58 protein-coding genes and 2 pseudogenes (1 of these 60 only partly in view) are annotated in these 56,196 nt (G+C 65.1%); 36 read left to right on the top strand and 24 right to left on the bottom strand.

Features of this window, described 5'->3' with window-relative positions:
• A protein-coding gene (locus DAT37_RS10790) for a cytochrome P450 (protein WP_109524624.1) crosses the window boundary here: on the top strand, positions 1-877 show its 3' portion. 401 nt of this gene lie to the left of the window's left edge; 877 of the gene's 1,278 nt are visible here — the last part of the coding sequence; its start codon lies beyond the left edge, outside the window; its stop codon occupies positions 875-877.
• 157 nt (positions 878-1,034) lie between these two features.
• Positions 1,035-1,223: a ferredoxin gene (locus tag DAT37_RS10785; RefSeq protein WP_109524623.1), complete on the top strand. Its 189-nt coding sequence runs from the start codon at positions 1,035-1,037 to the stop codon at positions 1,221-1,223.
• A 300-nt stretch (positions 1,224-1,523) separates the two neighbouring features.
• On the opposite strand, the gene DAT37_RS46230 is transcribed toward DAT37_RS10785, so the two are convergent.
• Both DAT37_RS46230 and DAT37_RS46225 read right to left on the bottom strand, forming a co-directional pair.
• Entirely contained in the window at positions 1,524-1,904 is a 381-nt protein-coding gene (locus DAT37_RS46230) for a hypothetical protein (protein ID WP_332873279.1), read from the bottom strand.
• An 8-nt stretch (positions 1,905-1,912) separates the two neighbouring features.
• The gene (locus tag DAT37_RS46225) at positions 1,913-2,062 is read right to left on the bottom strand and encodes a hypothetical protein (protein ID WP_332873278.1); all 150 of its coding nucleotides are present in this window, start codon (positions 2,060-2,062) and stop codon (positions 1,913-1,915) included.
• Between DAT37_RS46225 and DAT37_RS46220 the strand changes: the two genes are divergently transcribed.
• The 3 genes from DAT37_RS46220 (at position 2,056) to DAT37_RS10770 (ending at position 4,683) form a co-directional block, all read left to right on the top strand.
• On the top strand, positions 2,056-2,742 hold the full coding sequence (locus DAT37_RS46220) for an ABC transporter substrate-binding protein (protein ID WP_332873277.1): 687 nt from the start codon (positions 2,056-2,058) through the stop codon (positions 2,740-2,742). The genes DAT37_RS46225 and DAT37_RS46220 overlap by 7 nt on opposite strands.
• Before the next feature lie 96 nt (positions 2,743-2,838).
• Positions 2,839-3,657, top strand: coding sequence for a mycofactocin-coupled SDR family oxidoreductase (locus DAT37_RS10775; protein WP_109524622.1), 819 nt, complete (start codon positions 2,839-2,841; stop codon positions 3,655-3,657).
• Between the two features lie 93 nt (positions 3,658-3,750).
• Positions 3,751-4,683: a sugar phosphate isomerase/epimerase family protein gene (locus tag DAT37_RS10770; protein ID WP_109524621.1), complete on the top strand. Its 933-nt coding sequence runs from the start codon at positions 3,751-3,753 to the stop codon at positions 4,681-4,683.
• 79 nt (positions 4,684-4,762) lie between these two features.
• On the opposite strand, the gene DAT37_RS10765 is transcribed toward DAT37_RS10770, so the two are convergent.
• The gene (locus tag DAT37_RS10765; RefSeq protein WP_109524620.1) at positions 4,763-5,392 is read right to left on the bottom strand and encodes a TetR/AcrR family transcriptional regulator; all 630 of its coding nucleotides are present in this window, start codon (positions 5,390-5,392) and stop codon (positions 4,763-4,765) included.
• Positions 5,393-5,571: 179 nt separating this feature from the next.
• On the opposite strand from DAT37_RS10765, the gene DAT37_RS10760 reads away from it, so the two are divergent.
• From DAT37_RS10760 to DAT37_RS44000, 3 genes are all read left to right on the top strand, one after another.
• Entirely contained in the window at positions 5,572-6,384 is an 813-nt protein-coding gene (locus DAT37_RS10760; protein WP_109524619.1) for an SDR family NAD(P)-dependent oxidoreductase, read from the top strand.
• Positions 6,385-6,438: 54 nt separating this feature from the next.
• Entirely contained in the window at positions 6,439-6,615 is a 177-nt protein-coding gene (locus tag DAT37_RS44005; RefSeq protein ID WP_157978400.1) for a hypothetical protein, read from the top strand.
• Between the two features lie 77 nt (positions 6,616-6,692).
• The gene (locus DAT37_RS44000; protein ID WP_157978399.1) at positions 6,693-6,878 is read left to right on the top strand and encodes a hypothetical protein; all 186 of its coding nucleotides are present in this window, start codon (positions 6,693-6,695) and stop codon (positions 6,876-6,878) included.
• Positions 6,879-7,062: 184 nt separating this feature from the next.
• Here DAT37_RS44000 and DAT37_RS10755 read toward each other — a convergent pair whose 3' ends face one another.
• Positions 7,063-8,031, bottom strand: coding sequence for a GlxA family transcriptional regulator (locus DAT37_RS10755; protein WP_109524618.1), 969 nt, complete (start codon positions 8,029-8,031; stop codon positions 7,063-7,065).
• 129 nt (positions 8,032-8,160) lie between these two features.
• Between DAT37_RS10755 and DAT37_RS10750 the strand changes: the two genes are divergently transcribed.
• Complete coding sequence (locus tag DAT37_RS10750; protein ID WP_109524617.1) at positions 8,161-8,862, top strand: NAD(P)-dependent oxidoreductase; 702 nt, start codon at positions 8,161-8,163, stop codon at positions 8,860-8,862.
• Positions 8,863-9,229: 367 nt separating this feature from the next.
• Here the strand turns inward: DAT37_RS10750 and DAT37_RS10745 are convergent, their stop codons facing one another.
• Positions 9,230-9,643, bottom strand: coding sequence for a GlcG/HbpS family heme-binding protein (locus DAT37_RS10745; RefSeq protein ID WP_109524616.1), 414 nt, complete (start codon positions 9,641-9,643; stop codon positions 9,230-9,232).
• An 82-nt stretch (positions 9,644-9,725) separates the two neighbouring features.
• Positions 9,726-10,865, bottom strand: a complete 1,140-nt coding sequence (locus tag DAT37_RS10740; RefSeq protein ID WP_109524615.1) for a glutathione-independent formaldehyde dehydrogenase — start codon at positions 10,863-10,865, stop codon at positions 9,726-9,728.
• A 363-nt stretch (positions 10,866-11,228) separates the two neighbouring features.
• On the opposite strand from DAT37_RS10740, the gene DAT37_RS10735 reads away from it, so the two are divergent.
• Positions 11,229-11,525, top strand: a complete 297-nt coding sequence (locus tag DAT37_RS10735; protein WP_109524614.1) for a putative quinol monooxygenase — start codon at positions 11,229-11,231, stop codon at positions 11,523-11,525.
• Positions 11,526-11,596: 71 nt separating this feature from the next.
• Here the strand turns inward: DAT37_RS10735 and DAT37_RS43995 are convergent, their stop codons facing one another.
• The 12 genes from DAT37_RS43995 to DAT37_RS10680 all read right to left on the bottom strand — a co-directional run bounded on the left by DAT37_RS43995 (position 11,597) and on the right by DAT37_RS10680 (position 24,179).
• Positions 11,597-11,767: a hypothetical protein gene (locus tag DAT37_RS43995; RefSeq protein ID WP_157978398.1), complete on the bottom strand. Its 171-nt coding sequence runs from the start codon at positions 11,765-11,767 to the stop codon at positions 11,597-11,599.
• Positions 11,768-11,882: 115 nt separating this feature from the next.
• A complete protein-coding gene (locus DAT37_RS10730; protein ID WP_109524613.1) occupies positions 11,883-13,556 on the bottom strand; it encodes a PucR family transcriptional regulator in 1,674 nt (557 codons plus the stop codon).
• A 210-nt stretch (positions 13,557-13,766) separates the two neighbouring features.
• Positions 13,767-14,207, bottom strand: coding sequence for a DUF1931 family protein (locus DAT37_RS10725; protein ID WP_198654183.1), 441 nt, complete (start codon positions 14,205-14,207; stop codon positions 13,767-13,769).
• A gap of 14 nt (positions 14,208-14,221) precedes the next feature.
• Positions 14,222-15,871 carry an FAD-dependent oxidoreductase gene (locus DAT37_RS10720; protein WP_109524611.1) on the bottom strand — a complete coding sequence of 550 codons (1,650 nt, stop codon included), beginning with the start codon at positions 15,869-15,871 and terminating at the stop codon, positions 14,222-14,224.
• The gene (locus DAT37_RS10715; RefSeq protein WP_109524610.1) at positions 15,871-16,137 is read right to left on the bottom strand and encodes a UBP-type zinc finger domain-containing protein; all 267 of its coding nucleotides are present in this window, start codon (positions 16,135-16,137) and stop codon (positions 15,871-15,873) included. Before DAT37_RS10715 ends, DAT37_RS10720 begins: the two co-directional genes overlap by 1 nt.
• The gene (locus tag DAT37_RS10710) at positions 16,134-16,583 is read right to left on the bottom strand and encodes a thioredoxin family protein (protein ID WP_109524609.1); all 450 of its coding nucleotides are present in this window, start codon (positions 16,581-16,583) and stop codon (positions 16,134-16,136) included. The genes DAT37_RS10715 and DAT37_RS10710 overlap by 4 nt, the downstream gene beginning before the upstream one ends.
• Before the next feature lie 14 nt (positions 16,584-16,597).
• Complete coding sequence (gene clpB / locus DAT37_RS10705; RefSeq protein WP_109524608.1) at positions 16,598-19,228, bottom strand: ATP-dependent chaperone ClpB; 2,631 nt, start codon at positions 19,226-19,228, stop codon at positions 16,598-16,600.
• A complete protein-coding gene (locus tag DAT37_RS10700; RefSeq protein WP_109524607.1) occupies positions 19,210-19,530 on the bottom strand; it encodes a chaperone modulator CbpM in 321 nt (106 codons plus the stop codon). Before DAT37_RS10700 ends, clpB begins: the two co-directional genes overlap by 19 nt.
• Positions 19,527-20,447 carry a DnaJ C-terminal domain-containing protein gene (locus DAT37_RS10695; RefSeq protein ID WP_109524606.1) on the bottom strand — a complete coding sequence of 307 codons (921 nt, stop codon included), beginning with the start codon at positions 20,445-20,447 and terminating at the stop codon, positions 19,527-19,529. Before DAT37_RS10695 ends, DAT37_RS10700 begins: the two co-directional genes overlap by 4 nt.
• A 6-nt stretch (positions 20,448-20,453) precedes the next feature.
• Positions 20,454-20,948, bottom strand: a complete 495-nt coding sequence (locus tag DAT37_RS10690; RefSeq protein ID WP_109524605.1) for a nucleotide exchange factor GrpE — start codon at positions 20,946-20,948, stop codon at positions 20,454-20,456.
• 11 nt (positions 20,949-20,959) lie between these two features.
• Complete coding sequence (gene dnaK / locus DAT37_RS10685) at positions 20,960-22,852, bottom strand: molecular chaperone DnaK (RefSeq protein ID WP_109524604.1); 1,893 nt, start codon at positions 22,850-22,852, stop codon at positions 20,960-20,962.
• 241 nt (positions 22,853-23,093) lie between these two features.
• Complete coding sequence (locus tag DAT37_RS10680; protein WP_109524603.1) at positions 23,094-24,179, bottom strand: hypothetical protein; 1,086 nt, start codon at positions 24,177-24,179, stop codon at positions 23,094-23,096.
• Positions 24,180-24,718: 539 nt separating this feature from the next.
• On the opposite strand from DAT37_RS10680, the pseudogene DAT37_RS46020 reads away from it, so the two are divergent.
• Positions 24,719-24,955: pseudogene (locus DAT37_RS46020) on the top strand (ANTAR domain-containing protein); the annotation flags it as partial.
• Positions 24,956-25,414: 459 nt separating this feature from the next.
• Here the strand turns inward: DAT37_RS46020 and DAT37_RS10670 are convergent.
• On the bottom strand, positions 25,415-25,669 hold the full coding sequence (locus tag DAT37_RS10670) for an IPT/TIG domain-containing protein (protein WP_198654182.1): 255 nt from the start codon (positions 25,667-25,669) through the stop codon (positions 25,415-25,417).
• Positions 25,670-26,078: 409 nt separating this feature from the next.
• Between DAT37_RS10670 and DAT37_RS10665 the strand changes: the two genes are divergently transcribed.
• The 9 genes and pseudogenes from DAT37_RS10665 to DAT37_RS10630 all read left to right on the top strand — a co-directional run bounded on the left by DAT37_RS10665 (position 26,079) and on the right by DAT37_RS10630 (position 31,873).
• Positions 26,079-26,468, top strand: coding sequence for a hypothetical protein (locus tag DAT37_RS10665; RefSeq protein WP_232839666.1), 390 nt, complete (start codon positions 26,079-26,081; stop codon positions 26,466-26,468).
• A 466-nt stretch (positions 26,469-26,934) separates the two neighbouring features.
• Positions 26,935-27,510 carry a hypothetical protein gene (locus tag DAT37_RS10660; RefSeq protein ID WP_109524599.1) on the top strand — a complete coding sequence of 192 codons (576 nt, stop codon included), beginning with the start codon at positions 26,935-26,937 and terminating at the stop codon, positions 27,508-27,510.
• 537 nt (positions 27,511-28,047) lie between these two features.
• Positions 28,048-28,749: a phosphate signaling complex PhoU family protein gene (locus tag DAT37_RS45355; RefSeq protein WP_232839665.1), complete on the top strand. Its 702-nt coding sequence runs from the start codon at positions 28,048-28,050 to the stop codon at positions 28,747-28,749.
• Positions 28,638-29,042, top strand: coding sequence for an ANTAR domain-containing protein (locus tag DAT37_RS46015; RefSeq protein ID WP_269814745.1), 405 nt, complete (start codon positions 28,638-28,640; stop codon positions 29,040-29,042). Before DAT37_RS45355 ends, DAT37_RS46015 begins: the two co-directional genes overlap by 112 nt.
• Positions 29,043-29,782: 740 nt before the next feature.
• Positions 29,783-30,127 carry a hypothetical protein gene (locus DAT37_RS10645; RefSeq protein ID WP_157978396.1) on the top strand — a complete coding sequence of 115 codons (345 nt, stop codon included), beginning with the start codon at positions 29,783-29,785 and terminating at the stop codon, positions 30,125-30,127.
• A gap of 82 nt (positions 30,128-30,209) precedes the next feature.
• Complete coding sequence (locus DAT37_RS10640) at positions 30,210-30,653, top strand: response regulator (protein WP_109524595.1); 444 nt, start codon at positions 30,210-30,212, stop codon at positions 30,651-30,653.
• A complete protein-coding gene (locus DAT37_RS10635; protein ID WP_232839663.1) occupies positions 30,610-31,200 on the top strand; it encodes a MerR family DNA-binding protein in 591 nt (196 codons plus the stop codon). The genes DAT37_RS10640 and DAT37_RS10635 overlap by 44 nt, the downstream gene beginning before the upstream one ends.
• A complete protein-coding gene (locus DAT37_RS43990) occupies positions 31,190-31,504 on the top strand; it encodes a hypothetical protein (RefSeq protein WP_157978395.1) in 315 nt (104 codons plus the stop codon). The genes DAT37_RS10635 and DAT37_RS43990 overlap by 11 nt, the downstream gene beginning before the upstream one ends.
• Before the next feature lie 10 nt (positions 31,505-31,514).
• Positions 31,515-31,873, top strand: a pseudogene (locus DAT37_RS10630) (YnfA family protein).
• Here the strand turns inward: DAT37_RS10630 and DAT37_RS10625 are convergent.
• Entirely contained in the window at positions 31,797-32,531 is a 735-nt protein-coding gene (locus DAT37_RS10625) for an NAD(P)-dependent oxidoreductase (RefSeq protein WP_232839662.1), read from the bottom strand. The pseudogene DAT37_RS10630 and the gene DAT37_RS10625 overlap by 77 nt on opposite strands.
• 110 nt (positions 32,532-32,641) lie before the next feature.
• Between DAT37_RS10625 and DAT37_RS10620 the strand changes: the two genes are divergently transcribed.
• From DAT37_RS10620 to DAT37_RS10610, 3 genes are all read left to right on the top strand, one after another.
• Positions 32,642-33,334: a TetR/AcrR family transcriptional regulator gene (locus DAT37_RS10620; RefSeq protein WP_109524594.1), complete on the top strand. Its 693-nt coding sequence runs from the start codon at positions 32,642-32,644 to the stop codon at positions 33,332-33,334.
• 163 nt (positions 33,335-33,497) lie between these two features.
• A complete protein-coding gene (locus DAT37_RS10615) occupies positions 33,498-33,788 on the top strand; it encodes a hypothetical protein (RefSeq protein ID WP_157978394.1) in 291 nt (96 codons plus the stop codon).
• A complete protein-coding gene (locus DAT37_RS10610) occupies positions 33,785-35,059 on the top strand; it encodes an MFS transporter (RefSeq protein WP_232839661.1) in 1,275 nt (424 codons plus the stop codon). The genes DAT37_RS10615 and DAT37_RS10610 overlap by 4 nt, the downstream gene beginning before the upstream one ends.
• A gap of 377 nt (positions 35,060-35,436) precedes the next feature.
• On the opposite strand, the gene DAT37_RS10605 is transcribed toward DAT37_RS10610, so the two are convergent.
• The gene (locus DAT37_RS10605; RefSeq protein WP_157978393.1) at positions 35,437-35,679 is read right to left on the bottom strand and encodes a hypothetical protein; all 243 of its coding nucleotides are present in this window, start codon (positions 35,677-35,679) and stop codon (positions 35,437-35,439) included.
• A gap of 149 nt (positions 35,680-35,828) precedes the next feature.
• Here DAT37_RS10605 and DAT37_RS10600 point away from each other — a divergent pair, with 149 nt between their 5' ends.
• The 4 genes from DAT37_RS10600 (at position 35,829) to DAT37_RS10585 (ending at position 40,539) form a co-directional block, all read left to right on the top strand.
• Positions 35,829-36,044 carry a hypothetical protein gene (locus tag DAT37_RS10600; protein WP_109524591.1) on the top strand — a complete coding sequence of 72 codons (216 nt, stop codon included), beginning with the start codon at positions 35,829-35,831 and terminating at the stop codon, positions 36,042-36,044.
• A 1,095-nt stretch (positions 36,045-37,139) separates the two neighbouring features.
• Positions 37,140-37,604, top strand: coding sequence for a hypothetical protein (locus DAT37_RS10595; RefSeq protein ID WP_109524590.1), 465 nt, complete (start codon positions 37,140-37,142; stop codon positions 37,602-37,604).
• A 129-nt stretch (positions 37,605-37,733) separates the two neighbouring features.
• Positions 37,734-38,645 carry a thermonuclease family protein gene (locus DAT37_RS10590; RefSeq protein ID WP_109524589.1) on the top strand — a complete coding sequence of 304 codons (912 nt, stop codon included), beginning with the start codon at positions 37,734-37,736 and terminating at the stop codon, positions 38,643-38,645.
• A 601-nt stretch (positions 38,646-39,246) separates the two neighbouring features.
• Positions 39,247-40,539, top strand: coding sequence for a GAF domain-containing protein (locus DAT37_RS10585; protein ID WP_109524588.1), 1,293 nt, complete (start codon positions 39,247-39,249; stop codon positions 40,537-40,539).
• Positions 40,540-42,170: 1,631 nt separating this feature from the next.
• Here the strand turns inward: DAT37_RS10585 and DAT37_RS10580 are convergent.
• Positions 42,171-43,244: a magnesium and cobalt transport protein CorA gene (locus tag DAT37_RS10580; RefSeq protein ID WP_109524587.1), complete on the bottom strand. Its 1,074-nt coding sequence runs from the start codon at positions 43,242-43,244 to the stop codon at positions 42,171-42,173.
• A gap of 546 nt (positions 43,245-43,790) precedes the next feature.
• Here DAT37_RS10580 and DAT37_RS10575 point away from each other — a divergent pair.
• The 9 genes from DAT37_RS10575 to DAT37_RS10535 all read left to right on the top strand — a co-directional run bounded on the left by DAT37_RS10575 (position 43,791) and on the right by DAT37_RS10535 (position 54,151).
• On the top strand, positions 43,791-44,666 hold the full coding sequence (locus DAT37_RS10575; protein ID WP_109524586.1) for an alpha/beta fold hydrolase: 876 nt from the start codon (positions 43,791-43,793) through the stop codon (positions 44,664-44,666).
• The gene (locus tag DAT37_RS10570; RefSeq protein ID WP_109524585.1) at positions 44,663-45,688 is read left to right on the top strand and encodes a VOC family protein; all 1,026 of its coding nucleotides are present in this window, start codon (positions 44,663-44,665) and stop codon (positions 45,686-45,688) included. The genes DAT37_RS10575 and DAT37_RS10570 overlap by 4 nt, the downstream gene beginning before the upstream one ends.
• Positions 45,685-47,460: a bifunctional 3-(3-hydroxy-phenyl)propionate/3-hydroxycinnamic acid hydroxylase MhpA gene (gene mhpA, locus DAT37_RS10565; RefSeq protein WP_109524584.1), complete on the top strand. Its 1,776-nt coding sequence runs from the start codon at positions 45,685-45,687 to the stop codon at positions 47,458-47,460. The genes DAT37_RS10570 and mhpA overlap by 4 nt, the downstream gene beginning before the upstream one ends.
• 75 nt (positions 47,461-47,535) lie before the next feature.
• A complete protein-coding gene (locus DAT37_RS10560) occupies positions 47,536-48,342 on the top strand; it encodes a 2-keto-4-pentenoate hydratase (RefSeq protein ID WP_109524583.1) in 807 nt (268 codons plus the stop codon).
• On the top strand, positions 48,339-49,280 hold the full coding sequence (locus tag DAT37_RS10555) for an acetaldehyde dehydrogenase (acetylating) (protein WP_109524582.1): 942 nt from the start codon (positions 48,339-48,341) through the stop codon (positions 49,278-49,280). Before DAT37_RS10560 ends, DAT37_RS10555 begins: the two co-directional genes overlap by 4 nt.
• Positions 49,277-50,287, top strand: coding sequence for a 4-hydroxy-2-oxovalerate aldolase (gene dmpG, locus DAT37_RS10550; RefSeq protein WP_109524581.1), 1,011 nt, complete (start codon positions 49,277-49,279; stop codon positions 50,285-50,287). Before DAT37_RS10555 ends, dmpG begins: the two co-directional genes overlap by 4 nt.
• A gap of 71 nt (positions 50,288-50,358) precedes the next feature.
• Complete coding sequence (locus DAT37_RS10545) at positions 50,359-51,591, top strand: amidohydrolase family protein (RefSeq protein ID WP_232839660.1); 1,233 nt, start codon at positions 50,359-50,361, stop codon at positions 51,589-51,591.
• 131 nt (positions 51,592-51,722) lie between these two features.
• Positions 51,723-53,066, top strand: coding sequence for a PucR family transcriptional regulator (locus tag DAT37_RS10540; protein WP_232839659.1), 1,344 nt, complete (start codon positions 51,723-51,725; stop codon positions 53,064-53,066).
• 347 nt (positions 53,067-53,413) lie between these two features.
• Positions 53,414-54,151, top strand: coding sequence for a TetR/AcrR family transcriptional regulator (locus DAT37_RS10535; protein ID WP_232839658.1), 738 nt, complete (start codon positions 53,414-53,416; stop codon positions 54,149-54,151).
• Between the two features lie 118 nt (positions 54,152-54,269).
• Here DAT37_RS10535 and DAT37_RS10530 read toward each other — a convergent pair whose 3' ends face one another.
• Positions 54,270-54,449, bottom strand: a complete 180-nt coding sequence (locus DAT37_RS10530; RefSeq protein WP_157978392.1) for a hypothetical protein — start codon at positions 54,447-54,449, stop codon at positions 54,270-54,272.
• A gap of 380 nt (positions 54,450-54,829) precedes the next feature.
• Positions 54,830-55,867, bottom strand: a complete 1,038-nt coding sequence (locus DAT37_RS10525; RefSeq protein WP_109524576.1) for an amidohydrolase family protein — start codon at positions 55,865-55,867, stop codon at positions 54,830-54,832.
• Between the last annotated feature and the right edge of the window lie 329 nt (positions 55,868-56,196).

Here is a 56,196-nt window from a genome sequence, read left to right as displayed (position 1 = left end):
TCGCCAGTTCGACGAGATCGTCGAACTGGGCCGGTGCGAGTTCCTCGAGGACTACGGCAAACCCTTCGCCACTCTGGTCATCGCCGACCTGCTCGGTGTGCCCGAATCCGATCGCCACGAGTTCCGCACGCGCCTGGCAGGTCACAAGGATCCCGGCACCAGGGTGGGCGCGCTGGATCACGAGCCGGTGGCCTCCAATCCGTTGCAGTGGCTCGAAGACACCTTCAGCGAGTACATCACCGACCGCCGCAACTCCCCGCGCGAGGATATCCTCGGCGTGCTCGCGGCCACGAACTATCCCGACGGCTCGGTGCCCGAGGTCATCGATATCGTGCGACCGGCGACCTTCCTGTTCGCCGCGGGGCAGGAGACAGTCACCAAACTGCTCAGCTCCGCCGTGCGTGTACTCGCCGAACAGCCGGAACTGCAGCAGCGGGTGCGCGAGGACCGCAGCCTGGTCGGTGCGTTCATCGAGGAATCACTGCGTTTCGAAAGCCCGACCAAGGTCGACTTCCGACTGGCGCGCAAGACCGCCGTGCTGGGCGGGGTCGAGATCAAGGCAGGCACTGTGCTGATGCTGTGCATCGGCGCCGCCAATCGCGACCCGCGCAAATTCGAGAATCCCGACGAGTTCCAGCTCGACCGTCGCAACTCGCGCGAGCACATCGCCTTCGGCCGTGGCATCCACACCTGCGCGGGCGCGCCGCTGGCCCGCACCGAAGGCCAGGTCACCCTCAATCGGTTGCTTGACCGTCTGACCGATATCTCGATCGACGACAGCGCCCACGGTGCCCCCGGCCACCGCAACTACAGCTACGAGCCGACCTTCCTGTTGCGCGGCCTGCGCGACCTGAACATCACCTACACGCAGGCGTAATGAACCGGGTCGCACCATGTCGCGATAGTGCGACCCGCGCACGCTGTGATAGCGAAGGGACAACTTCGATGTCGAACGACAATCAGACGCTGAGCTCCTCTCCGCGATATCGCTCGGCGGTAGCGGCGACCGCACACGCGATGATCGGTGGTCACCGATGAAGGTCTGGGTCGACTCCGACCGTTGCCGCGGACACGGTGTGTGCGTGGCACTGTGCCCCGAGGTCTTCGAACTCAACGACGACGGCTACGCCGAGGCGCGAAACCCCGAGGTGCCCAACGAATACGGCGACGCGGTCATCGACGCGGTCGATGCCTGTCCCGAACACGCGATCGTGACGGAATAGCCGCTCCCCGCAGCGGTCACCCACCGAAGGCCGCCTTGCGGCCTTCCGAGATCTATCGAGAACACGAATGCGGCCTCCGCAGGTGTAGCTAATGACGACACGGTCGCCGGCTGGTCATCGGGGTCCAGTTGAGGAGAAAACTTGAAATCGCAACGAATAGTCATCGCGCTGGTGGCGATGGCACTGCTGGCCGCCGGATGTGGGCGCAGCGGAACCGGTGAGGAAGAAGGCACCGCGCCCACCGCACAGGCCACGGCCTCCGGAAACTTCGGTGACCTGTCCGGAGTCTGCAAGGGCGGATCACCCAGCGGAACTCCGGCCCAGGGCGTGACGGCCACCGAGATCAAAGTCGGTGTCTTCAGCGACGTCGGCTTCACCAAGCAGCCCGAATTCGTCGACGCGGCAAAGGCATTTACTTCGTGGTGCAACGCGGCGGGCGGCATCAACGGTAGAAAACTGGTGTACGAGGTCCGTGACACCAATCTGCTCGAGGTCCGTCCTCGGATGCTCGACGCCTGCCGAGAGGATTTCGCCCTCGTCGGTGGCGGCGCCGCGCTCGACGGACTCGGTGTCAAAGACCGTCTCTCGTGCCTGCTGCCCGAGTTCCCCGCCCAGGTCTCGCAGTCGCAGAATTTGCAGTCGGACTTGCAGGTCAGCGCACTGACCAGTACCTACGCGCACTATGAGCCCTACTTCGGATTCCGGAAATGGCTGCTGAACGAGGCGTATCCGGAATCGGCGGGCGCGATCGGCATCATCAACGGTGACTCACCGGTGACCAAGGTGCTCGGCGACAAAGCCGTGGAGGCGATCAAGGCCGCCGGAGGCGGCGGTGACATACAGCGAGCTCTACCCCGCCTCGGGTGTGTCGGACTGGACCCCGTACGCGCAGGCCATCAAGAACAAGAACGTCAAGGGTCTGGTGTTCTACGGCGACTTCCGACAGCTGGGCAAGCTCGAGGATGTCTTGTCGGGCATGAACTACAAGCTCGATTGGATCGACCCGACCAACAACGCCTACAACCCCCAGTTCCTCCAGGCTGCGGCGCAGTCGGTGGGCGTGCAGAACAACGTCGTCGACCTGACCGGTGCGGTCCCGATCGAAGCATCGGTGTCCTCACCCGCGATGAAGCAGTTGCACGACCTCGTCGAGAAGTACGCACCCGGCGCCGAATTGGCGTTGGGTTCGGTACGAGCGTTGTCCTCCTGGCTGCTGTTCGCCAAGGCCGCCGGAAGTTGTGGTGACCAGCTCACTCGCCGATGCGTACTCGACGCGGCGGCCAAGCAGACGGCCTGGACCGGCGGCGGTTTGCACACCGCTCGCGATCTGTCGAACAAGGACGCGGCACCGGACTGCTTCAACGTCATGCAGGCGACCACAGCGGGATGGAAACAGGCCGATTTCAAACCAGACCGCGGTCTGTTCCGCTGCGACGTGACCCCCTACCGCTACACCGCGGAATACGGCACGGCTACCACCCTCGCCGATGTCGGCAAGAGCCTCAACGACGTCAAATAGCAACGAACACTTCGAGATCGTCCGCCCGACCGCGACGCGCCCCGAGAGGCGGGCCACATCGGGTCGCGACGACTTCGAAATTGAAGGAGAAAGAACATGGGAAAGCTCGACGGCAAGGTCGCTTTCATCACCGGAGCCTCGCGCGGCCAAGGGCGCAGCCACGCGATCCGGCTCGCAGAGGAAGGCGCCGATATCATCGCCGTCGACATCTGCGCTCAGCTGGAAACAGTGCAGTACCCGATGGGCACCCAGGACGAACTCGACGAGACCGTCGCGCAAGTCGAGAAGCTGGGTCGGCGCATCGTCGCCAGGCAGGCCGACGTCCGTGACGTCTCCCAACTACGCGAGGCGTTCGAAGCAGGCACCGCCGAGCTGGGCCCCGTCGATATCGTGCTGGCCAACGCAGGCATCGGCGCGGGCGGTGCGGTAGCACCGGACGAGCAGGAATGGGAAGAAGTCATCGGCGTCAACCTGACCGGCGTCTGGAACACCGGCCGCGTGGCCATCCCGTCCATGGTCGAGCGCGGACAAGGCGGATCGATCGTGCTCACCAGCTCCACCGGCGGCTTGATCGGCGTCGGTATCCCGACGGCGGGATTCCTGGGCTACACCGCCGCCAAACACGGCGTCGTCGGGCTGATGCGGTCGTGGGCCAACTACCTCGCGCCGCACAGCATCCGGGTGAACAGCGTCGCTCCGACCGCGGTCCGCACACCCATGGCCCGGGACGGGAACCTGGAGGGCATCATGGAGCGCAACCCGGCCCTGGCACAGGCGCTGTCCAACGCCATGCCCGTCGACCTGGTCGAACCGCTCGATGTCTCCAACGCCATCGCCTGGCTGGTCTCCGACGATGCCCGCTACATCACCGGCTCGGTCGTCCCCGTCGACGCGGGCCAACTGAACAAGCGATAACCACACGTCTCGACGAGGAGTGCGCGGGTACCGGTTGTCATCCGGACCGGCGCACGTCCTGGGCGCACCCTCGGCACTGTTCAAGGAATTCCCATGTGTATCCACCATTCCGACATCGGCTCCCGACACCGACTCGACCGCCGAGGATTTCTACGGACCAGTGCCGCGGCAGGCGTCCTCGGTGCGCTCGCACTGGCCGGGTCGGCTCCCGCGCATGCCGAACAGTCGTATCCGCTGCCCGTCGAATCTGTCAGCATCCAGCTCTACACGCTGCGTGAACTTCTGGACCAGGATTTCGACGGCGTCCTCGCGCGACTCGCCGAAATCGGCTATCGCACCGTCGAGCATCCTGGTCTACTACACGGGAAGACCCCCCGAGAGTTCCGCACCGCCCTCGACACACACGGACTTCACGCGACCTCCGGTCACCACCAGATCTTCCCGTACGACGAGGCGAAGTGGCGCCAGGCGATCGCGGACGCGGTCACACTCGGCCAGCGATACATGGTCGAAAGTATCCCGCTGTTCGCCATACCGAGCTATTTCGCGCAGGCCAACCTGACGACCGCCGAGCTGTGGCACGACTACGCGCGACAGGTGAACCGGGCCGCCGCGCTCGCCGCGGACGCCGGACTCGAAGTCGGCGTCCACAATCACGCCACCGAATTCAGGCCGCTGCCCGACGATCCCGGCCGGACCGGTTTCGATATCCTGCTAGCCGAAACCGACCCGGCGACAGTCCATTTCGAACTCGATGTGTACGGGCCGCTGACCGTCGGCGTCGACCCGGTCTCGGTCATCGCCCGCGCTCCGGCGCGATTCCGCCAGCTCCATATCAAGGATATGGCCGCCGACGGGAGTATCACCGACCCTGGCACCGGCATCATCGACTTCACTCGCATCCTTCGGGAGGCACACGATCTCGGCGTCGATATTCGCGAGTACATCATCGAGCAGGACAACGCCGGGCGCGGCGCGCTCCTCACCGCGCAGCGCGGCTACGACCTGCTGTCGAAACGCTCCTGAGCTGGTGTGCGCGGCAACCGCCGGTCACACCTCGATGACCCTTGCAAGTCGGTTGATCGGGATCAGGAAGCGGATCAGCTCATGTCTCGACGTCGTCTTCAGTGGGTGTGATGACCAGAGTCATGAACACCTCCAAGAGTCGGAGGGTCTCACGCGACGGGTCCAGCAACGATTGAATTCGCAGCCCGTCGATGAGCGCCAGGACCAACGTCACCTTTTCGTCCGCCGACAGGTAGGCGCTGTCGCGTGAGGTGGGTAGGGGACTACCGCTGAAACGGGTCCGCATGCGTTCGCGTCGAGTGACGAAGAATTCGTGTGCGGGATGTGAGCTGTCGGTCGCTGCGATAGCCAACGCCATCCAATTTCGCTGGTAGTCGGGACTGCCGAACTCGTCGCGGAGCACCTCGCTCAGAATGCTCTCCCTGCGCGCTCCGGCCTGGATGATCCGATCGGCCAGTGCTTCCTCGTCGGCCTCTCGTTGCGCGAGGGCCGCCAACAGCAATTCGTCCTTGCCCGAGAAGTGACGAAGTATGCCCGCATGGGTCACCTCGGCCCGTGCGGCGATGTCCCGCAGCGATGCTTTCGCGTAGCCGTGCTGGGCGAAACTCTCCAGCGCGGCCCGGATGATCTGCGCCTGCCGGGCCGGTGTGCCCGCGTTCTGGCCGCGTTGACGCCGGGCGGGCTCTCGGGCCTGTGGGTGAGAGGTCACGAAAGTCCTTTGCTCGGAGGTCTCGCGCCGCGAGACGGGGACGGTCGATGGAACAGCCCAAGTCTAGACTTGTTAAATGTAACCACTATGGTTACATTTAAGTGTGGGTGATTCGTGATCACTGCGCTGGCGTGCTGACAACAACCGCACCGGCGTTCGACCAGATCAGAAGGAGATTCATGCCGATCCGCGATGTTTCGAGCAAACCGCTCACCGACCTCATTTCCCTACATGGGCGGCGCGCAGTCGTCACCGGCGGTGGGCGCGGGCTTGGCAAAGCGATCGCGACCCGCTTGGCCGAATCCGGCGCAGACCTGTTGATCGGCGATATCGATCAAGATCTGGCTGTCACCGCTGCCGCGGAACTCGCCGAACGTCACGGCGTGAACGCCGTCGGCGTCGCGCTGGATGTCACCGACGGCGCGTCTGTCGCTTCGGTGGCCGATCGCGCGGTCGCCGACCTGGGCGGCCTCGATATCTGGATCAACAACGCCGGTATCTTCCCCGCCGTATCCGTACTGGAGATGAGCGAGGAGACCTGGGATCAGGTGTTCAGCGTGAACGCCCGCGGCGTATTCCTCGGCGCGCGTGAGGCAGCCCGGCGAATCGTCGCCGCTGGCACCGGCGGCGTCATTATCAACATCATCTCCACCGCCGGGTTCCGCGGTAGCGCACCGGGTCTGGCCGCCTACGTCGGATCGAAACACGCCGCTCGCGGCCTCACTCGAGAACTGGCCCTCGAACTCGCTCCGCTGGGCATCCGCGTGCTTGGAGTCGCGCCGAGCTATGTACCGACAGAAGGCAATACGTTCGCTTCGGCGGCCGCAGTCGATGGGCCTGATCCGTCGTCGGCCCAACTTATGTTCACCAGCCCGATCGGTCGCCTCGGCGTCCCTGATGACATCGCTCGCGTCGTCCTGTTCTGCGCCTCGGATCTGTCGGCGTTCATGACTGGCAGCACCTTGCTCGCCGACGGCGGCAGTACGGCCTGATTTCGGATGTAGGGCAACCTGCCCGCGCAGGTCAACGCCCATCAGGATCGGGTGGTGCGGTTCATCGAAGCTCGGGCGGAAAACCGCGCGGAGGACGGGCGAGCGTCGCTGATGGAAGCGGTCTCTCACGAGGTCGATGACTGGTTCGTCGATTCGCTGATGCATCTGCTGACGTCGACCGCATGGACACTGCGCGCCCAGCAGTCGACCACCGGCCGACACAGCAGGTGACATCATTGTCCGCTGGGTTCTTTCTCGAAGTGGCAGAGGTGGGTAGGTAGCCTGCTCTCACCGGTGGCAGAGCCACGATGACATTGCTGAGCTCACGAGATATCGACAATGGCAGTTCACCGGAGGGGAACGTTGTCGTGCTCGGAGGCATGGACGATCGCCTCGAACAAGCCCTCGAAACATTGGGCTCCTCGCGCGGCAATACCGAGGGCGACCAGGCGATATACAGGCGTCAGCAGGGCCACAATCTCGGCGTCGGCTGACGCCTGCGCCTCCCCTCGTCGGCCCGGTCGCCTTCAGGCCAGGCCGACGTCCCCGTCTCTGCCCCCGATCGGGACCACGGTTTCTGACTCGACTCGCAGCGATAAGTGGCAGTGATTTCGCCCCGCCCGCGCGGGCCGGGACAGGGACAGCGCACTCGATCGACCCGGCGACGTGATCGCTCGCTCAGCGCACCTCGGGCAATTGTCCGGTTCGGTTCTGGGTGAACGCTGCCCGGTATGCGCTGGGTGTCAGCCCAGTTCGCCGCGAAATGTGTTGGCGTAGTGAGTCTGTGGTAGCCAGGCCACTGAGGCGGGCGACTCGGTCCATCGGCAGGTCGGTGGTCTCGAGCAGTTCGCGTGCCCGGATGACGCGTTGATGCAGTAGCCATTGCAGCGGACTGTGCCCGGTCTCGGCGTGGAACCGGCGAGTCAGCGTCCGGACGCTGGTCCGGGCATGGTCTGCGAGGGAGGTGCGGGTGAGTGGTTCGTGCAGTCGGGCGAGTGCCCAGGCGCGGGTCGCCGCCAGCGAGGTCCCGGTCTCCGGTGGTAGCGGCGCCTCGATGAACTGCGCCTGGCCGCCGGGCCGCACGGGTGCGGCCACCATCAGCCGGGCCACCGCATTGGCGACCGCGGCGCCGTAGTCGCTGCGCACCAGATGCAGGCACAGATCGATACCGGCGGACAGTCCGGCGGAGGTCAGCACATTGCCGTCCTCGACGAACAGCACCCCGGGCCGCAACTCGACTGCGGGGAACCGGCGCGCGAACTCCTCGGACCGTGCCCAGTAGGTGGTCGCACGACGTCCGTCGAGCAGCCCGGCGGCGGCGAGCACGAACGCACCGGTACAGATCGACGCGATCCGGGTGCCCGCGCCCGCGCGCCGAGTCAGCACCTCGAGTACCCGCGCGTCGATGTCATCGCGGGCACCGGTGCCGGTGACGATGATCGTGTCGGCATCCTCGGCGGCCGCCAGTCCCTGTATGACGCGGACCTCCAGCCCTCCGTTCACGGTCACCGGTCCGGGACGTGGCGTACATATGCGCACGTCGTAGCCGTGGTGGTCGTCGATCACCGTTGCGCCGAGCACCAACTCCGGAATCGACAGATCGAAGGTCGTGGCCGGTGGAACGGCGATGACGGTCACTCGATGCATGGCCTGAACCTCCGGATATCTGGCATTCGGGCCACTATCCTACGGACCCGCCGAGGCACAAGGTGGACAGACGGGTCGACGCCCATGGCGCCCGGCCCGAAATCCGACCACTTACCAGCGAGGACAACCATGTTCATCGGCATCATCGGGGCCACCGGCAATATCGGGCGCACGGTCGTCACCGAGGCACTCTCGCGCGGCCACCAGGTCACGGCATTCACCCGCGACCTCACCCGCGCCACCACCACCCATCCCCGCCTCACCTGGGCCGAACTCGACGTCTTCGACTCCGCGGCCGTCGCGGCGCAACTGCCCGGGCTGGACGTGCTCGTGTCCGGCTATCAACCCGGCAGTGCGGCAAGAGATTTCGCGGACACCGTCGCCAAGTCGATCGCGGACCCCGGCACTCACGTCACCGTCGCACATTCGCTGCTGCAAGCCCTGCACACCCACCCGCGTACTCGGCTGATCGTGATCGGAGGCGCCGGAAGCCTGGAATTCGAACCGGGACGAGTCCTGGCCGACCACGACGACCGACTGCACCCGCTACTCGAAAGCATCGGCCTGCCCAAGGAATACGCGGCCGCGGTACGCGGCGCCCGCGACGGGCTCGATGTACTGCGCACCTCCGACCGGCTCTGGACCTACCTCAGCCCCGCCGAACAGATCGGACCCGGCCAACGCACCGGCCGCTACCGTCTGGGCACCGACCAGCCCGTGGTCGACGCCGACGGCCGCAGCCGGATCTCCTACGACGACGCCGCCGTCGCACTCCTCGACGAAATCGAAATCCCGCGTTTCATCCAACGCCGCTTCACCATCGGCTACTGAACCAGCAGCGAAAAGACGCCGAGCCGACATACCGGAGACCGGTGACGTGCCTGGACTGGCCTCGATTCACTCTTCCGGCACCAGGTTTCGAGATTGCCAGAACGAGGCGACATCTCGATGTCAGTTGCCGGTGATCGATTCGACTGCGTCGGACGATCATGTGCCCGACCATCCGAAACCGCCACCACTGGACAACTCACCCGCGTGAGATGTCTACGTCCGGTTGGCAGGTGGTGGGTTCGTCTATACCGCGTTCGCAGAACTCGCGGCACTGCGCTACTTCGCGCTCAACGGCACCGACCACCGCAGCCACGACGACAAGACGCCGCGATCGATACCTACATCCGATGTCGACATGGTTCACTGGTCACATCGCCGCCGCGGCCGCCTCGGCGACGGTCTTGTCCTGGTCTCCGGTGCCACCGCTGACGCCGACCGCACCGACAACCTGGCCGCTGCGCCGCAGCGGCACACCACCGGCGAAGATCATGATGCGCCCACCGTTGGAGGCGTGTATGCCGTAGAACTGCCCGCCCGGACCCGCGTCGGCCGCGAGGTTCTCGGTCGAGATGTCCAGCGCCCGCGCGGTGAACGCCTTGTTGATCGAGATGTCGATGCTGGCGATCCAGGCGCCGTCCATCCGCACGTGGGCCACGAGGTTGCCGCCGGCATCGACCACTGCAATGTTCGACGGCGACTCGATCTCGTCGGCTTTGGCCTGTCCGGCGGCGATCACCCGCTGCGCATCGTCGAGGGACACCGAGGTCTGGTTCACTGTCATGACCCGCTTCCTTGGGGTGTCGCGATCCGCTTGCCCTGCAGTGTCGTTGCCATAGTTGTGCTCCTCTCGGGTCCAGGACGCCTCACGGATGCATGACGACCTTGGTCCAACCGTCGTCCCGGGCATCGAAATGCTGATACCCGGACTCGGCCTCGGCCAGCGGGAGCTCGTGCGAGACGATCCAGGACGGTGTGGCCCGGCCCTCGTGGATCAGGTCGCGCAGTTGCCGGTTGTAGTGCTTGACGTTGGCCTGTCCGGTACCGACCTTCTGCCCCTTGAACCAGAACTTGCCCATGTCGAAGGCGATCTTGCCGTGGCGTTCGAGTTCGTCGGGGCCGTTCAGGTCTTGGGGCAGGAAGATTCCGACCACGCCGATGTGGCCGGTGAAGCGCACCGAGTCGACGAGCCGGTTCATCGTCATCGCCGCGTCTTCATGACCTTGCGGGTCGTGTGCCTGGTACCCGACACACTCGCAACCCTTGTCGGCGCCGTGCCCGTTGGTCTGATCGAGGACCTGCTCGACCGGGTCGGCGGTGGAGTCATCGATGGGTATGGCCCCGATCTGCTCGGCGAGCCGCAGCCGGTCGGGGTGACGGTCGACGATCATCACCTTGCTCGCACCCTGGATCATCGCCGAGTACGCCGCCATCAGACCGACCGGCCCGGCCCCGTAGATAACCATCGAATCGCCGGGCTGCATGTCGGCCAGGCGGGTGCAGTGCCATCCGGTGGGAAAGATGTCGGAGAGCATCACGTAGTCGGTTTCCTTGTCCTGCGCATCCTCGGGCAACCGCAGACAGTTGAAGTCGCCGAACGGCACCCGCAGATACTCCGCCTGTCCGCCCCAGAACGGTCCCATCCCGGCGAAACCGAATGCGGCGCCGGCCATCTTCGGATCCGGGTGCACTGTCAGGCAGAACGCGGTCAGACCTTCCTCGCAGTTTCGGCAGAAACCGCAGCCGATGTTGAACGGCAGGCACACCCGATCCCCGGCCGAGACCTTGACCACCGCATTGCCCACTTCTGCGACGATCCCCAGATTTTCGTGACCGAGGACCATCCCGGGCTCCAGATCGGTGCGGCCCTCGTACATGTGCAGATCCGATCCGCAAATGTTGGTGCTGGTGATCTTTACCAGCACGTCGGTCGGGTGCTCGATCCTCGCATCGGGCACATCCTTCACATGGACCTCACGTGGCCCGTCGTACACAAGCGCTTTCATCTCGAGACTCCCTCACATGCGGCGTTTCCGGTTGATGCCCGGCCCGGTAGCCACGGGCGGCTACATGCGAGCGACCGGCCGAATGAATCGTGCTCCTGGGGGCAGACGACACAACAGCACACGGAACCGACAACTACACCAAAATGTTGGCACACCACCATGTTTCGTATCACGGCCGATGCGCAGTAGGTGCATTCCTTCCAGGCGTCGCATTCCCTCCGCCATGAAGTCTCCTCTCATAGCTCCACGATCGCTAGGGGTTGAGATTGGTTTGTTGATTCCGAGGGCTCAGTCGTCTCCTTCCCTTCATAGGTCAATGGTGTGATGCTGAACATGTCCACCACCTCGAACAGGAGATCCGACATGGCCACCAAGGCGCTGCTGGTCCGACTCGAAGCCAAACCCGGCAAAGAAGACGCGGTCGAGGAATTCCTCCGATCGGCGTTACCACTCGTCGAGCAGGAGCCCGGTACGAAGCCCTGGTTCGCGGTACGGTTCGGCCCCTCGACGTTCGGCATCATCGACGCTTTCCCAGATCAGGCCGCTCGTGAAACACATCTCGATGGGCCGGTCGGCAAGGCCCTCGGCGAACGCGCCGACGAGCTCTTCGCTACCCCGCCCGAAATCAGCGAGCTCGACGTGCTCGCCAATAAGCTCTGAAAAATCGGCGATCTCGTTGACTCGCAACACTTCTATTAGCTTGCACAGAGGATTCCGAAACCTGCATCAGCTCAGCGATCGACCCGGCCGGTTGATGCTGCGCCGACGACCGCCACCACTACCGCCCGCCGCATCCGGACCGGCGCCTTGCTGCACCGGGCGATCTGCGCCAGCTTGCGGCCTTTCTGCGAGATTACCGCTCTGACAAATACATCCGGTTTTCGAGCCACCGGCACCAGCACCGTCAGGCAGCATCACCGGTCATTGATCAACCCGCCCACCCGGGCAGTTTCCACATCGAACCTTCCTGGACACGACACTGGTCGTCACCCCGGGTATGGGCCCGGGGTCGCTTCGTCACGGCTGCGGGACGACGGAGAGGAATTGCCAGGCGCGCGTCGCCGCTTGCAGATTGAAGCGGATATTCATGTCTCGTAGGTCGAAGCCGGTGAGTTCGCGGATGCGGCCGAGTCGATAGCGCAGGGTGCTGCGATGAATGTGTAGTACGGCGGCGGATTCGTCGTAGTTGCCGCCACATTCGAGATACTGGGCCAGGGTGTACACGAGGTCGGAGTGTCGGTTGTGGTCGTAATCCATTAAGGCACCGAGCCATTCGTGCACGAAATTCTCGACCTGGCCCTCGGCATGTGCCGCGTCGACCAGGCGGTAGAAGCCGAGTTCGTCGAATGCCGTCGCGCCGTCCGGGGTTCGCGACCGCCGTCGGAGGTGGACGGCTCGGCGCGCATCGGCGAAGGATCGAGCGAATTCGCTGGGTTGCTCACATCGGCCGCTGATGCCGACGGCTACCGGCATGGCGTCGACATCTTCGCGGAGCGTGTGATGGAACCGCACCGGATCCGGTCGGCGGTCGGTGATCATCACGATCATGCCGCCGTGGCGGCCCTGGATGGCTTGCAGACTCAAAGCCGACGCGACGCGGCTCACGGCCTCGCCGATCGCGTCGGCGCGACCCGCGCTGTGAACCAAGACGACGTAGTGTGGTCCGCGCAGATCGTGTCCCAAGGCTTCTGCGCGGGCGTAGGCGCTGTCGTTGTCGGTGCCGGAGGCGAGATCATCGACGAGATCGCGGCGTAGCCGCAGCTCGATCTCTGCGAGATTGCGTTGGTGTGCGAGTTCGAGGGCGAGCATGGTGCTGCCATACACCAGCGCGAACAGCTGAGCCTCGGCGACTCGATCGTCCGTGTCGATCAGTGCGAGCGTGCCGAGAACCTCGGCGCGTGGCTTCACCAGCATGATCACCCGACCGCGCACCCGCAGCGGCGCATTGTGGGTCGCGAGCCGGCGCAGGAGTCGATCACGCTGCTCCGGCGTCGCTTTGGGATAGGGATCCGGTCGGCCCGGTCCGGACCAGGCTCGCAGATTACCGAAGGGGTCCTCGACCGCGACGGGCAGATCGGTCAGCTGCGCGACCGCGTCGGCGATACCCTGTTCGCCCTGTCCGTAGGCGGCGGCTCCCGAGAGCACTTCGAGCACTCGTGTCTGCCGTTCGAGGCGCGACACCGTGGCGACCAAGTGCTCGTTGATCTCGGTGAGTTCGGTCGCGTGGGTAGAGCTGCGTTCGTGGGTATTCGCATTCGCCAGCGCCGCACCGGTGACCTGAGCCAGCACTTCCAACAGGGTTATCTCATCCGGCCGCGGCGCGCGGTCGGAGCCGACGATGAGCGAACCGACCGCTCCGGACAGGCTCCCCAGGGCGAACGCCCAGCCCCATTTCTCGTCGGCCAGTTTCACGCTGCCCTCGCCGTCCTGGGCGCTGACCTGCTCGTCCAAGCCAGGCTGCGCGGGTCGGGCCCGCGGGTACTGCTGGTATTCGCCATCCACCCGGCGATAGCTCGCCAGCATGCGACACGAGCCGAGAGACGGGACTGCCGCACCTGCCGTACGAAGTATCTCCACTACTTCGTGCTCGCTCGACAGCGTCACCGAAAGCGCGCACAGCCCGCGCAGTGATGTCAGTTGGGCATGTGCCAACCCACCGACAATGAGATAACTAGACAATTGCTGATTCATGAGGAGTCTGGCCCGTCCGCGGTCGGACCCGACGTTGCGGCGGCCCCTGCCACGCCCACCCTTGAAACCTCGGCCGATCAACCGTAGCGCGCACCGATCCACTTCGAATGAAAAATCCAGGTAGGTATTGATTCTGCGGGCGTTGGTTATTGAGATTACACCCGTCCACCGGGCGCTGGCGGCTCCGGACGAATATGCACTATTACTGCGTCAAAGTATCAGATGAAATATCTCGAATACCTTTGACCATTCGGCGGTTCCCGGATGTTCTGCCCTGGGGGCGATCGCTGCGAAAGTCTGCGCGAGCGCCACGCTCAGGCCACCGGCGATCAGCGGCAGCCGGTGCTCGGTCTCCTGCGCGATCGCCAGGTCCAGCGGCGGACGTGCGGTGAGTTGATCGAGCAGTGGTTGCAGCTCGATCTTCTCATCCAGCTTCTCGAACAGGTGGATGCTGTGCTGCAGCCCCGCGGTGATCGGCAGATCCCACGGTTCGATCACGTCACGCCCGTTCGCCTTCGCCGATGCCTTGGCAACGACGAACAGGTTATAGATCTTGTCGTCGATGAACTCGGTGTATCGCTCGAGATCATTGCGGTGCACGTGCAGCCCGGCTGCGGTGCGGAAGAAATGTTGAAATTTGACAACGCCCATTACCGGCATTTCGGTCAGCTCCGTTCGAGGTATTCGTGAATGTGGCGTACCGCCATCGCGCCTTCACCGACGGCGGACGCGACTCGTTTGACCGAGCCGCTACGGACATCGCCCACCGCGAAGACGCCGGGTTTGCTTGTTTCCAGCGGTAGCGGACGGCGCCCGGAATCGCGCTGATCCTCGGCCGGGTATACCGCGTCCGACCCGGTGCGGACGAACCCGTGCGAATCGAGTGCCACGGAGTCCGCCAACCACGTGGTGCACGGCCTCGCTCCGATGAAAACGAACAGGGCGCGCACCGCGAGCGTCTCCCGCTGCGCGGTGTGATTGTTCTCGACCACGATTGCGTCGAGCTCGTCGCCCCCTGCTACTTCGCGTACCTCGGTGTTGTGGTGCACCGTCACGCGCGGGTGCTGCTCGATCCGTTCGACCAGATACCGGGACATGCTCTTGCCGAGATCGCCACCTCGGATGAGTAGGTGCACGTGCTCGACGCGGCCGGCGAGAAACACCGTTGCCTGCCCGGCGGAATTGCCGCCGCCGACGATCGCCACCGGACCTGTGCCACACATCGACGCCTCCTGATGGGTCGCGGCGTAGTACACGCCGGTGCCTTCGAAGCGCTCGAGCCCGGTCACGGCGAGTCTGCGATAGCGAGCGCCGGTGGCCAGGACAACGGTGCGGCCGAGTAACGCGCCACCGCTGGCCAACCGCAACAGGTGGTGTCCATCCTCGGCTGCCAAGCCGACGACTTCCGCGGACACCAGCAACCGAGCACCGAACTTCCCGGCCTGGATGACCGCCCGCTCGGCCAGCTCGGTGCCGGAGATACCGGCGGGAAAACCCAGGTAGTTCTCGATGCACGAGGAGGTGCCTGCCTGCCCACCTGCCGCGATCGCCTCCAGCACCGAGGTGGCGAGCCCGTCCGAAGCGCCGTACACCGAGGCGGCCAGACCGGCCGGGCCTGAACCCACCACGATGAGATCGCAGACTTCGCGCAGTGTGTCCGGTACCAGGAGGCCCACGAGGCGCCCCAACTCGGCATTGGTCGGATTGCGCAGCACGCGCCGGCCACGCCAGATGACGACCGGAGTGTCCTCGACGGCGACACCGAGGTCACGCAGGGTTCGTTCGGCCCGGCTGTCACGCTCGAGGTCGATCCAGTCGTGCGGCAGTCGGTTCCGAACGGCGAACTCGCGAAGCCGCCGGGTGTCGGGTGAGTAGCAGGAACCGATGATTCGGAACCCGGAGACCATATCGAGCAGCAGGCAGCGGCGGATCAGATACGCGCGCAGAATGAGGTCGCTGAGCATCGGATCGTGTTCGACCAGTGCGCGTATCCGCCGGACCGGGACGACCAGCACCTCGCCGTCCTCGATCATCTGCGCGGTGTAGAACGCGACCTGCCCTTCCAGCAGGCCCAGCTCGCCGAGGAATCGGCCGGGCCCATGGATACGCAGCACCCGCTGTTCTCCCGCATCGTCGTCGACGATGGCGACGGCGCCGGACACGATCACGAAGAACTCATCGCTGGGCGCGCCCGCGCGAACCAGTGTCTCACCGGCGCGCACCGCTCGCCGTGTGCCGCCGACGGCGAGCGTCGCCACCTGCGCGTCCGACAATCGCGGAAACGCTCCGACATCGTCGGGGGTTTCGACGTTCATCAGACGAAGTTCTGGTGGACGTAGCACCAGCGCCAATTCTCGCCGGGTTCCATCGATGCGACGATGGGGTGGCCGGCCCCGGCGGCGTGCGCTCGCGCGTGCCGCATCGGGGACGAGTCGCAGCAGCCGACATGCCCGCAGGTCAGGCACAGCCGCAGGTGCAGCCACGGAGTGCCGAGCCGAAGACACTCTTCGCAGCCCTGCGGGGTCCGCGGTGTCACCGGCCGGATCGCCGCGAGGTGGGGATCGGCATCGATCGAAGTCATGCGCTCACGTCCTTTTCCGCTCGATCGGACAGGTTCTGGTCCAGCCATCTCCGCAACTCCGGCACCGGAGCGGCGCCGGCCTGCCGGGCCAGCACCTCGCCGTGGTCGAGGACGAGCAAGGTCGGCACCGCTCGCACGACGAACCGCTCGGCGGTGCGTGGTGCGGCATCGACGTCGACCTTGACCAGTTTCAGTCGGCCGGCGCGTTCGGTCGCGAGTTGTTCGAGCGCTGGGCTGACCAGCAGACAGGGCCTGCACCAGGTCGCCCAGAGGTCGACTAGGACCGGCACCGAGGATTCGGTCACCTCGGCGAAGTCGTCGTCGCCTGCCGCCACGATCCATGGCAGCGGTTGGTGGCAGTTGCCGCATCGCGGCGTGCCCGCCGCCGCGGCCGGAACTCGGTTGTATTTCCCGCAGTGAGGGCATTCGATCTTCGCGGTTTCCATGGTCGTACCTCGTTTCATGCCGCGACCGCGGGCTCGGTGTACGCGACGGTGAGATCGTCACCGGTCACGGTGACAGTGACGGTGCCGCCCTGACCGATATCGCCGCGCACGAGCGCCCGGCCGATCTTCGTCTCGACTTCGTGTGCGATGTAGCGGCGCAACGGCCGCGCACCGTAGACCGGATCGAATCCGTGTCGGGCGATGAGCCTGCGTGCCTCCGCGGTGATGTCGAGCCCGATCTGCCGTTCGGCCAGGCGGTGCCGGAGTTCTTCGAGTTGCAGCAGGACGATGTGCTCGATCTGGGGCAGCGTGAGCGGGGTGAACAGCACGATGTCGTCGACGCGGTTGAGGAACTCGGGGCGGAAGTGTCCCCGCAGCTCGGCGAGCACCCGATCCCGTGCGTCGGGTTTGATCTCGCCGTCGGCGGTGACACCGTCGAGGAGATGGTGGGAGCCGATATTCGAGGTCATGATGACCACGGTGTTACGGAAATCCACTTGTCTGCCTTGTGAATCGGTGATCCGGCCGTCATCGAGCACCTGCAGTAGCGTATTGAACACGTCGGCGTGCGCTTTCTCGATTTCGTCGAACAACACCACCGAATACGGCTTGCGGCGCACCGCCTCGGTAAGCTGCCCACCCTCGTCATAACCGACGTAGCCGGGTGGCGCGCCGATCAACCGGCTCACCGTGTGCCGCTCCTGGTACTCGCTCATGTCCAAGCGCACCATATTGTCTTCGCTGTCGAAAAGCGTTGCGGCCAAAGTCTTCGCGAGTTCGGTCTTGCCGACGCCGGTGGGTCCGAGGAAGATGAAAGACCCGATCGGCCTGCGTGGATCGCGGATTCCCGAGCGGGCCCGGATCACCGCGTCCGCGACGAGTTGGACCGCCTCTTCCTGCCCGATCACTCGCTCGTGCAGGATTTCATCGAGCCGTAGCAGCTTCTCCCGCTCGCCTTCCTGTAGCCGCGCTACCGGGATCCCGGTCCAGGCGGCGACGATCTCAGCGATCTCGTCCTCGGTGACAACCTCGCGTAGCAGCGGTTGCTGCCCCTGCTTGGTGCGCAATTGTTCCTCTGCCGCTCGCAGATTGCGTTCCAGCTCGGTGATCTCGCCATAACGCAACTCGGCGGCGCGGTTGAGGTCGTAATTGCGTTCGGCCTCTTCGGCTTCGAGGCGCAGCTGCTCGAGTTTTCCACGCAATTCCTGCACCCGCCGGATCGCCTGCCGTTCGGCCTCCCACTGGGCGTGGCGTGAATCGGCCTCGGCCCGCAGATCGGCAAGTTCCTTGCGGAGCTCCTCGAGACGAGTGATGCTCGCCGCGTCGGTCTCCTTGGACAGTGCCGCCTCTTCGATCTCCAGCCTTGTCACCTTCCTGGTGAGTTCATCGAGTTCGGCCGGCATCGAGTCGATTTCGGTGCGCAGGCGAGCACATGCCTCATCGACGAGGTCGATGGCTTTGTCCGGTAGGAAGCGGTCGGTGATGTAGCGATGCGACAGGGCCACCGCGGCGACCAGCGCGCCGTCCTGGATCTTCACGCCGTGGAAGACCTCGAGGCGCTCGCGCAGGCCGCGCAGGATCGACACCGCGTCCTCCATGTTGGGCTCGTCCACCAGCACAGTCTGAAATCGGCGTTCCAGTGCCGCGTCGGCTTCGATGTGCTTGCGGTACTCATCCAGGGTGGTGGCGCCGATCATGTGCAGCTCACCGCGGGCTAGCATGGGCTTGAGCATGTTGCCCGCGTCGAGGGAACCGTCACCGCCGACCGATCCCGCGCCGACCACGGTATGCAGCTCGTCGACGAAGAGCAGGATGCGGCCCTCGGCGGCCTTCACCTCCGACAACACCGCTTGCAGCCGCTCCTCGAACTCGCCGCGGTACTTCGCCCCCGCCACGAGCGACCCCATATCGAGGGAGAAGATCGTCTTCTCGCGCAGGCCTTCTGGCACATCGCCGCGGACGATGCGCTGAGCCAGGCCCTCCACGATCGCGGTCTTGCCGACGCCGGGATCACCGATCAATACTGGATTGTTCTTGGTCTTCCTGCTCAAAATCTGTGTCACCCTGCGGATCTCGGCGTCTCGACCGATGACCGGGTCCAGCTTGCCCGCGCGGGCCTCGGCCACGAGGTCGCGGCCGTACTTCTCCAGTGCCTCGTAGGCGCCCTCCGGGGTCGCCGAGGTCACCCGCTGATTGCCGCGCACCGTGGTGAGCGCCTGCAGGAACGACTCCCTGGTGATGCCCTGCCCCGCGAGGATCCGTCCCGCGGCAGTGCCCGATCCCTCTTCTGCCAGCGCCATGATCAGATGCTCCACCGACACATAGGAGTCCTTGAGCCGCTTGGCTTCACGCTCGGCCGATTCGAGCAGCGCGGCCAATCGCCGGGTGACCATCACCTGACCGGGTGCGGCGCCGGGACCGCTCACCTTGGGGCGGCGCGACAGCTCGCGATTCAGCTCGGCCCGCAACGCGTCGAGATCCGCGCCCGCGTGGTCGAGCAGCCGGGGCACCAGCCCGTCCTGCTGGTCGATCAAGGCGAGCAGCAGATGCTCCCCGTCGACCTCGCTGTGTCCCGATCGCGTGGCCGCGTTCTGCGCTTCGCTCAACGCTTCCCGGGACTTTTCGGTCAACGTGCTGGTGTCCATCGTGGCGTCCTCCTTCGGGGATCGGCTTCGAGTTCTTCGATTCGGTCCAGCAGATCGAGCACCAATCCGATGGCCGCGTAGTTCAATCCGAGCCCGGACCGCAAGCGCTGGATTCGGGCGACAACAGCCACCGCGGACGGTTCGAAGCGCAGTTCTCCGGTGACATCGCGAACGCCGTCGAGCAGCCCGAGCGCGACCAATCTGCGCACCATGTTCGGATGCAGACCGCAGCGCCGGGAGAACTCGTCGAGCCGCAGCCCCGCTCGCCGCACGATCACGTATCCGGGTGTGGGCGCACTCATCGCTCTCTCCTCGGATCGAAGGCCGACGCGGCAGCCAACTGCTCGAACAGCTCACGTTCCCGCGCCGTCGGTTTCACCGGCACCATGACCTTGACCTCGGCATACAGATCGCCGTCGGCGCCGCGGGGATTGGGCATGCCCGCACCACGCAATCGCAGCTTGCGCCCGGTCGAGGATCCCGGTGTCACTTTGACTTTCGCCTCACCACTCGGGGTCGGGACCGCGACAGTGGCCCCGAGCACCGCCTCCCACGGGGACACGGGCAGATCGAGGTAGATGTCGCGGCCGACCAACCGGAAGCGCGGATGCGGTTCGATACGCACGACCAGGTAGAGATCTCCGGCAGGCGCGTCGCCACTGCCCCTGCCGCCCTGACCGGACAACCGGATCCGCTGCCCGTCGATGACCCCGGCCGGGATGTCGACGTCGTAGCTGCGCTCGCCGAGCCGTAGCTTGCGTTTGCCGCCGCGGTAGGCCTCCTCGACGGTCAGCTCCAGGACAGCCTCCTGATCGGCGCCGGGAATCGGTCCGTATCCGCCCCCGCGACCACCGAAGATATCGCCGAATATGTCACCGAAGTCGACGTCACCGTTGAAACCGCGACCGACGTGCACACGGGCCCCGCGCCCGAAGCCACCCCCGACTCCACCGAAACCACCGCCGCTCGCCCCGACCCGTTCGTCGTAGTCCTGCGGCACCCGCCGGAAGTCCGCCCCGAAGCGGTCGTAGCGACCTTTCGTCTCCGGGTCGGAGAGGACCTCGTAGGCCTCGCTGACCTCTTTGAACCGATCTTCCGCCGCCGGATCGGCATTCACATCCGGGTGATATCGCCGCGCCAGCTTGCGATACGCCTGCTGGATCTGGTCCTTGTCGGCATCGCGGGAAACCCCTAGGACCTCGTAGTAGTCACGCGCCACCGACGCTCACCCCTCGGCTCTGGTAACGATCACGGCCGCCGGACGTAGCTGGTCTCCGTTCTCGCCGTAGCCGGGGCGCAGCACCTCGACCACGGTCCCCGGCGGGAGATCGGGCCGGTCGACCACACCGGTCACCTCGTGCATTTGCGGGGAGAACGGGACTCCCACCTTCGAATGTCTCGGGTAGCCGAGCTGTTCGAGCACCTGCACCGCCTGGTCCCGGATCGCGCGCACTCCCGCGACGAATGGGTCGGTCTCGCTGTTCGTGTGCGCCAGAGCCAGTTCCAAGTTGTCCAGCATCGGTAGCCAGGCTCTGGCCACCTTCGCTCGTTCGGCCATGCGCTCTCGATCGAGATCTCTGGCGTAGCGTTTGCGTAGATTGTCCAGATCGGCCGCGGTGCGCCGCCAACGGTCTTCCCACTGGGCGAGCCGGACATCGGGTTCCTCGACCGCGTCCGGGTCGGGGGTGTCGGGGATCGACTGGTCTGCGGAGGTTTCCATCGGGAGCCTCCTCAGCTCCGGTCGAACTCGGCGTCGATCACGTCGTCGTCACCGGGCGAGCCGGTCGCTGCACCCGCGCCCGCGTAGCTGGACGGTCCCTCGCCGCCGCCGGATTGCGTGGGCTGCAACCCGTACAGCAATTGCTGCAGTTCCGAGGTCAGCGACTGCACCCGGTCCAGCGGCGCTTCTTCTTTGACGGCCTGTCTGGCGTCGGCGATCAGCATCTCGGCACGTGCCCGCTCATGCGGCGGCGCGCTGTCCCCCAGCTCGCCCAGCCGCCGTTCCACCTGGTACGCGGCCGAATCCAACGCGTTGCGGGCGTCAACGGCTTTGCGTAGTTGCTCGTCTTCGCGGCGGTGTCGCTCGGCCTCGGCGAGCATCCGATCGACCTCGCTCTGGTCGAGATTGGACTGCTCGCTGATCGTGATGCTCTGCTCTTTGCCGGTGTCCTTGTCGCGAGCGGTGACATTGAGGATGCCGTTGGCGTCGATGTCGAAGGTGACCTCGACCTGCGCTTGGCCGCGTGGCGCCGGCCGGATGTCCTCGAGCCGGAACCGGCCGAGCACCCGGTTGTCGGCGGCACGCTCGCGTTCGCCTTGGAGCACAACCACATCGACCGCGGGCTGGTTGTCCTCCGCGGTGGAGAACACCTCGCTGCGCCGGGCCGGGATGGTGGTGTTGCGTTCGATGATCTTCGTCATCACCCCGCCCTGGGTCTCCACGCCCAGCGACAGCGGCGTGACATCCAGCAGCAGCACGTCGGAGACCTCGCCCTTGAGCACGCCCGCCTGAACCGCCGCACCGAGCGCGACCACCTCGTCCGGGTTCACGCTCATGTTCGGGTCCTTGCCGCCGGTCAACCGGCGTACCAACGCCTGCACCGCCGGGATACGGGTGGAACCACCGACCAGGATCACCTCGTCGATGTCATTGGCGGTCACCTTGGCATCGGTCATGGCCTGCTCGACGGGGCCGAGGCAGCGCTGCACCAGATCCGCCGTCAAGTCCTCGAACTTCGAGCGCATGAGCGTGGTGGTGAGATGCTTGGGTCCGTTCGCGTCGGCGGTGACGAAGGGCAGATTCACCTGTGTCTGTGACACCGAGGACAATTCGACCTTGGCCTTTTCCGCTGCCTCGAAAAGTCGTTGCAGCGCTTGCGGATCGGCACGCAGGTCGATGTGCTCGTCATGCTGGAATTCGTCGGCGAGATGGTCGACGATGCGCCGGTCGAAGTCGTCACCGCCCAAATGCGAATCACCCGCGGTGGAGCGGACCTCCACGACGCCGTCACCGACATCGAGCAGGCTCACATCGAAAGTACCGCCACCGAGGTCGAACACAAGCACCGTTTCGTGGGTCTGCTTGTCCAGTCCGTACGCCAAAGCGGCGGCCGTCGGCTCGTTGATGATGCGCAGGACGTCGAGTCCCGCGATCCGGCCCGCGTCCTTGGTGGCGTTGCGCTGCGCGTCGTTGAAGTAGGCGGGCACGGTGACCACCGCTTCTTTGACCCGCTCCCCCAGATACTTGCTCGCGTCATCGACCAGCTTGCGCAACACCAGCGCGCTGATCTCCTCGGGTGCGTACATCTTGCCCCGCACATCGAATCGGGCAACACCGCCCTCGCCCTCGACGACGTCGAAGCTCACCGCCTTGGCTTCCGCGGAAATTTCATCGAAGTGACGCCCGATGAATCGCTTCGCCGAATAGATCGTGCCCTTCGGATTCAGGATCGCCTGCCTGCGCGCGAGCTGACCGACAAGTCGCTCACCGCTCTCGGTGAAGGCGACCACCGATGGCGTGGTGCGTGCGCCCTCGGCATTGGCGATCACCACCGGCTCCCCACCCTGCCAGCTCGCGATGACAGAGTTCGTAGTTCCCAGATCGATTCCTACAGCAGTGGCCATATCAATTCCTTCGGATCGGCGCGACCGCCCCGGCCGCCGGATACTCGACACCGCCAATCCTGCCGACCGCCGCACAGCCACAACACGGCCCGACAAGGCGAAAAGACGCTCGCCTATTGGTCCTGCCAGGACAAGACGGTCCGCTACCGATCACGAAGACAATCGCCGAAGGCATCTGCGAACCGCCGAGAACGGATTCGGCGATCAACGACGGGCACGCGCGCCGCACCCGCCCTCCCCATCACGCATGGTCAGAGCCATTCCGTTGTTCGTCGATGCGCTGGCGCTGGCGGGCCCCGTAGGCCGCCTCCTTGACCGCTGTGTCGTCCTCGAGACCGGACCCGAGGGCTCCACCGATGGTCGCGATAGACGCCAGCAACCAAGCAAGGGTGAGGTAATCGGAGAAGTTCACCCCGTGCCCCAGGACGGGGGACAGCAGTTCCGGAGAAAGAGTCAGCCACGCGGTGAACAGCAGCAGGCAGAACAGGGCCACATGCAGGACGCCGACGCCGAGGACCAGAGTGATCACGGTCGCCAGGTTGTACAGCACCGATCGATCGCGTGCGGCTGCCGACCGGGGCCGCTCCCAGAGTTCGTGGTCGAGGATCAGCCACAGAACCATCGCGACGAGAGACAGGACCGTCGCAGCGCTCATACGCCATGGGCCCATCGTGTCGGCGAACATCCAGATCGTGTCGGTGGCCAGTGCGATCGCTCCGGTGGCGAAAGCACCGACGAGTACCTTCGACAGTCCGGTGACCAGTCGCCACGGCCGGTTGGCCCGTACCATCCCCGACAACAGGCGCAATCGCCGCAGTCCCGGCGGTGTGAAGTACCGGACACCGCTCGCGATCTGCACAGACGGAAACCGTCGCGCCGCCCGGGCAGGCGTGAGTTCCGGGTCACCGAGCATGTGAATGATCGCGAGTTCGGTGACAGTGCGGACGCGTCGTTCGATCGCGATGCCGCCCACCCCGGGCACGGAGATAAGCGCGAATCGGTGGTCGGCACTGACATCGGCCACCACCGGCAGCGTGTCCTCACGGCGCGGCAGATCTGTGAGGTACACAACCAGGTCCTCGGATTCCGCGGACGGATCGACCGTCTCGATCACCTCGGCGAAATCAGCTCCCTCGGCGAGAAGATAGGGCTCGAGGCGCACGCACATCGACCACTGGCGCTCAGGCCCGCCACGGCTTCGCAGCCGTTCCGGCAGGCGCTCCGCGAGGCTTTCCGCCACCGCAGCAGGCTTGCCCGGATCCGCGATCAACAACACCGAGACCCGCTCACCAGCCGCATCGGCCCTCCAGCGCCCGTTCGCGTCCACCGCCCTCGAATACCCTCGCGAGCCGGGCACAAACTCCAAGCAGCAAGAGCGAACGACGCAAGCAACTGCTCCGAGTGGCACTTGGGTCATGCGGTCACCCGCAGAAAGGGGAGGTCACGCTCCAACGGACCGAGTCCGGTCCGCCGTCCAGCCGCGCGAGATCACAGCCACTATGCGCATCGCGGCTGACCGAATTTCCGCGTGACTTCGTCGTCGGTTCGATCCGACCCAGGTCGATCGCGTAGGGCCGAGGGCATGCAGGTCCGGGTTGGTCGCACCACCCCGACGACCGTGCCGCGGTCGCCGACGCACTCGCGGCCGCGGTACGGGATCACGGGGCATTCGGCAGCCACCACCGCGTCATCGACACACCGCCGGAGTCCACCACGAGGTGATGGTGGTGGGCGACGGAATGTTCGACGCGACCGGGACCGTGGTCGGCACGCAAGGCTATTTCATCGACCTGACCACCAGCATCGCCAGCTACCGACGAGAATCGCTCGACGAGTCGCTGCCCGACATGATCCGCCAACCGCGCGGACATCGAGCAGGCCAAAGGGATTCTGGTCCTGGCCTACGGGCTCAGCCCCGAGCAGGCCTTCGCGACGCTGCGGTGGCGATCCCAGGAGACCAACGTCAAACTACGGGTCTTGGCGCGGCGCCTGGTCGCCGCGGCCAGAGCACTGCGCGGAGGACCCCCGCAGCAACGACTACGGATGGACCACATCCTGCTGAGCCTGCACGAATATCTGGATCCGCCCGAAGTCCAAACCTGACCGCAGGGGTAAAGAGTTTGCCCGGCCCCCAGGTCAGTGGCTGATCGACTCGTCACCAGGGATACCGCGCGGATCCCCCGAATGCCTTGCCTGCCAGCCCCCCGAGAGCCTGCACGGCCCGCCGGTCAGGTGCGTGGTGGTAGTCGAACGGTGTTCTGGTCGAGGGTGGAGAACCTAACGCAGCAGACGCGCATCGGGCGAAATTTTCCCCTGCATCGGATAGGTCAGGTTGGACTCCAAGAACCTGCACAATCAACGAACGCTCCGACTACGTGCCACAGCAGACCCGGTACTGACCTTGTCGATATCGCGGCATGAGCCGCGGGTCAGTTTGCCTGCAAAGAGGACGCCGTGCGGCTGATTTCGAACATCGGCAGGCGGCCTCATCCCTTGCGGCCCGCAACGCGATGGGCCGTCGGCAGACGATTCACCCACCGACAGCCCATGCCACACCTGTGGTCAGACGTAGGTGAAGGGCAGTGCGTTGCTGGTGCCGTTCAGCTCGATCTTGACGGTGACGTCCACGGTGCCTGTCCCTGTCGGGGAGATGGCCGTGATCTGGGTGTCGGAGTCGATGGTGAACGTGGTCGCCGTCGTACCGAAGCGCACGGTCAAGGGACCGACATTGGCGAACCCGGAGCCGGTGATCACCACCGTGCTGAAAGTCGTCGCCGGTCCGGTGTTTGGTGTGAGGGTGGTGAGAACTGCTGCCATGGTTCGACTCCCAGTCGAAATAGTGTGAAAAGGCTTGCCTTGCAACGAATGTCGATCTTGTGGTGACATCCGTCACATTCAGTAGGCCTCCGGTGGCAGCGCTTCGTCAAGCGATCCGGAGCCCGTTTTCGGTACGGTTTCGTCACGGTTTCGACCCGGTGATTCGCGGCGTATTCGCGGGGATTCACACGCGAGCACGCAAGCGGGTCGAGTATCGGTTGCAGCGATGGCCGGAGACCCCGAACACCTACTCGGGACCGTCACGCTCGGCCGACCCCTGAACCCCGGTGGGCCGGTCGCTGTGGCGACACTCCGATACCGGGCCAACGCCGCACCGACCCTGTTGGGTGAGGTAAACATGCAGCTAGTCGGCTATTTCCCGAATCCGGCAGGAAGCAGGACGGTGATAATGGGATCGGTGGCGGCGACGCTGAGCCGGGAAGTGCTGGATGCCTGCGGTGATCTGAAATCCGGGCAGCGGCACCGGTATCTGCTGTTGCGTCTGAGCGGCGAGGGGCGGATCGAGGTCGAAAGCAGCGGTATCGGCAACGATCACGGGCAGTTGCTCCAAGAATTGCCGCAGACCCGCTGCCGGTGGGTGCTCTACGACTTCACCGACACCCCACGCGGCGGTCTGGCGTTGATCACGTGGCTGCCTGAGCAGGCCACCATCAAAGAACGCCTGCTCTACACCGCGGCGACTCGCCTACTACGGGCGGAGTTGCCCGGTATCGACCTCACCATCGAGGTCGAGGATCGCACCGAATTGTCTTACGCAACCCTGTTCACCACCACCTGAAGCGAACGCCCTGGCCTGTTTCGACACACCCGCATCACCGCTGCTGCCCGATACCGGGGCTCGGCGTCGGGAACTCTGTCGGCGCCACGGTGGGGATCTGCGTCGGAATCTGCTGTGGCACAGGGCAGGGAGCCCGAGCACCCGCCCGAGGTGCACAGATCGGCCCTACCTCGGGCGGGCCCGCCCGAGGCTCCCGCCCGAGGGTTTGACCAGCCCTGCCAATCAGCGTCACGACGAAATCCTCAGCGTCTGTCCTCTTGGGCGCAACCAGGCCGGAAACGATTGCGCCCAAAACGTTTCTCATCCGCCACGGGCGCGAGTCCGAATCACCTACGGGTACAGCCCCGCCCGCACACGGAGAGATGCGGGGGGGTTGTGCCTTGTCAGGGCGGTGAAAGGGCGGGCCGTTGAGAACCGGCTGGGCGTCATGCCCCTGCGGCCCGCCTCGGCACAGGGAACAGGTGGCATGGGATATCCGCAGTTCGACCCCACCACAGAACGCACCCTGCCCGCAGGCGTGGATGTGGCTCTGGTCGTGGCCGAAGGCGATGATCACGGCTTGTACGCGGTGTGGAACACCTTCCACCACACCCACTTCCTGCGCGAAACCCTCACCCGGCTCGACCACGGCGAACTCGACCGCGGCTACGGATTCGACTCCGCCACCGCCCGCGACACCCTGCGCGAGAACCTGGCCCGCCACGCCCAGGTCACCGAAATCCAAGCCCTGGAGGCCAACCGCCGCTTGACCGAAGGCCTCACCGGGCAACGGGGCTTCGTCGTCGACTGCGCCCGCCAGGCCGGGCACACCTGGAAGGCCATCGGCGCAGCGCTCGGCATCAGTGGCCAGGACGCCTTGGACTGGTACACCCGCAATATCGACCACACCACCGAACCGCTCGGACGCCGCACCGACCCTGTTCACGCCGCGGACCGTGCCTGGCCACGCAAGCTCGGCGCCGGGGGTCGGCCGCGCAGGATCGTGCCCGTGACACGCCGCGTCGACGCGGCGATCTCCACTTCGCAGGGTGAGGGCCGGTAGTGTCGCGGGTCGTCACGGCCGGTGTTCGGGCAATGGGACCGGTCGTGGCATCCACACCGCGGTAACCGTGTGCCTGCCCGGGATATCGGTCCCCTCCACATTCCGGGCGGGTACACGGTCAGGGCTCGGTATGGGAAGGTGAGCGATGCGTGCCCCGTTGCACGCCGAGCTCGACCGGCTCGCGGCAGGGTTGCAGGTCTCGCGGCAGGGTTGCAGGTGATGTGTCGCCGTGATCGTGCCGCGATCGCCGCTGCCACCCATGCTCTGGTCGATGCCGACATCGACGCCGCCGAACACGCCCTGGATCTGTGTCGCGAGATCGAGGACAGCCGGCGGCCAGTGAAACCTCCGCGGTGTCGCTGGTGGCCTTGCAGGCACCGGTCGCGGGCGAGTTGCGCCAAGTCGTGGTCGCGGTCGCGGTCCAACTGGTCGGGGACCTGGTCCGCAGGGCCGCCCTGGCCGGTCATATCGCCGAGATCGCCCGCCTGTCACCCCGAACACGCTGTCCTGGAACCGGTTCGGGTGATCGTGGCGAAGATGGGTGCGGCGGGGATCGCGATGGCCACCACCACCGCGCAGATCCTCGGTTCACGCGATCCGGTCGCCGCCGCCGGCCTGGAGCGACGAGACGATCTGATGGACGAACTCCTGGCCACGACCGCGGCCCCGGACTGGCCCGGCACAGTCGCGGCCGCGGCCGATGCGACCCTGCTGGGCCGCTACTACGAACGCTTCGCCGATCACACCGTCCACGCGCGGTCTGCGTACCGTGTTCGTCGCCACCGGCCGATATCCCACCGGCACCACCACGCACCCCGAAGAGTGAACCGGTCACAACAGGCCCTTGTCCGCGAATCGCCGCACCGACCGATCCTGCGGGCGCTCCAAGCCCGGGACGCGGTGAAATGCGTGGTGGGCACCGAGCGGGACGTTATCCGGCAACTGAGTTGCACGGTCGAGCTGAGCTGGCCACCGAGTCGGGCCTGCTGGTGGCGTGCCCGTCACCGCGGGACTGGGTTCCAGGTCGCGGCCGCGCTCGACGAACTCGCCCTGCGGGTCAAGATCGACCCACTGGTGCGGTTGATGATGCGGTTCGACACCGCCCGCATCCACTACAGCTTGCACGTGTGGACACCCGAAGCGATGATCCAACACCGCAGCGAAACCATCGACCTCGCCGACTTCACCACCGTGCTCGCAGGCCACGCCCACGACATCCGCACCTACCAAAGGCAGTAACCCGATCGCGCCGTCGCTCCGCCGATCGCCGCGAGACTCTCGACGAACAACTGCCCGAGATCGTGGCCGCCCGCGAGGTCATCGACGTCGCCAAGGGCGTCCTGATGGTCGTCTACGGCATCAACACCGAACAGGCCTTCCAAGTGCTGCGGTGGCGATCCCAGGAAACCAACACCAAACTGCGGACCCTGGCCGAGAAACTCATCGCCGGACTGGCCAGCTTCGGCGGCGCCGACACCCACACCCGCACACGCCTGGACCACCTCCTACTCACCGCCCACGAAACCCCCTGAACGGCCACCGCGCGAGCCGCCCGATGCTGTCGCAGAATCGGGCGGTTCCAGCGGGTCGGACGGTGTCGACCCGACCCCGGTGACCGTGACTGTCTGGCACCGATCAACGCTGACTGCTGTAGCGAAAATGCTTTGACCAGCGATTAAGTCTGTGCCCGGGGGTTCGTGATCCCGGAAGGAGGTGAGACCCATGGGTTCCTTCGGACTCGATTTCGGGGTCGACTTCGGCCTGTTCCTGAAGTGGCTGGCGGTGACGTTCGGACTGGGCTTCGGCCTCAGTTGACCACCACCCCGACAGACCTTCTCGGTCCACCACCAAACAGGAGGCAGCCTCTTCCGCGAGGCGCCCAGCTGGTCTCGTGCAGCGCAGGAGCGGGCGAATAACTACCGCCGCCCACCGACGTTCCGATTGAGCTGCCGGCTGTGGTGACGTTGGTTTCGGTGATCTGTCAGGGCAATCTCGCCGCGTTCGCGCGGCAGGCAGGTTCAAGGACCCGCCCGGATCCGGGCCGCGGTGCTCCGGGCGGTCCCCTGCATCCACACAGGTCACAGCCAGGTGCGCCGGGGAACCGAGCCAACTGTGACCAGGTCAGACCCTAAACTGCCGGGCCGGCGACGCCGGGGATCGCGCTGTCGACCGGATGTGTCGCAGCGAGCCACCGGGGGTGAGCGATTCGACATCGTTCCGTTAGCGCTCGGAGCTGTTCGGTCGGGACCGGTGCCGACCAGAATCGTGGGCAATGGTCATACCGGGAGCGGGTTCGGCTCAGCGGTTGGACTGCCGGGTGGAACTCACCTGGCCCTACGGTCGCGGCCGTTGGTGGGACACCTACCTGTTGGGCACCCGCAGCCAGCTCGGCGCCGCGCTCGACGAGCTGGCGGTACGCATCGGTGCGGACCCGTTGACCCACAGCATGGCGACGGCGGATCCGCAGGTCCCGATCGCCTACGAGCTGGCCGTCTCCGAGCGCGGGGGCCTACTGCTGCGGTTCAGCCTGCGCCCGCCGTTGCTGGAGCTGCCCGAGCAGCTGCGCACCCACGCGGCCGAGGTCAGGACAGCCCACCGCCTCCCCCTTCGGCCGTAGCCCGATCCCACGTTCCCGGCGGACGCGTGTGCCCGAAACATCGGCGGCCCATACTGGCCACAACGCAAAACATGGGAGCAGCGTGCGCACACTCGGACGGCCTATCGACATCCTGATCGTGGAAGACGATCCCGGTGACGAGCTGATGACCATCGAAGCCCTCGAAGAGAACCGCGTCGGCAACACCCTGCACGTGGCCCGCGACGGCGAGGAAGCCCTGGACTTCCTCTACCGCACCGGCGACCACCTCCGGGCGCCGCGCCCGGGGCTGGTCCTGCTCGATCTCAACCTGCCCAAATACAGCGGGCGCCACATCCTCGAACGCATCAAAGCCGATCCGGACCTGTGCGATATCCCCGTGGTCGTGCTCACCACCTCCTCGTCCGAGGACGACATTCTGAGCAGCTACCAAGGCCACGCCAACGCCTACGTCACCAAACCGGTCGACCTGAGCGAGTTCCTCGACGCGATCAAGAAGATCGATGACTTCTTCGTCCAGATCGTCGCACTGCCCAACCACCCCTGACGCACTCGCGCAGGAGCTTCGTCGGCGACATCGGTATACAGCCTCATCCGGACAACTTCGATGCGCCCCAGCGGCCTTCCGCGCTGGCGCACCGGCCTGTCAGGAATCCTCGGCAGTACCTCGGCCGCGGCCGAGGTACTGCCACGACGGGTGGGTGCCGTGGCCTGCTGGCCGACCCGGACCGCTCCCTGGGCGAGCACCGGCTGGATCCGGAGCAGGCGGTGACGGCGCTGCGGGTGATCAAGGCCGCCCAACAAGGCTCGGGTTCACCCTCGACGAGGTCACCGAGCTGCTGGAGGCCACCCGCTACGGGCACCGGCGTACCGATGCCGGGTTACAGGCCCGCGCTGCCACGGAACTCGCCGAAATCGATACCAAACTCGCCGAACTCACTGCCGTGCGCGACACCCTGCTCGCAGCGTTGGCCGCAGGCTGCGACGACCTGCTCGCATACAGCGAAAGTCCCTGCTGGCCAATCCCATTCAACCACAACGACCCCACCGATGCGAAGAACACGAGCGAAGCGGGAGGTCGTTGTGGATGCTGACCGAACCGGTACCGGCCGTCGCTGGTGGGCCGCGCCGATCGGGCTCGGCGCGGCACTGTGCGTGGCCTGTTGTATAGCCCCGATCCTGATCGCCGCCGGAGTCCTGGGTGGCGGCGCGCTACTGGTCGGGCTGTCGTGGCTGGAACCTCTCGGGTTCCTGCTTCTCGGAGTCGGGCTGGTCGGGCTGATCTGGTCAGGCACCCGCACCGGGCGCAGCACTTGCTGTGGCGGGGACGACAACGCTACGACGGGGTGTGGGAGCGCGGGATGTGGTTGCACGGCCTCGGTGGATTCGTCACCGTAGGCTGCCGACCGTGACTGTCGTCCGTTCTGTGTTGTTGTTCGTGCTGGCTGCGGTCGCCGAGATCGGCGGTGCGTAGATGGTCTGGCAGGAGTCCGCGAGCACCGCGGCTGGGCCTGGATCGGAGCCGGGGCGATCGCGATCGCGATCGCGATCGAAGTGTACGGGCTCGTCGCCACCTTGCAACCCGATGCCGATTTCGGTCGCATCCTCGCCGCGTACGGCGGGGTGTTCGTCGCCGGATCACTGCTGTGGGGCATCGCCCTGGAAGGCTTCCGCCCCGACCGCTACGACCTCACCGACGCGCTGTTGTGCCTGGCCGGGGTTTGTCCGCGACGGGACCGGCGACGATGGCGGGTGCTCGACCGATGAGGGAGTCGTCGGTCAGGGCCGCGACCATGAACAGGGCGAAGTCGACGCGGCGGGTCAGGTTCGATGCCAGGTCCGGGTCGCCGACATGGTCACGCCAGATCGGAAGTCCTTGGCTCGGGCCTTCTTCCAGGTCACTGCCGCGTACCACGGTCCAGCGGGTGTCACTGGCGAAGATGAGATCGCACGCGCGTACCTGGTCGTTCAGGTCGGCGACGCGAGCGATCCTGGCGAGCGCTCCGAACACGGCGACGAACGCGCGGAGTTTGCGGGTGTAGCGATCTTGTCCGTCGAGGGTGATGTGCCATCCGCACGAGAACACCAGCCGAGCGTCTCGGCGGGCGTGGTCGAGTACCGCTCGGGCGGTTCCCGAGGAATAGTCGCGCATTCCCCACGGGACGAGCACGGTCAGTACGCCGTCGCAGCCTTCGACCGCGTCGGCGATCACGGCGGGGTCGTCGGTCTGGCCGGGCACGATTTTGATCCGGTCGGCGAATCGGTCGAGTTTGGCGACACTGCGTTCCCGGCAGACGCCCACGACTTCGTAGCCGCGGGTGAGGGCGTGTTCGATCATGTACTGACCGAGTTTCCCCGAGGCTCCGACGATGCAGACCCGCATCGATCGGGTGTTTTCGCTGTGAGTGTTCTGGTCGGCTGTCATAGCTCCCACTTCCCCGATCTCCCTTACGTCATAAGGGAGCCTTACGAGATAAGGTAGACTTACAAGGTAAGGTCGTCAAGACGTGGCGTTCGGAGGTTACGAAGGGGCACATGACGGAAGAATCGAATGGCGGTGTCGGACAGAGGATTCCGCTGAGCAGGCAGCGGGTGGTGCTGACCGCGGTCGCGGTCGCCGACGAGATGGGAGTCGAGGCCTTGACCATGCGCAAGGTCGCCGATCGCCTTGGAGTCGAGGCGATGTCGCTCTACCACCATGTCAGCGGTAAGTCCGCGATGCTGGACGGCATGGTGGACGCGGTCTTCGCCGAGATCGACCCGCCCGAACCGAACGCGAGCTGGCGAGAGGGGCTGCGACAACGCGCGGAGTCGGTGCGCGCCGCGCTGCTACGGCATCCATGGGCCGTCGGGTTGGTGGAATCGCGAGCCCACCCCGGCCCCGCCACATTGCGCCACCACGATTCGGCGATCGGCGTCCTACGCGAGGCCGGGTTCTCCATACCCATGACCGCTCACGCAGTATCGGTCCTCGACAGCTACATCTACGGCTTCGTCCTGCAAGAGATCAATCTGCCGTTCAACGACTCCACGGATATCGAAACAGTCGCCACCGACATCCGGAACGCGATGCCCGTCGACGAATACCCGCACCTGTCCGCCTTCATCGCCGAACACGCACTCCAACCCGGATACGCCTACGCCGACGAATTCACCTACGGACTCGACCTGATCCTCGACGGCCTCACCACCCGGATGACCAGGCCACCGAACTCCGCGGGACGATAGGACACTGCCATAGTCCCCACTCCTCTCTACGAGTCGCCCCGCGGTCACGGAGCGACGACGTTACCGCGAACGCGCTCCCCACGAATTCCGGCTTCGCCGCACCACTTTCATCCGCGACACCACCGAACAGGCATGAACCGACCCACACGCTGGAGTGGCCGAAATGGCGATGAAACAACGCGCCCACAATCCGCATCGCCAAACCACTGTCGGACAGCAACTGCTGCACGACCTGGCCGCGCCAGGCGACATCCTCCACGACAACCTTTGCACCGCACCCGGACGGCCCGACGGGGCGACCGTCGCCTGGCTGATCGATTCCCCTGCGGGCGTCGCCGGGTCGCCACCCAGATACCGCCGACCTCGAATCACCCATATCGAGCTCTCCGACACTCGGTACCTGCGCAAGATCGACCGGCAGTGGCAACGACTGCCCTATTTTCTCGGAGAATGACAGCGGACAGCACCACCTCGACTGTGCCGGGCATGCCGGGAGCCAACGACTGGCGACGCTTGGTCGCTATTTTCGCCATCACCCAAACCGTCGGCTACGGCACCATGGTCCAGGCAATCACCGTGCTGCTGGTCCCGATGTCGGAAACCCTCGACGTCTCCCGGACAGCGGTGACCGGCGCGGCCACGATCTCCACCCTGGTCGGCGCGCTGGCCGCGGTTCCCGTCGGCACGCTGCTCGATCGCTACGGCGGCCGAGCCCTGATGACCACCGGTTCGGCCATCGGTGTGGTCGCGGTGGTGCTGTGGTCACAGGCCGAAACTCTGGCCCACCTCTATCTGGCGTTCACCCTCATCGGGCTCGCCCTGGCGATGTCGACCTACGAGGCGGCGTTCGCGGTACTCGTCGTCGCCACCGCGCCCGCGCATCGCGACCGCGCGATCATCGCGGTGGCCATGATCTGCGGACTTGCCACCAGTTTCTCCTTCTTCATCACGAGCTGGCTCGAGGGCCATCTCGGCTGGCGCGCAACGGTGCTCACCCTCGCCGCGACCCTCGCACTCATCGCCGTTCCCGCACACCTGCGGGCGGTACCGAGCACCGCCACCCACACCGACCGAGTCGCCCGACGCTCCGGCGTGCCGGTGGGCAACGCGCTGCGCGATCGCGACTTCTGGCTTCTCGTCATCGCTTTCGTGGCCCAAGCCGGGTCGACATCGGCCTTCCTGCTGATGATGGTCACCTACTTCCACGATATCGGGCACTCGGCGACAACCGCCGCCGCCCTGCCGATCGCGGTCGGTGTGGCTCAAGTCTTCTCCAGGCTCGCACTCGCTGCGCTGGCACGCCGTTACGGGATGACCCGGGTAACGATCGTGTCGTTTACTGTCCAGGGGCTCGGGCTGGTACTGCTGCCGCTGATGGGCACCTCGCTGCCCCTGACTCTGGCCTGTGTCGTCGCGTTCGGTCTCGGCTACGGCGTCAGCGTCGTCGCGCGCCCGTCGATCATCGCCGACACCTTCGGTGTCCCCCGGTTCGCGAGCATTCTGGCGGTGATGACCGTGCCGCTCGCGCTGTCGAGGGCGGGAACGCCGCTCGCGGCCGCGTGGCTCAGCGACTGGCGATTCCTGCTCCTCGTCGGCACCGCGGCACTGCTGGCCGCCGCAGCGCTCGTGCCACTGACCATTCCTAGACGGGCAGGCCGGGACGAACTGATCGCGGTCGACGGACCAACACTCCCCGAGAAGAAGCAGACCGAACCGCCCGCGTAGCGTCGAGGCGCCGTATTTCCTGTGGAACCGTCCTCACCCTGCCGAACCGTCGCTACCTCGACCGCAGTTTCGTGCCCGCTACCAGTTCCGCCGAATGCGGCAGTCGATCGTGGTTCGGCGATCGACCGCCCTCGCACTGTTTGACGCCGGTGAAGACCACCTCGGCTGCTGCGCCTGATCAGATTCGCCGAGCCGTTCCGCCTCCACCCCTGCCCAGCACACCCGGACCCACTCATCGGCTCCATCACGACGAATGCGACACCGCGCCCGAAAACGACTGCCATACAGCTGATCTCACACTACGAAATGATCGACACCACCGCACCCTATTGGCAGACACCCGAAGTGGCAGGGATCAATTCGTTGAGACGGCGGAGTTAGGTCCTGCGTGTGACCTGCTCGTCCTCACGGAAGATATATCGATCGAATCCGGGCTGGTTACCGAGGCCGTCAGCAGTGGTGTCGGGGGTGACGAACGGGCCGATGAAGACGTGCAGCTTCCAGTACTCGCCGGAGCCGTCGTCTTTGCTGCTGGTGTCATAGCCGAGATCCTGGACTCGTCTCCAGTAGTCGGTGCCCGCCGGATCTTGGATGATGTCACCCATCTTGATTTCGGTCACAGCTACCTTCTCGGTTCCCATCGGCAGAGTTTCGCATACGAAAACGAACGGGATCGCCCGGTGACCCAAGACAGATACAGCGGGCAACGCCCTCGATACGTCAGCGCGTGTCGAATAGGCAACTGACCAGTTATGGCGATCATTTATAAATGAGCGAGCGTCGCACCGGCACCATGGACGTCCTGATCCCGATCACGAGGCACCCCAATGACCGCAACGCATCAATCCGTTGCCAGGTGCGGACTGCCCTGGCCCGAAACGGTGAATGGCCGATAAGGATCGAGTTCCGGTCCGGGCTCGTCGACAGCGGTTCGGGCCGTCAGGAGCGGACGGTCGATATCGGTCCATTGACTCGGCAGCGATGAGTGGCTCACCGTGCGCAGAGACCCCGACGATGAGCCGGGCGCAGCTCGGTGCCAACAGGTCACCGCGGCCTGGGCCTGCGGTCCGGGGATACCGATGCCACTGATTGATCTGCTCGCCGTGCTGGAGGAAACCGGCTCTCGAGGCGGGCGATGAACCGCTGGACGGTCCGTAGTTCGTATTCGAGTTCACGCGCGGCCGGGCTGTCGCGGGGGGTGCGTGCCAGATCGCGCCTCAATGTTTTCGCCTGAGCTGCCAGCAGATCGAGGAAGACCTGGGCTTGGGCGTGGTCGGCAGGGTCCATTTCTCGGCCGATCTGTTGTTCGTCTAGTAATCCGATATGCCCGGCTACCTGAGCCGTGGTCCTCGGCCGAGGTTCCTGGCACACTACCCCACCCCATGACCTTCGCCTTAACTAATCTGACAACCAAATTCCAGCGAGCTCGATAGTGCTGTTTGAAATGCAGAATTCGAAAGCCTTCGAGCCGGTCGCAGTAGACGGCGGTCAACTCGGCACGCTTACCCGAGGGACTGTGGAAAGACGTACATATATGGTCACGGTCTGACCGGCTGAACCTGGACGTTTCGACGGGAATGGACCGGCTTGATGTCGGAGACACTCGAGTCCGTAGCGTGGCACACGGCGGAATGGCAAACGATACGGCCGCCGCCGACCAGCCAGAGGGGTGACTGGTCGCGCACCTACCGCCACTGCCACAGATGCTGCTCGCACCACCGTCCGTCGCCGAACAAATCGGCCCGGCCTGCACGATCCACTAAGGCGCCGCACTGAGGGCCGCAGGGGCAACCGGTGCTGACCCCTGTTCGATATCGCGGCATAAGCCGCAGTTCGGTCCGCGACGGGCCTGCCGATTGGCAGGCAGCGGCTTCCGAGGCAGCGGTTCCTCCGGAATGGTGGGTTGACAGGGAACCTGTTGTTCACCTGTAGGTTTCAGCTCTCGCAGCGCGATACTGTCTGCTGTGCAGCGCTGGATAGTGGCCGGGAGTTTCCTCGGATCGTTGGGACTGATCGCGTTGGCGATACTCATGCGTCGACAAGGACTGGAAAGGCGGACCGGATCGCCAGTGTTGTCAGTATGTTCACCGGTATCTGTGGGCTGATCGCTTCCGCCGTCATTCCGGTCCTTCTCCAACGCCGCAGAGCCATAGACCGCGAATACCCGGGACTCGCCATGCTCAGGAACCTCACGCTCGAACCGAGTGGTGTTGTGTCCTACCTGGGGATCGTTGACCTGCCCAACGGTACGAAAAGCGAATGGGAGGTCGCAATCCCGCCTGCTGTCACCGTGGCCCATCCGTGGGAAAACCGGGCAAAGGTGCTCTCCGCGCTCGGACACAGCCGCCGACTCAAACTGGTCCGGCAAGTCCTGGGTTCCTCGCAACCCACCGTCGAACTGAATCCCGACGGAGCAGACCGGTCACACATCACCACTCTGGTTCGAGCCGGGTGGCTCACCCGCGTACAGGGCAACCGCTACAAAGTGCCCGGCGCACGGACACTTCCACTGCTGGCGATCATCATGGCTGCCTCTCCGGAATGAGCCTCGAGCCGATTCCGTCATGGTGAATTCGTGGTGAAGGTCCCACTCGTGGGTACGGCGGGGTTCTAGGATCGGCGCGACCGCGGCATGCTTCGCTATTGCCGCGCCAACACAAGGGGATGGTGGGGCATGGCTGATCCGATCGAGGTGTTGTGGAGCCCGGCGGGAGTGACGGTGCCCTCGCGAGGGGCCAAACCGTTGGTGGAGTCCGATACCAGCGACGGGGACTCCCCCAAGCTGGCGATCGCGATCCGGATGCTGTCGATCGACACTCCCGAAACCACCGCCGACACCCCCGCCGGCGCGGCCAGGGTCGACGAGAAATTCGCCCAACTCGCCCAATGGCTGCGCGACCGCACCGATCTGCCTGTCACCCGCCGCTTCGCCGAATACCTCATCCCCAAGATCGGCACCGGTAACGCCGGCACACTGCACTTCCAGCAGGGCAAGGCCGCCTCGGCGTTCTCCAAAGCGAACATGGCCGCCCGCCTGGACCGACCCCACGGCCCCGATCGCAGCGTGTTCGTACGCACCGCCGACGCCCCGTTCGACAACTACGGGCGTCTGCTGGCCTACCTCGCCCCGAACTACTCCGACAAGGAACGCGCGAGCATGACCCGCGCCGAGCGGTCCACGTTCAACCTCGACCTCGTCGCCGAGGGCTGGGCAGCGCCGTTCGTCATCTACCCTTCCATCCCCGGCGAACTGGACCTGCCACTGTTCCTCGACGCCGCCGCCAACGCCGTCACCGCGAACAAAGGCATCTGGAGCGAGGCGCTGACGATGCCCGCCTACGAATATCGAGCGGCGGAAAAGCTGCACGGCATCGCCGCGGACATCGTGGCCGGCGAGAAACCCACCGACCGATACGGGTGGCGGTCACGCTACTGCGCCGACCTGCGCACCCGCCGCCTGCACGGCCCCGAAGACTACTTCGATATCGACCCTGTCTACCGGCTCTGGATCTGGCCCGCCGACCTGCGCACCGCCACCGCCGACCTCAACCTCATCCCCACGCCACGCCTCACCACCACCGACTGAATCTCCGAACAAGGGGGTTCCGCTGCGCCGACCCAGCTCCAGCGGCATGCGTAGGGACCGGGCCAGCAGAACTTCCTCGACGTCGGCTTCGGCCAGCACGGGCGGTGTCTCCGGAATTGCGGCAGTAGAAATTAATAGACAGCGGCACCTGACAGGCGCCGCAGCCCTCGCTCAGGCGGTTCCTGCACCGCCCCTACCCCATCGACTTGTCCCGGCGTGGAGGCCGCAGACCGGGAATAGCGCGGCGCAACGAGGGCGCCCACAGGGTGGGCTGGTAGGTGCGGTCAAGACGTAGCGCCAGAATCCGAAAGTGATCTCGGCGAGAACCTTGCCGTGGATCTCGGGTGTGTCCCACTTTCGGGTCGCGCGTCTGCGAGGCCGACAGCCCGTCACGGGCCGGCTCGTGCGGGTCGGCAGAGGTTCCCTCAGACGCGGGTATCGCCCATTGCCCGTGCCAGGTTCGACCACCGCCCGCGAACATCCTTGACCCTTAACACTCAGGGCACCCGTGTTCCTCTACCGAGCCGATCCCAGTAGCGTTCTGCGTCGATGGTCACCCGCCCCGGACGAACCTCACCCGAGAACAGAAGCGAGTCACACCATGACAGCGGCACCAGGCCAGCGGTTCACCGGCGCGGATCACGTTGTCGCCGAGGACTCGACGCAACAGGACCTTCGGGCGTTGTTCGGCCACTCGGTCGCGGTTTTCGCGTCGTTGGCAGGTCCGTCGCATCTGCTGGAGACGGCGAACCCGGCGTTCTTCGCCGCGCTGGGTGAACAGGAACCGCGCACCGGGGTCCACCTGGCCGAACTGATACCCGGTGCGGACGGCCACGGTGTCATCACCGTGCTGGATCGGGTGTATCGCACCGGTGTGCCTCACACCGGCCGTGATATTCCGGTCGTGCTCGGCACCGGCGCGCACGCCCGGGAGGCCTTCTTCGACTTCACCTACGAACCACTGCGAGACGCTGAGGGCGCCGTGGCCGGGGTCCGGATGATCGGCGTGGAAACCACCCAGGTCAAACACGCGCAGCGGTTGATCGCCGAACAGCGTGCCCTGTTGGAGCAGATCGCCCGCCAAGCACCCCTGGCCGACGTGCTCGACGGCATGGCGCGCTGCATCGAAGACCTCGCACCCGAGCAGGTACTGGTCTCGGTGCTGCTCGCAGACCCCGACGGGCTGCACCTGCGTCACGGCGCCGCGCCGAGCCTGCCCGAGTTCTACAACCAGGCCATCGACGGAATCGCCACCGGCGAAGGAGTCGGCTCGTGTGGCACCGCCGCCCACCGACGCCAACCGGTCATCGTCACCGACATCGGCACCGACCCGTTCTGGGACGACTTCCGTGAACTGGCCGACCGCGCCGGGCTCGCCGCCTGCTGGTCGACCCCGATCCTGGCCCGCGACGGGGCACTGCTGGGCACCTTCGCCATGTACCACCGCAGCCCACGTGTACCCGACGAGGGCGACCTCGCCCTGGCCCGCATCTTCGCCGACACCGCGTCGCTTGCCATCGAACGCCACCACATCGAACAAGCCAAAGCCGAAGCCGAAGCACACGCCGAAGCCGCCCGCGCCGAACTGGCCCAAGCGCTCCAGGCCGAACACGAGTTGCGCGCGGCCGCCGAACAACGCGCCACCGCCGCCGCCGAACTCACCGCCCAAGTACGCGCCGCGGCCGCCGTCCAAGCCGCGACACCGCACCCCGAGCACTGCCAGATCGGCGGACCCGGCGGCTGCACCGCACCGGCCGAGATCAAAATCGCCGATTCGTGGGGCGACTCGGCGTGGGGCTGCCCCGACCACGTCGAGGAAGCCATCCTCCACGTCGGATCGGTGTTCATCGCCAACGAAGACCTCGGCGGCCTCGCCGCCTACCGCCACCGATAAGACCACCTATCGACGGTGTCCAGGCAGGTCGTCGAGACGGGCGGCGGTGCGTCGGTCGCCGCTTCGGCGGGTGCACCAGTTCAGGGCGCCTTGGCGGCTCATGCCAGGGCCGTGCCGACGGTGGTCCAGGTGTGGTCGGCGGGAAGGGTATCGAGGTCGGTGAGTTCGTCGTGCCGATATCGCGTGGGCGAAGGACATTTTCTGGTCGATGGGTGGGGCCGCCGAGACACGGAGGTTTCCCCGACCCGATGTCTCGACAGCCCGATATCCCCCAAACAGGCACACCTTCGGTGTTCCCGCGGCGGCTCTGTCACGGGGCGAGGGATGGGCCTACAGGGTGATTCGGAGCCGTAGCCTGGCTGGATGCCGACCGGGGTTGGGATGATCGGTCGCGGTAAATATTCGGCGGCGTGGTCGAGGAATTCCTGACCCTGCTCGGGAGTGACCGCGTTCTCGGATGAACGTTCCACAGTTGTAACCGCGCTGATGTCGCAGGTGGATAGGCTCGCGGTCGCCTCGAAAATCCTGAGGCCCGTACCGCTGGCAGTTCCTGCCCGGTCCTGCCAGGCGTGCGGGTGGCGGTGGCGGGCTTTCCGGTTCCCTCGGGCCCGCCACCGCCCTCTTGCGCGCCGTCGGCCCGCGGTGGCCGGGCTCGCTCCGCGCACAACCTGCTACATCGCAATGCCTCAGGTCGGCCATCGGGGGAACCTGAGGCCTTCGCCGGACGGCTGACCGCCCCGGGGTCGGACCGCCGTGGCAGCAGCGGATTGTCGACACGGACCGACGCGACGGCGGAGGTAACCCGAGATCAGGTTCTGATGAGACCGTGCAATCGCCGATATCAGCATCCCGGCGGTCGCGGGTCTGTCCCTGACCGCGGCGGGCATCGGCTTGCTCCGGGGTCGTGCTGCGGTCTGTGAAGGGGCAGGTGGCGCAAGCCCTCGCTTCGGGTCAGAGGGTGGCGTGCCTGATATCGACGTTGCCGTGCACGGACTCTGGTGCCTGGTGTGCCGCGGGTGCGGTGTTGAGGGCTCCACCCCTCTGGGGGATTGCCGGATCCTGGACAGTGCGGTGGAGCCGCGCACTCGGGCTGGCAGGACAGTCACCAGCCAGGGCACGCGCCGGGAAACCTCCCGGCCGCTATTACTGTATCGGTCCCGAACTCGGTGGGTGCTGCACTGCAAGACCAGATTTCGGCCTCCCGTGCGGCGGCAGGAGCGCGGGTGTCGGATGGTCGGGGATGTGACCGAATGCTTCGCGCCCGCACGGGGTGTCCGTTCTGTCCTCGTCCCCGTGGGACAGAACGGGCCCGTGGTGAACGTCTGAGGTCATGTCCCCGTGGTGCGGACATGGCACCGACTCCTTCACCGGGCAGTCATCGCCTCATGACGCACCCACCAACGATCTACCCGGTTATCGCTGTCTCAACCACGCGGGGGCCTTACCGGGTCCCGGTGAGAACCGCCGGGACCGTTCTATGCGGTCGACGCGATCCCGGGGCCTCCTGCCACCGCCGTCCTTGCCAGCGCAGCCCACGTCACGGAGCCGAGAGGTCCCCGTGCCGGTGAAACCAGTGCGGTTGTGCTCGAATACGATTCGGTGCCCGACCCCGCCTCGGTTCGCCGGGATTGTCAGAGCCAGTGGTTGCGGCGGAACGCTACGACCAGGGCTGTGCAGATCGCGAAGATGACGGTCAGGACGGCGGGGTAGCCCCAGACCTGGCGTAGTTCGGGCATGTGCTCGAAGTTCATGCCGTAGATCCCGGCGATCATGGTGGGGACCGCGGCGATGGCGACGAACGCCGAGATCTTGCGCATGTCGGTGTTCTGTTGCAGCGTGGTCTTGGCCAGCGCCGCGCTGATGAGCGCGGTGAGCGCGTCGTCGAAGTCGTGGATGCGTTCGGCGACCGCGGTGTGGTGATCGGCCACATCACGCAGGTATCGGCGCACTTCTTTCGGCAGCGGTGTCTCGGGTTTGCCGAGAGTCTGTAGCGGCAGGGCCAAAGGGACTACGGAGCGGCGCAGTTCGACGACTTCGCGTTTGAGTTGGTAGATCGAGGCGATCGCGACCTGGGAACCGGGGGTGAACACCTCTTCCTCCATCACGTCGACGTCGTGTTCGACCGCGGCGGTGACCTCGATATAGGAATCCACGACGTAGTCGGCGATCGCGTGGACCACTGCCCCGGGTCCCAAAGCCAAACGTGCGGGGTCGGTTTCGAGTTCACGGCGCACCCCGGCCAGCCCGGAGTGTTCACCGTGACGGACCGCGACGACGAAGTCGGCGCCGATGAAGATCAGCATTTCCCCGGTCTCGACGATCTCGCTGACACTGTGCAGATCGTGCTCGACATAGGCCACAGTCCGCATCACCAGGAACAGGGTGTCGTCGTAGCGGTCGAGCTTCGGACGTTGACGAGCCTGCACAGCGTCCTCGACAGCCAGCGGATGCAACGCGAAGGTTTCGGCGATCTCGTTCATCTGCTCGGTGTCGGGGTCGTGCAAACCGATCCACACGAACCCGGCACCACGTTCACGCACCGCCGCGAGAGCTTGGGCATGGGTGAACCGGCCCGGCAGGCGTAGGCCCTCGACATAGACCGCGCAGTCCACGACTGCCCGTGCGGTCGGGACCCGGATATGCGGGACAGCGGCACGATTCCAGGTGGAGCGGCGAAACGACGGCAGCGGCGAAGTCGGTGACACCCCCGCGATGCTACGACCACACCCGGCCCACCTCGCCCGATACGAACGCCGAGTCGAGTACAACCCGACCTGCACAGCAGGAATAACCGGGCTGCGGGACACAGCGGTGGCTCGGGCCTGCCGGAGTGCATGACTGCCCCGGCAGGCCCGAGAAGGCGAGCAGGCGCCGCACCCGGCACCGCTCACCCGCGAGGAGCACACCGTCGACTCGGTGACGTACTCGAAACATCAATCTACCGGCCCGAACCACCTCGCCCCGGCGCTGTGACCGTTCGACCGGGCAGGCTGTTGCCGCGTTGCACGCGCATCTCGGCAACCACCGCCTCCGCACCGACCGGTTCCCCGGGCCGTACCCGGCCGGTGCATATGCGCCTGTGAGCTCGTGCCGGTATCTACGCATTCGAAGAATTCTGCAACGCAACAATCGGCGCCGACCTGGCGGTCCAGAGACAGCCCGGCCTCACTATCTGATTATTTCATCATTTATGCTTGACAGATCAGATGGCTATGGCTGATGATTTCATCATCATCTGAGTGGAGGTAGCCATGACAAGCACAGACAACGTGGTCGATGGCGGGCGGACGGTTCGCGTCGGCGACCGGGACATCTTCTTCACCGATACCGGCTCGGGACCTGTGGCGGTACTGCTGCACGGCGGCGGGCCCGGCGCTTCGGGGAGGTCGAACTATTCCCGCAATATCGAAGTCTTGGCGCGCAAGTTCCGTGTGATAGTCCCCGACATGCCCGGTTACGGGCGTTCCACCAAACGCATCGACCAGTCGGATCCGTTCGGAGATCTCGCCGCAGCGGTCGGGGGCCTACTCGACACGCTGGATATACCGCGAGCGCATTTGGTCGGCAACTCCTATGGCGCTGCCGCGGCACTGCGACTGGCCATGGACCGGCCCGAGAAGGTGGACCGGCTGATACTGATGGGTCTAGGTGGTGTCGGTACCACGCGCGCCCTGCCTACCAGAGGACTGCAGGCATTGCTGTCCTATTACGGAGGCGAGGGACCCAGCCGAGACAAAGTGGCGACCTTCATTCGCGACTATCTGGTCTACGACGCCAGCCCCATCAGTGAGAACATGATCGAGAGCAGGTATCTGGCCAGTCTCGACCCGGAAGTGGTGGCCAACCCGCCGTTGCGACGACCGTCCGGACTGACCGCGTTGCGCACCCTGTGGCGAATGGACTTCACTCGCGATTCCAGGCTGCGCCGCGTCACACATCCCACACTGGTGGTTTGGGGCACCGAGGACAAGGTGAATCGCCCGTCGGGCGCCCGGCTGCTCGCCGACCGGATGCCCAACTGCGATGTCTACCTCGCGTCGAACACCGGTCACTGGGTGCAGTGGGAGCACGCGGAACTGTTCAACGGTCTCGCCGAGTCGTTCCTGGGAGCGGGAGCATCCTCATGACCACGTTCTCAGGTCCGAACACCGACGGCTCGGTCTTCGGGTCTGTGCACCTGGGCTATCTGGTGGTGAATTCGCAGCGTCTGCACGACTGGCGACGTTTCGGCGCCGACGCGATCGGCCTGCATGTCGATCGCGTCGATGATTCGCTGCGGTTCCGGCTCGATGACCACACCTGCCGATTTCTGATCCAGCCCGGATCGGCTGAGGACATCACAGCGATCGGCTGGCAGATCGATGACCATGAGACCTTCGATCGCATCCTGGCCCGAGTCAGCGACCGCGGGGTCCCGATCGAAGAGGGCAGCGCAGAGCAGACCGCGCTGCGTGGGGTGGAGCGGCTGTGGCGATTCCCCGGCCCGAAAGGGATCGCCACCGAGATCTTCACCACCCCCGTCACTGCCGTCGAGCCACTGAGCATGCTCAACTCCGGCTGGGTGACCGGCGAGGCCGGCATGGGACACGTTGCGATCGTGTCCCGCGAACCGGAGGCGATGCGCGGCTACTACCACACGCTATTCGACTCGCGGCTGACCGACTACTGCGACGAAAACATCTCCGGACTGAAGTTGAAAATTCGGTTCCTTCGTGTCAACGAACGTCACCATTCGATCGCCATCGCGAACATTCGCGGCATCAAAATCGACCCTATTCGTACTCGCGTCCAACATGTCAATATCCAGGCCGCCAGGCTCGAAGACATGCTCGACTCGTTCGAGCGGGTGACCGCGCTCGGATTTCGGATGGCGTGGTCTGTCGGACAGCACACCAATGATCGTGAACTGTCGTTCTATTGCGTAACCCCGTCCGGTTTCGAACTCGAAGTCGGTTGGAACCCGGTCGTGATTACTCCTGAGCGCGAATCTGCTTGGCAACCTTGCACTTACCCGAGGATCAGCATCTGGGGTCACAACACCGTCGATGAATCAGTGCTGGACAAACTTGCCCAGGTCCGCCAGATCGCGCGGAGTGCCCGCACCCCGGAATTCACAGTTACCGAACTCACCGGAAGCGTACAACGATGACAGCATTCGACTACGACGTCGTGATCGTGGGACTCGGCCCGACTGGTCTGACCCTGGCCAACCTCTTGGGCCGCCGCGGCGTCAGCGTTCTGGTGCTCGAGCGCGAACCCGAGTACTACGGACTGGCACGCGCGGTCTACACCGACGACGAAGGCATGCGGGTCTTCCAGACCGCCGGTGCCGCAGACGAATTGGCTGCGGACATGAACATCGATTCCACGGTCCAGTGGGTGCGCGGCGATGGAAGCGTGTTGGCCCAATTCCATCAAACCGACCGCCCATTGGGCTGGCCGGTCGTCAATTTCCTCTACCAGCCGTACCTGGAGAACACCCTCGAACGCGCCCTCGACCGATACCCGCATGTCACGGTACGACGCGGTCGTGAGGTCCTCGACTTCGACCAGAACAACGAAAGCGTCAACGTCGAACACGTCGAATGCCGCGGCACCGGATACGGCAAGAGCTCACATGACACCGATCCGCGCACCACCGAACGAGTCCGAACAAAATTCCTCGTGGGCTGCGACGGCGGTCGCAGTATCGTGCGCACCAACCTCGGCATCGACATGAACGGCACCAGTTTCCCCGAACGATGGCTCGTGGTGGACCTCAAGGCCAAAGACGGTATCGACGCGTTTCGGCACCTGCCCTACTTCAACTTCGTCTGCGACCCGGTTCTACCGATCGTGTCGTGCCCTCAACCGGACCGCCACCATCGATTCGAGTTCATGCTCTCGGAATCGCAAACCAAAGAAGAGATGGAAGAGCCTGAGACCGTTCGCCGCTACCTCGCGCGTTTCGTCGATCCCGACGAGGTCGAGGTCTTGCGCAAACTGGTCTACACCTTCAACGCCGTCGTCGCCGACCGGTGGCGCGACCGTCGTATCCTGATCGCCGGTGACGCCGCGCACATGACGCCACAGTTCATCGGCCAAGGTATGAACTCCGGCGTCCGAGATGCCGACAATCTGTCATGGAAACTCGGCGCGATCATCAAACACGGTGCTGACCTGAGAATTCTGGACAGCTACGAGTCCGAACGCCGTCCACATGCCAAGGCAATGATCGACCTGTCGGTACTCAACAAGAACATCGTCTCCATCGATAACAGGCTGATCGCGGCAGCACGCGACGTCGGACTCACCACCGCGCTGCGCGTGCCGGGCCTGGCCGGATGGATCCGCGGCGCGAAAATGAAGCCCCGGCCACGGTTTCGGCGCGGAGCCTACCTCGGCCTGCCGCGACCACGCCTGCGAGGCAGCGCCGGTACCCTCGCTCCGCAGCCGGACGTACGCACCTACGACGGGCACCGTCTGCGCTTCGATGACGTACTCGGGCTGGAATTCGCCATTATCGGCCGCGGCGTCGATCCCCGTGCGGTTCTCGAACCCGAGGACATCGCGGTCCTGCGGGCACTGGGAACCCGATTCGTCACCGTCTATCCGCTCGGTGGGCGCCCTCAGGGCGAACCGGGCGACGGGCGAAGCAGCGGTGACGACTACAGCGACATCGAAGACCACACCGGGGCCTTGACCAAGTGGCTGGGCAAGGCAGGCGTCGGATCTGCGGGAATGCTACTGCTACGGCCGGACCGTTACGTCTTCGGCACCGCGACGGCGACGCAGGGCAGCACCCTCGTCAAGGAACTGGTCGGTCAGCTCGGCCTCACTTCCGTGCGGAGCCCTACCGCCGACGCGAACCTGCGCTACGCCTTCGACACAACCGTCACGGCTGGGAACGCCCCCGATTCCGCGCAAGGCGCGGCAAGGTGACGCCGCGATGCACGGTGTAGCCGATGCGTCTGCCGATCGAGGTGACGGCACGGACCCCAACTACGAGGAGACACGATGACCTCTCTGCAAACCGCCCCGTGGGCAGCTCACCGCGCCGCGGATCGCCTCGCCGACGCCATGCGCTCGGGCGTGCCCGTCTCTCCCGTGCGTGACCTCATCGGACGTGACGACGTCGCCTTGGCATACGCCGTGCAACAACTCGGCACCGCGCGCCGACTCGCCTCTGGCGCACGCCTCGTCGGCCGCAAGATCGGCCTGACTTCTCCTGCCGTTCAAAAGCAGTTGGACGTGGACCAGCCCGACTTCGGTGTCCTGTTCGCGGATATGGACGTCACCACCACTCCTGTCGCGGATCGTCCTGTCTTGTTGCAGCCCAAGGTCGAAGCAGAGATAGCCTTCATCCTTGCCTCCGACCTGGATTCCGACAGGCTCGACGCGACTACCGTCCGTGCGGCGGTGCATCACGCAGTCGCCGCCCTGGAGATCGTCGATAGCCGAATTGAGAACTGGGACATCAGCTTCGGCGACACAGTAGCCGACAATGCGTCCAGTGGCTGGTTCGTATTGGGCGCCCGAACCTGGTCCCTGGATGACATCGATCCAGTGGATGTGACGATGCAGATGTCGATCGACGGCGCCCTCGCTTCCACCGGCGCCGGAGAAGCGTGCATGGGCGATCCCCTGAACGCGCTGGCCTGGCTGGCCCGCACCGCGCGCACGTTCGGCGAACCGCTGCGCGCCGGCGAGATCGTGCTCTCGGGCGCGCTCGGCCCAATGGCACCCCTGTACCCCGGCTCACATGTTCATGCTGATCTCGGCATCGCAGGCACCGTCGAATTCACCTGGAAGGAAACCGAATGAGTAGCACAAAGGTCGCCGTGATCGGATCCGGCAACATCGGCACCGACTTGATGATCAAAGTGCTGCGATTGTCGGACACCCTGGAGATGGCGGCGATGGTGGGCATCGATCCCGAGTCCGACGGATTGGCGCGAGCCGAGCGGCTCGGTGTCCCCACCACCGCCCGCGGAGTGCGCGGCCTTATCGAAATGCCCGGCTTCGATGACATCGATATTGTTTTCGACGCCACCTCCGCACGCGCACATCTGGCCAACGCGCAGGCACTGGCACCTCACGGCAAGAGGCTCATCGACCTGACACCCGCCGCGATCGGGCCATTCGTCGTGCCTGCAGTGAACCTCGATGCCCATTTGGATGAGACCAACATCAATATGGTCACCTGCGGAGGACAGGCCACCATTCCGATCGTGGCCGCGATCTGTCAGGTCACAGCCGTACCGTATGCGGAGATCGTCGCTTCGATCGCCTCGAAATCCGCGGGCCCGGGTACCCGCGCCAACATCGACGAGTTCACCGAGACCACGAGTACCGCCATAGCCGCAGTCGGTGGCGCGCAACGCGGGCGGGCAATCATCGTGCTCAATCCAGCCGAACCGCCGCTGATCATGCGAGATACCGTTCTCGCCCTGGTCGACGACGCTGACGGCGACAACGCCGAAGCGATCCGTACCTCGATCCGGTCCATGGTCGACACGGTCTCGACCTATGTTCCGGGATACCGACTCAAACAGGACATACAGATCACCCCGCTCGCACCCGATGCCGCTCTGCGCACCCTGGTCGGTGACAAGCCGGTGACACACCAGATATCTGTATTCCTCGAAGTCGAAGGCGCCGCGCACTATCTGCCCGCCTACGCCGGCAACCTCGACATCATGACTTCCGCTGCACTGCGGGTCGCGGAACGGATCGCCCACGCCGGAAAGGCATTGCGATGACCGAGATCTTCCTCCAAGACGTCACACTGCGCGACGGCATGCACGCACTGCGCCACCGCGTGACCCCGGATACGGTCGCGATCATCGCTACCGCGCTCGACGCCGCCGGGGTCGATGCGATCGAAGTCGCCCACGGCGACGGCCTGGCGGGGGGTAGCCTCACCTACGGTGCGGGCAGCCACACCGATTGGGAATGGCTCGAGGCCGCGGCGGGCGCATTGACCAATGCCCGCCTCACGACATTGCTACTGCCGGGTGTCGGCACCATCGAGGATCTGCGCCGCGCCTACGACCTGGGAGTAAGGTCCGTGCGCGTGGCCACACATTGCACCGAGGCCGATATCTCCGCTCAACACATCGAATACGCCCGCGACCTCGGTATGGACGTCTGCGGATTTCTGATGATGAGCCATCTCAACACCCCAGCGGGTCTGGCAGCCCAAGCCAAGCTGATGGAAACCTACGGTGCTCACTGCGTCTACGTGACCGATTCCGGCGGACGGCTGACCATGGGCGGCGTACGTGACCGTGTACGCGCCTACCGCGATCGTCTGGACAGCACCACCGAGATCGGCATCCACGCCCACCAGAACCTGTCGCTGTCGGTAGCCAACAGTGTCGTCGCGGTCGAAGAAGGTGTGACCCGCGTCGACGCCTCGCTCGCCGGTCTCGGCGCCGGTGCCGGAAACACCCCTCTCGAAGCATTCGTCGCCGTCGCCGATCTGACCGGGTGGAAACACGGCGCCGACCTCGACACGCTCAGCGATGCCGCCGACGATCTCGTGCGCCCCCTGATGGATCGCCCCGTACAAGTCGATCGCGAAACGCTGGCCTTGGGCTACGCCGGGGTCTACTCCAGTTTTCTACGTCATGCCGAAAACGCATCGGCCCTCTACGACGTCGACGTCCGCACTCTGCTCAACGAAGCAGGCAAACGAGCCCTCGTCGGAGGCCAGGAAGACATGCTCGTCGACATAGCTCTGGACCTGCGCGCACAGGCACGCTGACCATCGATCGCACCCGTTGACCGGCCGGTTGCCCCGCTTCAACGCGGGCACCGGATCTGCCTTACCCGGCGATGCAGATCTTCTCGCCTCGACGTGCCCCCGGTACGCGAAAACCGTGGCCGACCATTGAATCCGCATGCCACCTTTCCCAGAGAGCGACATCCATGACTGCCCATCCTTCTGCTGTCGCCAGCGGGCCGAGTCGACGCCGTTTGCTCGGGGCCGCCACGCTCGGAACCCTCGGATTGAGCGCGTTCTCGACAGCCGCCCCCACAGCGGCAAGCCCGGTCCTGCTTCGCCGGCAGTCGGCGCCGACCGGTACCTACCGCATTGACCTGCATGCGCATTTCCTACCGCCGGACTACCGGACTTCGCTGCTCGAGCACGGCCACCACACCATCGGCGGCTATCCGACCCCGAGCTGGTCTCCCGAGGAGGCAATCGGATTCATGGACTACTACGGGATCCAAGCCCAAGCAGTGTCGATCTCGGATCCGGGTGTCTCGTACCTGCGGGGCAAAGAAGCCAAAGACATGGCACGCTACTGCAACACCTACGCCGCCCAACTGTTCAAAACCTATCCCACCCGGTTCGGCGCTTTCGCCGTCCTCCCCCTGCCCGACATCGACGCCTCGATCGATGAAGCCGTCTACGCACTGGACGACCTCGGACTGGACGGGGTGGTCCTGCTCTCGGCATACGACGGCGTCTATCTCGGCGCCCCGCGCTTCGAAGCATTGATGAGCGCCCTGAATCAACGAAGAACTTTTGTTTTCGTGCATCCCGCCGCCATTCCCGCCGAATCGAAACCCGAACTCCCGCTACCTGATTTCATCGAAGAATTCACCTTCGACACCACTCGGGCGGCCACGATGATGATGGCCACCGGTCTGACTCAGCGCTACCCTGACATCCGCTTCCAACTCGCTCACGCCGGCGGCACTCTGCCCTTCCTGTCGCACCGTATCGGCGTCGCGTCTCAGACCGTGGTCGGGGAGTTGTGGCCCGATGGTCTACCCGCACCCTCGATCCTCGATATCAAGAACCAGATCTCACGCTTCTACTACGACACCGCACTCAGCGCCTCACCCGCGGCCATGGCCAGCGTCCTGGCAGTCACCAGCCGTGACCACATCGTCTTCGGCTCCGACTGGCCGTTCAGCGCTGCCACTCTGCCGCAAACCGGAAAGCACGACCCGGCACCAGGACTGAGCGACATCTTCGACGCCGAGCAACGCATGGAAATCGAACACCTCAACCCGCTCAAGCAGCTACCCCGCCTTGCCGAGTCAGTCAACCGATAGATCGGATACCTCCGGATGTAGGTCTCCACGAACGGTGTTACCACCAGTCAAACAAACCGCCGCGACAGCCTCGCCGGGCGCATGCCGGTCTCGCCAGGCCATTCCTCACGGCTCACTCGTCGGGAAAGCCGATGAGCAACATCGAATTGTCGGGGCAGCACCGTAGCTGGCATTCGAGTCACTCGGGCGCACCATGTTTCGCCTGTACGGGATGGGAGCAACATTTCATGACACTTCCCGCGACGGATCTGTCCGCGAATTCGTCGAAGTCGAGACTGCGTATCAACGGGCACGCAGCGTCGACCCCGCCCCATGCCCAAGACCGAGTTACCGCACATCTGGCCGCATACTTCAAAAGCCGTATGGGGCCCCGAGCTGGGCTGTCGGGCAACTCGATAGATGAAAACATCACGCAGGTATCCCGAAGCTGTTTGATACTCGTCCGTGAGACGCTCGACCGGCGCGCTGTCCCCGATGCGGCGGAATTCGACGCGATCCGCGAGGTAACTGCCAGGTGGGCGCACGACGCGACACCGCTGACCATGGTTCTGCGGGGCCACCACGAGGCAGTCCGAATGGCATTCGGTCTGGTGAGTACGACGGCACAGTCACACGATGTGGAAGAGTTGAGAACAGCGGGTGACCTCATGCTCGGGTTGCTGAACGCGATCACCACCGAAGTAACAGAAACATACGTCGCGGGACAATGCCACACCGCTGACATGGGCCGCTCGAATGCTCAGAACTTGGCCTCCGCGCTGCTGGCAGGTCGAAGCAGCCGAGCGATGGCACGCCATGCCGGCAGGCCGATCGCCGACGCCTACCAGGTTGTCGCGCTGGCCATCCCCGATCGGCCGGAGGAGGACGTCCCGGCGGCCGCGTCAACGGCCCGCCTGCACTGCACAGTGTGCGCTCTACAGTCCGCAGTCGACGAGGTGTTCGCCTCACGAGGGCTCGCCCTGCTCAGTGCCAAGGGCGGAACACTGCTCGTCGCCCTCGGCCCCGGCGTCACCACCCCGGTCTGCCCCACAACAATGGACAGACTCGCCACGGCGGCAGGAATCCCTCTCACCGCGACCGTGATCACCAGCAACATCGACCAGGTCCCCGAAGCGGCCGATCAAGCCCACGAGCTACTCAGCCTCGTCCAAACAGCCAATCGCGCACCGGGTCTGTACCAACCCTCAGATCTCGACATCGAGTATCAAGTCACACGAGGCGGACCCGTCACCCGACGGATAGCTACATTGCTGGATCCGCTCCTCAGCCATCCCGGGCTCCTCGACACCGTCCGTACCTATCTAGCCACCGACATGGACCGGCAAAGCACCGCTCGGCAAATGCGCATCCACCCCAACACCGTAGACAATCGACTGCGCCGAATCACGGAGTTGACCTCACTCGATCTGGCGACCTCCTCGGGGATATGCCGCGCAACCATCGCACTGCTCGCCTACGAGCACCGGCACCGGTAAGCCTCCGTGACCATAGGAGCCAGTAGATCACCGCCTGTCACCTCGCTCGACGGTTGCCCTCTCCCCCGTCGGTGCGGGGTCGACCGACCACCCACGGCAGGCGAGGTGCCATCGAATGCCCGCAACGCGCGCCACCGTCGATCCCGCCTGCCCACGAAGACGGGCACCCAACCCTGTCGCAATCCAGCGGCCTGCGCCCGGTCGAATGCAACATGCGCATGTGAACGACCGGCGACCCCGGCCAGCTTGCGCGTCCGGTGCCGAATTCTGTTCTACAAGAGCGGCTCTCACTGTCACGACCCTCACACGACTGCTCCCGAAGTCCATCACCTGTAGCGACCGACACGATGAGATGCCTGGCGGATTCAGTTTCTATCGAGAGAACAGAAATCGCTACTGACCAAGTTGTCAGTTATGATTTGAGCACTCATGATGGGAAGGACCATATGACCGCCGAACCCATAGCGCGTACCCGGACGGATCGACGCCGCGAACGAACCCGCAATGCCTTGCTCGGGGCGGCCCGCAAGTTCCTGTCCGAGGGGCGCTCATCGGTGAGCATTCAAGAGATCACCGATGCCGCCGATGTGGGATTCGGTTCGTTCTACAACCACTTCGACTCGAAGGACGAGTTGTTCGACGAAGCGGTGCGTTCAGCACTGCAGGTCTACAGCGAGATGCGCGACGCCATCGTCGCTCTCTACGACGACCCGGCCGAGGTATTCGCCGTCAGCTTCCGAATGACCGGACGACTGCAACGCAGCATCCCGGAGATGGTGCGAGTGATACTGAACTCGGGGATGGGCGTGATGCTGCGCGAAGAAGGGCTGGTTCCCAGGGCCCGGCACGACATCATCGCCGCCCAGGAAGCCGGCCGGTTCGAGACGATGGACCCCGACTTGGCCGTCATGGCCGCAGGTGGGGCACTGTTGGGATTGCTGCAACTCCTCGACGCTCGTCCCGATGTCGACGCCGATGCTCTCTCCGATGAAACAACGCACCGCATGCTGCGGATGTTCGGGATGAACAAGCGAACCGCGCAGCGACTCAGTTCCGGACCGCTACCCGAATTGCCGCCGATCTGACACCACAGACTCAGCGCGAACCGCCGAACCCGGCCCGCCGCCTGGATTCGAATGCCCGTGCCGGGAACGCAGCTCCTCGAAATCAGGATCACCATGGCAATGACCTGTCAGACGGCGATCACGGCTCGAACCGGCACGGGGCCACCCGGTTGGGGTTGATCAACTCGATGCGCAGATGCAGAGCCGGGTGGTTCAGAGTAAAGCTCGGCCCGTAGTCGTCATCGATCTCGGCGCGAGCCGAGAAAACCCTTTCTGCATTGTCGATCGGCACATCGATTCCCGCGTAGCGGGCAAGCATGGCGGCCACCAGAGCCCACGGGTCGCCGAGGAAACGACGGTGGCGACATCCACATCGGGCTGTGCGCCGTATGCACGTACCCGTTCAGCTGCTGCCCGCAATTTTTCGACGCTTCGCCCACCAGCATGATTTGTGCCGCCGCAACCGAGCGGGGCATGCCCGAGACCGGTCCCAGATGTCGCAGCGGCGATCCGAAGGCTCCGAGCCGCGCACTCTCGTAGTCGTCGACGAGTATCGATCGAGCTGAAGCAGATGTTAACGGCGCAAGTAGATGCGCGGCACGCACACCCGAGGGCCGCGTCGATGGATCCGAAAAATTGGTCGCATTCGGACCCACTATGACTGTCTCGATCGACACTGGCCCACATGCACCGAGTTGGCTATCGGCGGTTGCTAGCGGCCCGAGCGACTGCGCTGAACACTCGGCCGCGGACGTCGCGCCGGGCACGGGTGAGCAGGGAGGGATTCGGCGAGGCCGGAGGAATCTCGCCGAAGCGGGCGAACAACGCTGTGGCGTTCGTCCGGTGAATCGCCGTTCGAGTCGCATCATCGCAACCGGGGTACTCATCGAGACCGGCATTGAAGTAGTGCACGGCCGGCTCCGGCGCGAACGGCCAGTCGCTGCCGTAGAGGACATGGCCGGGATCGGCGAATCCGAGCAGAGTGGGCAGCGCGGCCGCGCTCGAGGAAAGCGCGGTATCGAAGTAGAAACTGGCGAATTCTTCGATGACCTCGATCGGACTGCGACCAGTCTGAGTGAAGATCGCCAATGCCATTCGGTGGGCCGCATAGGGCACGAACCCGCCTCCATGACTGAGAATGAAGCGGATATTGGGGTACCGCTGGCGTACGCCGTTGCGGACCAGCAGGTATGCCGCGCGGCTCGTATCCAGAAGGAAGTCTGCAGCGAAAGGTAAAACACCCGGCACGACCGGACCGGGGAGATCCGCAGGATGCACGAACGCGATCGCTGCGCGTTCATCGAGCGCGCGGAACAACGCGTCCTGGTTCTCATGTCCGAGGTACTCGCCGCCGGAGTTGCCCAAAAGCACCACACCGTCGGCCGCGAGGGTATCCAAGGCACGCACCGCCTCGTTCGTCGCCGCCCGAGTATCCGGCAGCGGCAGGGTGGCGAAGAAGCCGAAATGATCGGGATCCTCCATCGTGACGCCCGCGGTGTAATCGTTGGCGGCCCGCGCGAGGCCGATCGCCTCGGCGGGATCGGCCAAGAAGCTGGTCCCCGGTGTCGAGATCGACAATATTGCCGATCCGATCCCCGCCTCGGCCATCATCTGTCGCGCTGCGGTCGGATCCCATTCGGGCAGTTCACGGCCACCTGCGGCGGCGATCCCGTGAGCAGCCAGCGCCTCTCGATACACCGGGGGTATCAGATGCTGGTGCACGTCGATCCGCTCCATACACACTTCCCTTCTTTTTCTTGATGATTCCATCATGTGACGAAGACATCAAGATCTCTGACGAACTATTTCTCATATTTGACAACTTCATCAGTTTTGTGGTCCATCCGAGCCATCGAGGCAACGTTTGCAGCACCTTCCGAGCGGGACAGGCACAGACGGTGACACTTCGAGATGGCAAGGCGCCGCGACCAGGCCTCTTCCGAACGCTTGACCGAGTCCGCATGCGCACTTAGAGATCAGTTCAGAATGAGTTGTTGTATCGGTTTGGTCTGCCGCACAATATGTCCGATACTTCCGGGGTGGGTGATGAGGTGGTGACCGATGCG

It is taken from the genome of Nocardia aurea, from assembly GCF_003123685.1.
In the GTDB taxonomy this organism is placed as follows: domain Bacteria; phylum Actinomycetota; class Actinomycetes; order Mycobacteriales; family Mycobacteriaceae; genus Nocardia; species Nocardia aurea.
This window is presented reverse-complemented; position numbering and strand designations above follow the sequence as displayed.

Coding starts and splice junctions, on each gene's coding strand:
- DAT37_RS10725 (WP_198654183.1), bottom strand. CDS start 14,207: ATGGGCGTTGTCAAATTTCAACATTTCTTCCGCACCGCAGCCGGGCTG.
- DAT37_RS10615 (WP_157978394.1), top strand. CDS start 33,498: ATGGCGATGAAACAACGCGCCCACAATCCGCATCGCCAAACCACTGTC.
- DAT37_RS10710 (WP_109524609.1), bottom strand. CDS start 16,583: ATGGAAACCGCGAAGATCGAATGCCCTCACTGCGGGAAATACAACCGA.
- DAT37_RS10570 (WP_109524585.1), top strand. CDS start 44,663: ATGACCACGTTCTCAGGTCCGAACACCGACGGCTCGGTCTTCGGGTCT.
- DAT37_RS45355 (WP_232839665.1), top strand. CDS start 28,048: ATGGGTGCGGCGGGGATCGCGATGGCCACCACCACCGCGCAGATCCTC.
- dmpG (WP_109524581.1), top strand. CDS start 49,277: ATGACCGAGATCTTCCTCCAAGACGTCACACTGCGCGACGGCATGCAC.
- DAT37_RS10755 (WP_109524618.1), bottom strand. CDS start 8,031: ATGCATCGAGTGACCGTCATCGCCGTTCCACCGGCCACGACCTTCGAT.
- DAT37_RS10525 (WP_109524576.1), bottom strand. CDS start 55,867: ATGGAGCGGATCGACGTGCACCAGCATCTGATACCCCCGGTGTATCGA.
- DAT37_RS10645 (WP_157978396.1), top strand. CDS start 29,783: ATGGTCATACCGGGAGCGGGTTCGGCTCAGCGGTTGGACTGCCGGGTG.
- DAT37_RS10620 (WP_109524594.1), top strand. CDS start 32,642: ATGACGGAAGAATCGAATGGCGGTGTCGGACAGAGGATTCCGCTGAGC.
- DAT37_RS10730 (WP_109524613.1), bottom strand. CDS start 13,556: ATGAATCAGCAATTGTCTAGTTATCTCATTGTCGGTGGGTTGGCACAT.
- DAT37_RS10555 (WP_109524582.1), top strand. CDS start 48,339: ATGAGTAGCACAAAGGTCGCCGTGATCGGATCCGGCAACATCGGCACC.
- DAT37_RS10745 (WP_109524616.1), bottom strand. CDS start 9,643: ATGACAGTGAACCAGACCTCGGTGTCCCTCGACGATGCGCAGCGGGTG.
- DAT37_RS10670 (WP_198654182.1), bottom strand. CDS start 25,669: ATGGCAGCAGTTCTCACCACCCTCACACCAAACACCGGACCGGCGACG.
- DAT37_RS10535 (WP_232839658.1), top strand. CDS start 53,414: ATGAGATGCCTGGCGGATTCAGTTTCTATCGAGAGAACAGAAATCGCT.
- DAT37_RS10750 (WP_109524617.1), top strand. CDS start 8,161: ATGTTCATCGGCATCATCGGGGCCACCGGCAATATCGGGCGCACGGTC.
- DAT37_RS10575 (WP_109524586.1), top strand. CDS start 43,791: ATGACAAGCACAGACAACGTGGTCGATGGCGGGCGGACGGTTCGCGTC.
- DAT37_RS10690 (WP_109524605.1), bottom strand. CDS start 20,948: ATGGAAACCTCCGCAGACCAGTCGATCCCCGACACCCCCGACCCGGAC.
- DAT37_RS10770 (WP_109524621.1), top strand. CDS start 3,751: ATGTGTATCCACCATTCCGACATCGGCTCCCGACACCGACTCGACCGC.
- DAT37_RS10740 (WP_109524615.1), bottom strand. CDS start 10,865: ATGAAAGCGCTTGTGTACGACGGGCCACGTGAGGTCCATGTGAAGGAT.
- DAT37_RS10760 (WP_109524619.1), top strand. CDS start 5,572: ATGCCGATCCGCGATGTTTCGAGCAAACCGCTCACCGACCTCATTTCC.
- DAT37_RS10530 (WP_157978392.1), bottom strand. CDS start 54,449: ATGCTTGCCCGCTACGCGGGAATCGATGTGCCGATCGACAATGCAGAA.
- dnaK (WP_109524604.1), bottom strand. CDS start 22,852: ATGGCCACTGCTGTAGGAATCGATCTGGGAACTACGAACTCTGTCATC.
- DAT37_RS10785 (WP_109524623.1), top strand. CDS start 1,035: ATGAAGGTCTGGGTCGACTCCGACCGTTGCCGCGGACACGGTGTGTGC.
- DAT37_RS10625 (WP_232839662.1), bottom strand. CDS start 32,531: ATGACAGCCGACCAGAACACTCACAGCGAAAACACCCGATCGATGCGG.
- DAT37_RS10715 (WP_109524610.1), bottom strand. CDS start 16,137: ATGACTTCGATCGATGCCGATCCCCACCTCGCGGCGATCCGGCCGGTG.
- DAT37_RS10635 (WP_232839663.1), top strand. CDS start 30,610: ATGACTTCTTCGTCCAGATCGTCGCACTGCCCAACCACCCCTGACGCA.
- DAT37_RS46225 (WP_332873278.1), bottom strand. CDS start 2,062: ATGTCACCGCCGCCTCCGGCGGCCTTGATCGCCTCCACGGCTTTGTCG.
- DAT37_RS10735 (WP_109524614.1), top strand. CDS start 11,229: ATGGCCACCAAGGCGCTGCTGGTCCGACTCGAAGCCAAACCCGGCAAA.
- clpB (WP_109524608.1), bottom strand. CDS start 19,228: ATGGACACCAGCACGTTGACCGAAAAGTCCCGGGAAGCGTTGAGCGAA.
- DAT37_RS44000 (WP_157978399.1), top strand. CDS start 6,693: ATGACATTGCTGAGCTCACGAGATATCGACAATGGCAGTTCACCGGAG.
- DAT37_RS10540 (WP_232839659.1), top strand. CDS start 51,723: ATGAGCAACATCGAATTGTCGGGGCAGCACCGTAGCTGGCATTCGAGT.
- DAT37_RS10560 (WP_109524583.1), top strand. CDS start 47,536: ATGACCTCTCTGCAAACCGCCCCGTGGGCAGCTCACCGCGCCGCGGAT.
- DAT37_RS10595 (WP_109524590.1), top strand. CDS start 37,140: ATGTTCACCGGTATCTGTGGGCTGATCGCTTCCGCCGTCATTCCGGTC.
- DAT37_RS10660 (WP_109524599.1), top strand. CDS start 26,935: ATGGGATATCCGCAGTTCGACCCCACCACAGAACGCACCCTGCCCGCA.
- DAT37_RS10585 (WP_109524588.1), top strand. CDS start 39,247: ATGACAGCGGCACCAGGCCAGCGGTTCACCGGCGCGGATCACGTTGTC.
- DAT37_RS10545 (WP_232839660.1), top strand. CDS start 50,359: ATGCAGATCTTCTCGCCTCGACGTGCCCCCGGTACGCGAAAACCGTGG.
- DAT37_RS10720 (WP_109524611.1), bottom strand. CDS start 15,871: ATGAACGTCGAAACCCCCGACGATGTCGGAGCGTTTCCGCGATTGTCG.
- DAT37_RS10700 (WP_109524607.1), bottom strand. CDS start 19,530: ATGAGTGCGCCCACACCCGGATACGTGATCGTGCGGCGAGCGGGGCTG.
- mhpA (WP_109524584.1), top strand. CDS start 45,685: ATGACAGCATTCGACTACGACGTCGTGATCGTGGGACTCGGCCCGACT.
- DAT37_RS10600 (WP_109524591.1), top strand. CDS start 35,829: ATGAGCGAGCGTCGCACCGGCACCATGGACGTCCTGATCCCGATCACG.
- DAT37_RS10590 (WP_109524589.1), top strand. CDS start 37,734: ATGGCTGATCCGATCGAGGTGTTGTGGAGCCCGGCGGGAGTGACGGTG.
- DAT37_RS10610 (WP_232839661.1), top strand. CDS start 33,785: ATGACAGCGGACAGCACCACCTCGACTGTGCCGGGCATGCCGGGAGCC.
- DAT37_RS10665 (WP_232839666.1), top strand. CDS start 26,079: ATGGGATCGGTGGCGGCGACGCTGAGCCGGGAAGTGCTGGATGCCTGC.
- DAT37_RS10775 (WP_109524622.1), top strand. CDS start 2,839: ATGGGAAAGCTCGACGGCAAGGTCGCTTTCATCACCGGAGCCTCGCGC.